General features: G+C 74.3%; 58 protein-coding genes (2 of these 58 cut by a window edge). 30 read left to right on the top strand and 28 right to left on the bottom strand.

Going from position 1 to position 56399, the window contains the following annotated elements; genetic code table 11:
• Positions 1-311: the 3' end of a 2Fe-2S iron-sulfur cluster-binding protein gene (locus I4I81_RS08415; protein WP_218605457.1), read on the top strand. Its footprint begins 604 nt before the window's first position; the window shows 311 of its 915 coding nt (coding positions 605-915); the start codon falls outside the window, past its left edge; its stop codon occupies positions 309-311.
• On the opposite strand, the gene mobA is transcribed toward I4I81_RS08415, so the two are convergent.
• From mobA to I4I81_RS08385, 6 genes are all read right to left on the bottom strand, one after another.
• Entirely contained in the window at positions 262-1125 is an 864-nt protein-coding gene (gene mobA, locus I4I81_RS08410) for a molybdenum cofactor guanylyltransferase (RefSeq protein WP_218615941.1), read from the bottom strand. The genes I4I81_RS08415 and mobA overlap by 50 nt on opposite strands.
• Positions 1126-1195: 70 nt before the next feature.
• The gene (locus tag I4I81_RS08405; RefSeq protein ID WP_218606337.1) at positions 1196-2602 is read right to left on the bottom strand and encodes an MFS transporter; all 1407 of its coding nucleotides are present in this window, start codon (positions 2600-2602) and stop codon (positions 1196-1198) included.
• 187 nt (positions 2603-2789) lie between these two features.
• Positions 2790-3635: an arylamine N-acetyltransferase family protein gene (locus tag I4I81_RS08400; RefSeq protein ID WP_218615940.1), complete on the bottom strand. Its 846-nt coding sequence runs from the start codon at positions 3633-3635 to the stop codon at positions 2790-2792.
• Positions 3636-3685: 50 nt separating this feature from the next.
• Complete coding sequence (locus I4I81_RS08395; protein ID WP_226363829.1) at positions 3686-4723, bottom strand: adenylate/guanylate cyclase domain-containing protein; 1038 nt, start codon at positions 4721-4723, stop codon at positions 3686-3688.
• Positions 4724-5173: a universal stress protein gene (locus I4I81_RS08390; protein ID WP_218604588.1), complete on the bottom strand. Its 450-nt coding sequence runs from the start codon at positions 5171-5173 to the stop codon at positions 4724-4726.
• Between the two features lie 64 nt (positions 5174-5237).
• Entirely contained in the window at positions 5238-6422 is a 1185-nt protein-coding gene (locus I4I81_RS08385) for a lycopene cyclase family protein (RefSeq protein WP_218604589.1), read from the bottom strand.
• Between the two features lie 46 nt (positions 6423-6468).
• Between I4I81_RS08385 and I4I81_RS08380 the strand changes: the two genes are divergently transcribed.
• Positions 6469-7899, top strand: coding sequence for a deoxyguanosinetriphosphate triphosphohydrolase family protein (locus I4I81_RS08380; protein ID WP_372453639.1), 1431 nt, complete (start codon positions 6469-6471; stop codon positions 7897-7899).
• 25 nt (positions 7900-7924) lie between these two features.
• On the opposite strand, the gene I4I81_RS08375 is transcribed toward I4I81_RS08380, so the two are convergent.
• Complete coding sequence (locus tag I4I81_RS08375; RefSeq protein WP_218604591.1) at positions 7925-8704, bottom strand: SDR family oxidoreductase; 780 nt, start codon at positions 8702-8704, stop codon at positions 7925-7927.
• Positions 8705-8817: 113 nt separating this feature from the next.
• On the opposite strand from I4I81_RS08375, the gene I4I81_RS08370 reads away from it, so the two are divergent.
• From I4I81_RS08370 to I4I81_RS08355, 4 genes are all read left to right on the top strand, one after another.
• Positions 8818-10440, top strand: coding sequence for an ABC-F family ATP-binding cassette domain-containing protein (locus tag I4I81_RS08370; protein WP_218604592.1), 1623 nt, complete (start codon positions 8818-8820; stop codon positions 10438-10440).
• A gap of 287 nt (positions 10441-10727) precedes the next feature.
• A complete protein-coding gene (locus I4I81_RS08365; protein WP_141276274.1) occupies positions 10728-10937 on the top strand; it encodes a helix-turn-helix domain-containing protein in 210 nt (69 codons plus the stop codon).
• A gap of 26 nt (positions 10938-10963) precedes the next feature.
• On the top strand, positions 10964-11755 hold the full coding sequence (locus tag I4I81_RS08360; protein ID WP_218604593.1) for an enoyl-CoA hydratase/isomerase family protein: 792 nt from the start codon (positions 10964-10966) through the stop codon (positions 11753-11755).
• Positions 11756-11987: 232 nt separating this feature from the next.
• Positions 11988-13916 carry an ABC transporter ATP-binding protein gene (locus tag I4I81_RS08355; protein ID WP_218616542.1) on the top strand — a complete coding sequence of 643 codons (1929 nt, stop codon included), beginning with the start codon at positions 11988-11990 and terminating at the stop codon, positions 13914-13916.
• Between the two features lie 19 nt (positions 13917-13935).
• Here the strand turns inward: I4I81_RS08355 and I4I81_RS08350 are convergent, their stop codons facing one another.
• Positions 13936-14499 (bottom strand): TetR/AcrR family transcriptional regulator, encoded by a 564-nt coding sequence (locus tag I4I81_RS08350; protein ID WP_185717813.1) that lies wholly within the window; start codon positions 14497-14499, stop codon positions 13936-13938.
• Positions 14500-14608: 109 nt separating this feature from the next.
• Here I4I81_RS08350 and egtA point away from each other — a divergent pair, with 109 nt between their 5' ends.
• Genes egtA through I4I81_RS08325 form a run of 5 tightly spaced genes read left to right on the top strand, consistent with a single transcriptional unit; the run spans position 14609 to position 19583 of the window.
• Positions 14609-16021, top strand: a complete 1413-nt coding sequence (gene egtA / locus I4I81_RS08345; RefSeq protein WP_226363828.1) for an ergothioneine biosynthesis glutamate--cysteine ligase EgtA — start codon at positions 14609-14611, stop codon at positions 16019-16021.
• Positions 16018-17367, top strand: coding sequence for an ergothioneine biosynthesis protein EgtB (gene egtB, locus I4I81_RS08340; protein ID WP_218615938.1), 1350 nt, complete (start codon positions 16018-16020; stop codon positions 17365-17367). Before egtA ends, egtB begins: the two co-directional genes overlap by 4 nt.
• A 4-nt stretch (positions 17368-17371) precedes the next feature.
• Positions 17372-18133: an ergothioneine biosynthesis protein EgtC gene (gene egtC, locus I4I81_RS08335; protein ID WP_218605980.1), complete on the top strand. Its 762-nt coding sequence runs from the start codon at positions 17372-17374 to the stop codon at positions 18131-18133.
• A complete protein-coding gene (gene egtD, locus I4I81_RS08330) occupies positions 18130-19107 on the top strand; it encodes an L-histidine N(alpha)-methyltransferase (protein ID WP_218605979.1) in 978 nt (325 codons plus the stop codon). The genes egtC and egtD overlap by 4 nt, the downstream gene beginning before the upstream one ends.
• A gap of 20 nt (positions 19108-19127) precedes the next feature.
• Positions 19128-19583: a cupin domain-containing protein gene (locus tag I4I81_RS08325; protein WP_226363827.1), complete on the top strand. Its 456-nt coding sequence runs from the start codon at positions 19128-19130 to the stop codon at positions 19581-19583.
• Between the two features lie 109 nt (positions 19584-19692).
• Here I4I81_RS08325 and I4I81_RS08320 read toward each other — a convergent pair whose 3' ends face one another.
• Positions 19693-20904, bottom strand: coding sequence for an FAD-dependent monooxygenase (locus tag I4I81_RS08320; RefSeq protein ID WP_218615937.1), 1212 nt, complete (start codon positions 20902-20904; stop codon positions 19693-19695).
• Between the two features lie 113 nt (positions 20905-21017).
• Between I4I81_RS08320 and I4I81_RS08315 the strand changes: the two genes are divergently transcribed.
• Positions 21018-22016: a TetR/AcrR family transcriptional regulator C-terminal domain-containing protein gene (locus I4I81_RS08315; protein ID WP_226363826.1), complete on the top strand. Its 999-nt coding sequence runs from the start codon at positions 21018-21020 to the stop codon at positions 22014-22016.
• A 3-nt stretch (positions 22017-22019) separates the two neighbouring features.
• On the opposite strand, the gene I4I81_RS08310 is transcribed toward I4I81_RS08315, so the two are convergent.
• Together I4I81_RS08310 and I4I81_RS08305 are read right to left on the bottom strand one after the other, a co-directional pair.
• Positions 22020-22730 (bottom strand): sulfite exporter TauE/SafE family protein, encoded by a 711-nt coding sequence (locus I4I81_RS08310; RefSeq protein ID WP_218615935.1) that lies wholly within the window; start codon positions 22728-22730, stop codon positions 22020-22022.
• A 150-nt stretch (positions 22731-22880) separates the two neighbouring features.
• Positions 22881-25688 (bottom strand): aconitate hydratase, encoded by a 2808-nt coding sequence (locus I4I81_RS08305; protein WP_218604774.1) that lies wholly within the window; start codon positions 25686-25688, stop codon positions 22881-22883.
• Positions 25689-25921: 233 nt separating this feature from the next.
• Between I4I81_RS08305 and I4I81_RS08300 the strand changes: the two genes are divergently transcribed.
• Positions 25922-27226 carry a C40 family peptidase gene (locus I4I81_RS08300; protein ID WP_218604773.1) on the top strand — a complete coding sequence of 435 codons (1305 nt, stop codon included), beginning with the start codon at positions 25922-25924 and terminating at the stop codon, positions 27224-27226.
• Positions 27227-27230: 4 nt separating this feature from the next.
• On the opposite strand, the gene I4I81_RS08295 is transcribed toward I4I81_RS08300, so the two are convergent.
• Entirely contained in the window at positions 27231-28025 is a 795-nt protein-coding gene (locus I4I81_RS08295; RefSeq protein ID WP_218604772.1) for a sugar phosphate nucleotidyltransferase, read from the bottom strand.
• A 262-nt stretch (positions 28026-28287) separates the two neighbouring features.
• On the opposite strand from I4I81_RS08295, the gene I4I81_RS08290 reads away from it, so the two are divergent.
• The 3 genes from I4I81_RS08290 to I4I81_RS08280 are packed head-to-tail and all read left to right on the top strand — an operon-like array spanning position 28288 to position 31253.
• The gene (locus I4I81_RS08290; RefSeq protein ID WP_226363825.1) at positions 28288-29310 is read left to right on the top strand and encodes an AAA family ATPase; all 1023 of its coding nucleotides are present in this window, start codon (positions 28288-28290) and stop codon (positions 29308-29310) included.
• 59 nt (positions 29311-29369) lie between these two features.
• On the top strand, positions 29370-30251 hold the full coding sequence (locus I4I81_RS08285) for a DUF58 domain-containing protein (RefSeq protein ID WP_218604775.1): 882 nt from the start codon (positions 29370-29372) through the stop codon (positions 30249-30251).
• Positions 30252-31253, top strand: coding sequence for a VWA domain-containing protein (locus tag I4I81_RS08280; protein ID WP_218615934.1), 1002 nt, complete (start codon positions 30252-30254; stop codon positions 31251-31253). It begins immediately after the preceding gene.
• Between the two features lie 85 nt (positions 31254-31338).
• On the opposite strand, the gene I4I81_RS08275 is transcribed toward I4I81_RS08280, so the two are convergent.
• Positions 31339-31962 carry a winged helix-turn-helix transcriptional regulator gene (locus tag I4I81_RS08275; protein WP_226363824.1) on the bottom strand — a complete coding sequence of 208 codons (624 nt, stop codon included), beginning with the start codon at positions 31960-31962 and terminating at the stop codon, positions 31339-31341.
• 64 nt (positions 31963-32026) lie between these two features.
• Between I4I81_RS08275 and I4I81_RS08270 the strand changes: the two genes are divergently transcribed.
• The 3 genes from I4I81_RS08270 to fabI are packed head-to-tail and all read left to right on the top strand — an operon-like array spanning position 32027 to position 34383.
• The gene (locus I4I81_RS08270; RefSeq protein WP_226363823.1) at positions 32027-32884 is read left to right on the top strand and encodes an alpha/beta fold hydrolase; all 858 of its coding nucleotides are present in this window, start codon (positions 32027-32029) and stop codon (positions 32882-32884) included.
• Positions 32885-32894: 10 nt separating this feature from the next.
• Positions 32895-33605, top strand: coding sequence for a 3-oxoacyl-ACP reductase FabG (gene fabG, locus I4I81_RS08265; protein ID WP_218604218.1), 711 nt, complete (start codon positions 32895-32897; stop codon positions 33603-33605).
• 10 nt (positions 33606-33615) lie between these two features.
• Entirely contained in the window at positions 33616-34383 is a 768-nt protein-coding gene (gene fabI / locus I4I81_RS08260) for an enoyl-ACP reductase FabI (RefSeq protein WP_218604217.1), read from the top strand.
• On the opposite strand, the gene I4I81_RS08255 is transcribed toward fabI, so the two are convergent.
• Positions 34380-34787 (bottom strand): MmcQ/YjbR family DNA-binding protein, encoded by a 408-nt coding sequence (locus tag I4I81_RS08255; protein ID WP_226363822.1) that lies wholly within the window; start codon positions 34785-34787, stop codon positions 34380-34382. The two genes, fabI and I4I81_RS08255, sit on opposite strands and share 4 nt — an antisense overlap.
• Positions 34788-34826: 39 nt before the next feature.
• On the opposite strand from I4I81_RS08255, the gene I4I81_RS08250 reads away from it, so the two are divergent.
• Positions 34827-35849 (top strand): ferrochelatase, encoded by a 1023-nt coding sequence (locus I4I81_RS08250; protein ID WP_218604216.1) that lies wholly within the window; start codon positions 34827-34829, stop codon positions 35847-35849.
• A gap of 118 nt (positions 35850-35967) precedes the next feature.
• Here I4I81_RS08250 and I4I81_RS08245 read toward each other — a convergent pair whose 3' ends face one another.
• Both I4I81_RS08245 and I4I81_RS08240 read right to left on the bottom strand, forming a co-directional pair.
• Positions 35968-36573, bottom strand: coding sequence for an SRPBCC family protein (locus tag I4I81_RS08245; protein ID WP_218604215.1), 606 nt, complete (start codon positions 36571-36573; stop codon positions 35968-35970).
• A complete protein-coding gene (locus I4I81_RS08240) occupies positions 36570-36908 on the bottom strand; it encodes an ArsR/SmtB family transcription factor (protein ID WP_218604214.1) in 339 nt (112 codons plus the stop codon). The genes I4I81_RS08245 and I4I81_RS08240 overlap by 4 nt, the downstream gene beginning before the upstream one ends.
• Before the next feature lie 103 nt (positions 36909-37011).
• Here I4I81_RS08240 and I4I81_RS08235 point away from each other — a divergent pair, with 103 nt between their 5' ends.
• The gene (locus I4I81_RS08235; protein WP_218604213.1) at positions 37012-38940 is read left to right on the top strand and encodes a SpoIIE family protein phosphatase; all 1929 of its coding nucleotides are present in this window, start codon (positions 37012-37014) and stop codon (positions 38938-38940) included.
• Here I4I81_RS08235 and I4I81_RS08230 read toward each other — a convergent pair.
• Positions 38927-39877 (bottom strand): AraC family transcriptional regulator, encoded by a 951-nt coding sequence (locus I4I81_RS08230; RefSeq protein ID WP_218604212.1) that lies wholly within the window; start codon positions 39875-39877, stop codon positions 38927-38929. The two genes, I4I81_RS08235 and I4I81_RS08230, sit on opposite strands and share 14 nt — an antisense overlap.
• A gap of 131 nt (positions 39878-40008) precedes the next feature.
• On the opposite strand from I4I81_RS08230, the gene I4I81_RS08225 reads away from it, so the two are divergent.
• Positions 40009-40854, top strand: a complete 846-nt coding sequence (locus I4I81_RS08225; protein ID WP_218604211.1) for an NAD(P)H-binding protein — start codon at positions 40009-40011, stop codon at positions 40852-40854.
• Positions 40851-41279, top strand: coding sequence for an anthrone oxygenase family protein (locus I4I81_RS08220; protein ID WP_218604210.1), 429 nt, complete (start codon positions 40851-40853; stop codon positions 41277-41279). The genes I4I81_RS08225 and I4I81_RS08220 overlap by 4 nt, the downstream gene beginning before the upstream one ends.
• A gap of 5 nt (positions 41280-41284) precedes the next feature.
• Here I4I81_RS08220 and tsaA read toward each other — a convergent pair whose 3' ends face one another.
• Both tsaA and I4I81_RS08210 read right to left on the bottom strand, forming a co-directional pair.
• Positions 41285-41704, bottom strand: coding sequence for a tRNA (N6-threonylcarbamoyladenosine(37)-N6)-methyltransferase TrmO (tsaA, locus tag I4I81_RS08215; protein WP_226363821.1), 420 nt, complete (start codon positions 41702-41704; stop codon positions 41285-41287).
• A gap of 4 nt (positions 41705-41708) precedes the next feature.
• Positions 41709-42833, bottom strand: a complete 1125-nt coding sequence (locus I4I81_RS08210) for a tyrosine-type recombinase/integrase (RefSeq protein WP_226363820.1) — start codon at positions 42831-42833, stop codon at positions 41709-41711.
• 101 nt (positions 42834-42934) lie between these two features.
• On the opposite strand from I4I81_RS08210, the gene I4I81_RS08205 reads away from it, so the two are divergent.
• The gene (locus I4I81_RS08205) at positions 42935-43993 is read left to right on the top strand and encodes a coiled-coil domain-containing protein (protein WP_218605056.1); all 1059 of its coding nucleotides are present in this window, start codon (positions 42935-42937) and stop codon (positions 43991-43993) included.
• Between the two features lie 223 nt (positions 43994-44216).
• Here the strand turns inward: I4I81_RS08205 and I4I81_RS08200 are convergent, their stop codons facing one another.
• The 4 genes from I4I81_RS08200 to I4I81_RS08185 all read right to left on the bottom strand — a co-directional run bounded on the left by I4I81_RS08200 (position 44217) and on the right by I4I81_RS08185 (position 47291).
• The gene (locus I4I81_RS08200; protein WP_218605057.1) at positions 44217-44996 is read right to left on the bottom strand and encodes a GyrI-like domain-containing protein; all 780 of its coding nucleotides are present in this window, start codon (positions 44994-44996) and stop codon (positions 44217-44219) included.
• Position 44997: 1 nt separating this feature from the next.
• Entirely contained in the window at positions 44998-45738 is a 741-nt protein-coding gene (locus I4I81_RS08195) for a sigma factor-like helix-turn-helix DNA-binding protein (RefSeq protein ID WP_218605058.1), read from the bottom strand.
• Positions 45735-46430: a DUF899 domain-containing protein gene (locus I4I81_RS08190; RefSeq protein ID WP_218605059.1), complete on the bottom strand. Its 696-nt coding sequence runs from the start codon at positions 46428-46430 to the stop codon at positions 45735-45737. Before I4I81_RS08190 ends, I4I81_RS08195 begins: the two co-directional genes overlap by 4 nt.
• A 63-nt stretch (positions 46431-46493) precedes the next feature.
• Complete coding sequence (locus I4I81_RS08185; RefSeq protein ID WP_218605060.1) at positions 46494-47291, bottom strand: Rv1486c family protein; 798 nt, start codon at positions 47289-47291, stop codon at positions 46494-46496.
• 142 nt (positions 47292-47433) lie between these two features.
• Between I4I81_RS08185 and I4I81_RS08180 the strand changes: the two genes are divergently transcribed.
• The 4 genes from I4I81_RS08180 (at position 47434) to I4I81_RS08165 (ending at position 50779) form a co-directional block, all read left to right on the top strand.
• Positions 47434-48243: a DUF3097 domain-containing protein gene (locus I4I81_RS08180; protein ID WP_218605061.1), complete on the top strand. Its 810-nt coding sequence runs from the start codon at positions 47434-47436 to the stop codon at positions 48241-48243.
• A gap of 67 nt (positions 48244-48310) precedes the next feature.
• On the top strand, positions 48311-48766 hold the full coding sequence (locus I4I81_RS08175; RefSeq protein ID WP_218605062.1) for an NfeD family protein: 456 nt from the start codon (positions 48311-48313) through the stop codon (positions 48764-48766).
• 10 nt (positions 48767-48776) lie between these two features.
• On the top strand, positions 48777-50078 hold the full coding sequence (locus I4I81_RS08170; protein WP_218615932.1) for an SPFH domain-containing protein: 1302 nt from the start codon (positions 48777-48779) through the stop codon (positions 50076-50078).
• Positions 50075-50779, top strand: a complete 705-nt coding sequence (locus tag I4I81_RS08165; RefSeq protein WP_218615931.1) for an SAM-dependent methyltransferase — start codon at positions 50075-50077, stop codon at positions 50777-50779. The genes I4I81_RS08170 and I4I81_RS08165 overlap by 4 nt, the downstream gene beginning before the upstream one ends.
• Here I4I81_RS08165 and I4I81_RS08160 read toward each other — a convergent pair.
• The 5 genes from I4I81_RS08160 to I4I81_RS08140 all read right to left on the bottom strand — a co-directional run bounded on the left by I4I81_RS08160 (position 50766) and on the right by I4I81_RS08140 (position 54881).
• A complete protein-coding gene (locus tag I4I81_RS08160; RefSeq protein WP_218602520.1) occupies positions 50766-51524 on the bottom strand; it encodes an energy-coupling factor ABC transporter ATP-binding protein in 759 nt (252 codons plus the stop codon). The two genes, I4I81_RS08165 and I4I81_RS08160, sit on opposite strands and share 14 nt — an antisense overlap.
• Complete coding sequence (gene cbiQ / locus I4I81_RS08155; protein WP_218602521.1) at positions 51521-52285, bottom strand: cobalt ECF transporter T component CbiQ; 765 nt, start codon at positions 52283-52285, stop codon at positions 51521-51523. Before cbiQ ends, I4I81_RS08160 begins: the two co-directional genes overlap by 4 nt.
• Positions 52285-52626 carry a PDGLE domain-containing protein gene (locus I4I81_RS08150; RefSeq protein WP_218602522.1) on the bottom strand — a complete coding sequence of 114 codons (342 nt, stop codon included), beginning with the start codon at positions 52624-52626 and terminating at the stop codon, positions 52285-52287. The genes cbiQ and I4I81_RS08150 overlap by 1 nt, the downstream gene beginning before the upstream one ends.
• Positions 52623-53291 (bottom strand): energy-coupling factor ABC transporter permease, encoded by a 669-nt coding sequence (locus tag I4I81_RS08145; RefSeq protein WP_226363819.1) that lies wholly within the window; start codon positions 53289-53291, stop codon positions 52623-52625. The genes I4I81_RS08150 and I4I81_RS08145 overlap by 4 nt, the downstream gene beginning before the upstream one ends.
• A 117-nt stretch (positions 53292-53408) precedes the next feature.
• Positions 53409-54881 (bottom strand): NAD-dependent succinate-semialdehyde dehydrogenase, encoded by a 1473-nt coding sequence (locus I4I81_RS08140; protein WP_218602523.1) that lies wholly within the window; start codon positions 54879-54881, stop codon positions 53409-53411.
• A 130-nt stretch (positions 54882-55011) separates the two neighbouring features.
• On the opposite strand from I4I81_RS08140, the gene I4I81_RS08135 reads away from it, so the two are divergent.
• Both I4I81_RS08135 and I4I81_RS08130 read left to right on the top strand, forming a co-directional pair.
• Positions 55012-56181: an acyl-CoA dehydrogenase family protein gene (locus tag I4I81_RS08135; RefSeq protein ID WP_226363818.1), complete on the top strand. Its 1170-nt coding sequence runs from the start codon at positions 55012-55014 to the stop codon at positions 56179-56181.
• Between the two features lie 14 nt (positions 56182-56195).
• Positions 56196-56399 carry the beginning of an acyl-CoA dehydrogenase family protein gene (locus I4I81_RS08130; RefSeq protein ID WP_218602525.1) on the top strand. It continues 777 nt past the right edge of the window, so the window shows 204 of its 981 coding nt (coding positions 1-204); the start codon lies at positions 56196-56198; its stop codon lies off the right edge, out of view.

The following is a 56399-nucleotide window of genomic DNA, read 5'->3' as shown; positions in this document are numbered from 1 at the left end:
AGTTCAACGCGGAGCTGCCCGATTCGGCGTGCGTGTACTGCGGCAACTGCATCGGGGTGTGCCCCACCGGCGCGCTGAAGTCGGTGCGCGAGCACGAGCTGCGCTCCGACGGCGACTGGCACCCCGACGAGGAGACCGTCACCACGACGATCTGCTCGTTCTGCGGTGTCGGCTGCAACCTGGAGCTGCACGTGCAGCAGGGCTCGATCGTCAACGTCACCAGCCCGGCCGACCACTCCGTCACGCACGGGCACCTGTGCATCAAGGGCCGGTTCGGGTTCCAGCACGTGCAGAACCTGCCGCAAGCCTGACGACGTCGCCGGTCGCGAGCGGGGTCAGGGGGTCGTCCACGCGGCGGCCGTCCAGGATCACGGCCCCGACGCCGAGCGCGCCGACGGTCGCGGCGCGGACCGTGCGCAGCCCGACCCGGACGACCGGGGCCGGGACGGCGCGGGCGGCGGCGTAGTCGTCGGGGGCGTTGACGTTCGTCAGGGAGTCCAGGTCGGGGTCGAGACGGGCGACGTCGGGGTCGGCGAGCAGCGCGGCGTCGTCGAGGACGGCGACCGTGCACCGGTCGTAGAGCATCCCGGGTCGGAGCTTCCCGCCCGCGACCAGCGAGGCGACCAGTGGCGCGAGCGACGTGCGGTAGGCCGCGGCGAGGGGCTGGCGGAAGCCGCGGGCGTGGGGGAGTGCGACGTCGACCCCGCCGACCCCGTCGACCCCGTCGACCCCGTCGACCCCGTCGACCCTGCCGACCCCGCCGACCCCGTCGACGACGGCGCGGAGGACGTGGCGCACGAACGCGGGGTGCAGGAACGGCAGGTCGGTGGAGCAGGCGAACGCCACCTCGGCGCGTCCGGCGAGTGCGGCGAGCCCGGCGCCGATCCCGGCCAGCGGGCCGAGCCCCTCGACCGGGTCCTCGACGACCCCGACGCCGTCGGGGAGCGCCGGGAGCACCTGCCCGGGCGCGGCGACCACCAGCACCGGCCCGTCGACGACGCGGGCGAGCAGGGCCGTGGTCCGGTGCAGCAGCGTGGACCCGTGCCACTCGAGGTCGGCCTTCGCCGTGCCCATCCGCGACGACCGGCCCCCGGCCAGCACGAACGCGCCCGCTGCGGTGCCCACGCGGGCGATCCTACGGCCGCTCGCACACAGCTCCGGGGGCCGGCACACAGGGCCGGACCCGTGTGCGGGCTCAGGCGGCGAGTGCCTCCAGCCCGGGGTGCGGGCGCAGGGCCGGTCCGGAGTCCCCGGTGAGGGTGCGCAGGTCGTCGCCGTGGCGGCGCGGCACCGCCGAGCCGCGCAGCGCCGCGGGGCGGGTGGTGGCGGCGAAGCCCCGCGACAGGATCCGCAGCGACGGGATCTGCAGCGACGGGATCTGCAGCGACGGGCCGTCGACGTCCCGGGCCGCGGCGGTCGCGAGCCGCGCCAGCGTGGCCCGGACCGCGATCCGGGGCCGCTCCATCGCCACCACCAGGGTGAGGGCCGCGGCGACTACCGCGAGCACGGGCACCGTGGCCAGCGCGACCGGCAGCCCGGAGTGCTCGGCGAGGAACCCGATGACGGGCGGCCCGCCCAGCAGGCCGCTGTAGCCGACGGTCGAGGCCAGGGCGACCCCGCCGGACCCGCCCAGCGCCCCGGCCCTGGCGATCGTGACCGGGAACAGGTTCGCGAACCCCAGCCCGACCAGCACGAACCCGGCGAGCGCGAGGGGGGCCGACGGGGTGAGCAGGGCGAGCGCCATCCCGGCCGCGGCGAGCAGGGCGCCACCGCCGAGCAGGCGGGTCTCCCCGAACCGGCTCAGCAGCCGCCCGCCCGCGAGCCGACCTGTGGCCATGGCCAGCGAGAATCCGGCGTAACCGGCGGCGGCGAGCCCCGCGGACGCGCCGAGGGTCTCGGCCAGGTGCAGGGCACCCCAGTCGGTGAGCGCACCCTCGCCGAACGCCGTGCAGCCCGCGATCACCCCGAGCAGGACGACGATCCCGCGGGTGCGGCCGACCGGGCGCCCGTCCGCGCCGCCGCCGTCCGGGGCCGTGTCCGCGAGTCGGCCGAGGTCGCAGGAGGTACCGGCGACGACCGCGAGCCCGACGACGCCGACGCCGACGAGGTGTGCCGCGACCCCGATCGAGCTGGAGACCAGCCCGCCGACCGCGGCCCCGGCCAGTCCGCCGATGCTGAAGGCGGCGTGCAGGGCGGGCAGGAGCGGCCGCCCCGCGCGGGCCTCGACCTGCACGCCCGCGCTGTTGACGGACACGTTGAGCAGCCCGGTCGCGGCGCCGAAGACCACGAGCGCGGCCCCCAGGACCGGGACCGAGGTGGCGGCCCCGGGCAGGGCGACGGCGAGCGAGGCGAGCGCGGCCGCGGCCGTCGTGACGCGCCCGGCCCCGAACCGCGCGCACAGCGCGCCGGCCGGCTGCATCCCGGCCAGCGCGCCGAAGGACAGGCACAGCAGCGCGACGCCGAGGGTCGCGTGCGTCGCGCCGACCCGGTCGGTGACGTCGGGGATCCGGGCGGCCCAGCTGCCGAACAGCAGGCCGTCGAGGGCGAAGACGGCGGCCACGGAGGTGGTGGGCGCGCGCAGGCGCGCGAGAACGTCGGACATGGGGAGGACCTCGGACCGGGCGGTGCGCGTACGGCGTCGGTTGCCGTCGCGGGGCCCGGCGGTGTCGCGGGCGGTCGGGAGGAGACGCACGACCGCGTGCGCCGCGCTCCATGGTGCGACCGGACCACCCCCTCGGCGCAAGCCAGTGCCTGGTGAGTGTCCTCACGATCGATTCAGAAGTGACGTGTCAGAACAGGCGGACCAGGTGCGTCTCCAGGTCCGGGAGCCCGGACGTATCGATCAGCAGGTCGCGCTCCAGCACCGTGCGGACCTCGGCGGGCGACCCCAGCTCGTGCCGCTCGCTCGGCCCTCCGAGGTGGTGCACCGAGAGCACGGCGCCCCCGCCCCCGACCCCGCCCACCCCGACCTGGCCGCCGAGCGCGAACCGCCGGTCGGGTGCGGCGCGGCCGGCTGCCAGCCCGGTGACGAAGCCCGAGCGCGGGTGCCGCGAGACGTACCAGTTGCCCACCTCGAAGTCGATCTCCGGCGCGGTGCGCGGCTCGAAGCGGTACATCGGCCGCCACTCGTCGCCGATGCGGGCCTGCATCTCGTGGATCTCCCCGTCCCCGGCCCGGTCGAGGTGCAGCCGGAACGGCTCGTGCGGCGTCTCCTGCGTGTCCTCCGCGACGACGGCGAGGACGCCGGTCAGGGTCTGCCCGCCGAACCCGACGTCGACGAGGTGCGGGCCTTCCGGCAGGTCGACGCGCAGCAGCATGTGGGTCTGCGCCGACGGTGGCGCGCCGGGCGGGCTGCCCCACACGACCCTCGCCGCGAGACCGGTGACGGAGTAGCCGAGCCCGTCGAGGACGGAGCGGAGCAGCGTGTTGTGCTCGAAGCAGTACCCGCCGCGGCCGCCGTCGACGAGCTTGGCGGTGACGGCGGTGGGGGAGATGTCGACGTCGCGCCCGGTGAACGGGTCGAGGTTCTCGAACGGGATGGTGCGGGTGTGGGCGGCGACGATCGCGCGGAGGCCCGCGAGATCGGGCCGATCGGGGGCGGGGAGCCCGATGCGGGCGAAGTAGCGGTCGCTCATGGCCGCGATCGTGCAGGCTGCACCCGGGTCGAGGTCAAGGGTGTTCGGGTTCAGGGGCGTTCGAGCAGCCACGGGTGCAGGCTGCGGTAGCCGCGGACCGACACCGGCCGCAGGGAACGCACCCGGAACCGTTCGTCGTCGGCGAGGGCGTCGGCCACCACGTCGTCGACGAGGACGGTGTCGGGCCGGGCGTGGGTGGTCAGGCGCGAGGCGATGTTGACGACCTCGCCGTACACGTCGCCGTAGCGGGTGAGCACCGACCCGGCGGCGAGCCCGATGCGGAGCTGGGGCAGGACGTCCTCGGCGCGGACGCGGTCCTGCAGCGCGAGCGCGATCGACGCCGCGGTCGGGGCGTCGTCGGCGACGAACAGCACCTCGTCACCGACCGTCTTGACGATGCGGCCGCGCCCGTCGGCGATCACGTCGGTCGTCGTGGACCCGAACCGCTCGATCATCTCGGAGAGCTCCTCGGGCGAGCGCTTGCGCGTCGTGCGGGTGAAGCCGACCATGTCCGCGAACCCGACGACGAGCGGCCAGGTGTCGCTCCCGTCACCGGGACCGGCGGCGGTGGCCATCATCCGGTGCACGGTGGCGGCGAGGTGGCGGCGCCACACATAGCTCTGCAACTGCTCCAGCGCCGGGATGACGGCGGCCGCGACCTGCAGCGACTCGACGGGCGTGAGGTCCTCGGTGTGCCCCTCCAGTAGTCGGCGCAGCATCCCGACCTGCCACTCCGCGAGCCGCGACATCGACTGGGCGACCGCCCGGGCGACGGCCTCGCGCACCTCCGGTTCCAGCACGCCCGCCTCGGTGAGCCCGGCCATCAGGCGGACCGCGGCGACGTCCTGGTCGGTGAACAGCACCTCGTCGTCGCCGACCTCGGCGAAGCCGAGCGAGCGCCACAGCCTGCGACCCTCGGCGAGGTCGAAGTCGGCCGCCTCGGCCAAACCGGCCCGGGTGTAGCGCCGGGGCGCACCGAGGACGATCTCCTCGATGGCCTCGTCCAGCGGGGCGTCCCCGGCCAGGTGCCGGACGACCGCCCCGTTGAACAGCCGGCCGACGCCCGCGAGGAATCCGCGCCCCGCCACTCAGGTGGTGTGGACGATCAGCACGTCGACGCCCGAGCGGCGCGCGACGTCCGACGGCACCGAGCCGAGGATGCGGCCCGAGAGCGTGTTGAGGCCGCGGTTGCCGACGACGAGCAGGTCGGCGTTCGCGTCGTCGGCGGCCTTGCGCAGCACCTCGACCGGGTTGCCGTCGGCGGCGACGGTGCGGATCTGCTGCGCGCCCGCCGCGACCGCACGCTCCTCGGCGGTGCGCAGCGTCTCCTCGGCCGGGGTCCAGCCGACGACGAGGTACGCCTCGTCCTTCAGCGCGTCCTCGGCGCCGGCGGTGTCGTCGCGGCCGGCCGGGGTGTACGCGCAGACGATGACGAGCTCGGCGCTGCTGTCGGCGGCGACCGACGCGGCGCGGTCGACGGCGGCGAGCGAGGTGTCGGAACCATCGGTGCCGACGACGATGGTGCGGTACGCGGACATGGGGCCTCCGTCTCGGGGGACGCCAGGTTACTCCCGGTAGCACTCGGTTGCCGCACCGGCTCCCTCACCCGATCGGGCCAGTCCCGTCGTTGCTCCGGCGGGGCAGGAAGGCGGGTCCGACCAGCCTGCGGCGCAGCGTCGGGTCGGCGGCCGCGAACAGCGCACCCATCGTCGCGAGCGTGCCCCGCAGGTCGTGACGCCCGGACAGATAGGCGCGGCGATGCCGGTCGGGCAGGGCGAAGAAGACCTCGAAGAAGCCCGGCACCTCATCGGCCGGCATCCGGAGCAGCGCCTCCAACCCGATGCCCCGGACGTGGTGGACCACCCGGGCGGCGGGCGGCCAGACGGTGGCACGGGCGGCCGCCAGCGCGGCGTCCGGGTGGTGCGCGATCGCGCGGGCCACGACGGGGGCGAGGCCCAGCGCCGTGGCCAGGCTGTACCCGCTCGCCGGGTGCACCAGCGGTGCGGCGGCGCCGAAGCCGAGGACGTGCGGCGCGCGGTGCACGGGCCGGTCGAGCGGGAAGGACACCTTCTCCACCGCCGCGTCCGGGGGCGGGACGATCCCGTGGTGGCGCAGGCGGGCCAGCAGCCGCCGGCGCAGGACCGGGAGCGGCAGGCCGGGACGGCGGGCGAGCGAGGTCTCCTCCAGCAGCACCCGGCCGCCGCCGAGCGGGATCGCGTAGAGGAACGTCGGCGGGCCGGGTTCGCCGTGGTCGGGGCGCCAGTCCATGAACAGGGCCTCGCCGGGTGCGACGAGCGGGGCGGCGAGTGGCTCGTCGACGACGACGCCGTACGCGGTCTGCTCGGCCGCCGCCCGGGCGGCGCGCCGGCCCCGCAGCGGCTGCGCGCGCCCGCCCGCGTCGACGACGACCCCGGCCCGCAGCTCCGTGCCGTCGGTGAGCACCGCGGTGCCCGCCGCCGGGGACGCGACCGCGCGCCCGGCCCGGACCCGCACCCCACCGCGGGCCATCCGGGCGTCGAGGTGGGTGCGCAGCGCCGCGACGTCGAGGACGGCGTAGGTGCGGTCGAGCCGGTGCGCGGTGAGCGCGATCGCCCGACCCGCTGCGCGGGCGGCGACGACGTCGTCGGGCAGGTCGGGCAGCTCGTCGGCCCAGACGCCGTAGGTGGCAGGCCATGCCCGGTCGGGCGCGGGATCGAGCAGCGTGGTGCGCAGGCCCAGCGCCCCGCACTCCGCGGCCAGCGCGCGACCCGCCGGGCCGCCGCCGACGACGAGTACGTCGGGGTCCATGCCGCCAGTTCTACCCGTCACCCGTCCACGGCTAGCGTCTGGACCCGTGAGCGATCCGACGGTCCCCGCCCGCACCTCCCGGCGTTCCGGGCCGGGGGAGTCCGGGGCGGGGCTGGCGGCGGGCCCGTTCCGCGTCGACCGCGACCGGATCGTCGCCTCGCCGTTCTTCGCGCGGCTCGCGGGCGTCACCCAGGTCGTCAGCCCGGCGGGGACGGGCCTCGTCGTGCACAACCGGCTGACCCACTCTCTGCAGGTCGCGCAGGTGGCCCGGGCGATCGCGGAGCGGGTCACGGCCGGCTTTCCCGACGCGACGTGCGACCCGGACGTGGTGGAGGCCGCGGCACTGGCCCACGACCTCGGGCACCCGCCGTTCGGGCACCTCGGCGAGCAGGTCCTCGACCGCCTCGCGCGCGAGCGCCTCGGGCTGCCGGACGGCTTCGAGGGCAACGCCCAGAGCTTCCGGATCGTCACCACCATCGACCTGCACGGCCCGACGGGCACCGGCCTCGACCTCACCGCCGCCGTCCGCGCCGCGATCCTCAAGTACCCGTGGACCCGGCGCGGGTACCCTGACCCGCACCCCAGCCGGGCCGCGGTGCCGCCGCGCGGGGGCGGGCCGCTGCCCGGCGAGCCGGCCGCGGGGTCGGCGAAGTTCTCCTGCTACGAGACCGAGCTCGACGACCTGCGCTCCGCCCGTGCCGCGTTCCCGGACACCGGCCCGTGGCGCCAGAGCGTCGAGGCCGCGGTGATGGACACCGCCGACGACGTCGCCTACGCCATCCACGACCTCGAGGACTTCCACCGCGTCGGGGTGCTGCAGCAGGCCGGGGTCGCGGCCGAGCTCGCGGGCTGGCGGCGCCACCGCGGCACGTCCGGACCGGGCGCCGGGCTGGAGGCGCTGCGGCGCCGGCTGGCCGACAAGGACGCCTGGGCCTACGACGACGACCTGTTCGCCGCGGCCGTCGACCGCGTCCGCGACGAGCTGGTCGACGGCCTGCTCGGCGTCGCGTTCGACGGCTCGATGGCCACGGAGCGGGCGGTCGCGGAGTTCTCCGCGCGCTGGACGGCCCGTCTCGCCGGGGGCGTGGTGCTCGATCCCGACCCGCCGGTGCGCTCCGGGCCGGTCGCGCTCGCCGGGCCGCAGTGGCACGAGGTCGCGGTGCTCAAGTTCGTCCACCAGCGGTTCGTGCTCGGTCGCGCCGACCTGGCGTCCTATCAGCGGGGGCAGGGGACGGTCCTCACCGGACTGGTCGGAGCGCTCGCCGACTGGCTCGCCGACGACGACGCACCCCGCCTCCCGCCGCGCCTGCACGACCTGGCGGAGCTGGCCCGCAGCCAGGGGGCACCGCTGGAGCAGGCGCGCGGCCGCGCGGTGATCGACTACACGGCGAGCCTCACCGACGGCCAGGCCGGTGCCCTGCTCGACGTCCTGACCGGGCGCACCGGCCGGATCTGGACCGACGCGGCCGTCCTCTGAGGGCGGCCCGGACGACGGGGGAGGGTCAGACCGAGCCGAGGCTGCCCGTGGCGAGGATCCCGCCGTCGACGCGGACGGTCTCGCCCGTCATCCAGCTCGCGGCGTCGGAGACGAGGAAGCCGACCACGTTCGCGACGTCCTCCGGCTCGCCCAGGCGCTTCATCGGGTACGGGGCGCTGGCCTTCTCCTCGCCCTCCGCGTAGAGCGCGGCCGCGAACTTCGTCTTGACGACGGCGGGCGCCACCGCGTTGACGCGGATCGACGGGCCGAGCTGCCAGGCCAGCTCCTCGGTGAGCCGGATCAGGGCCGCCTTCGACGCGCCGTAGGCCGGGATGACGCCGTTGGAGCGCAGGCCCGCGACCGAGGCGATGTTGACGATCGTGCCGCCGTGCTCGGCCATCCACGCGCGGTAGGCGAGCTGCACGTAGGCGAGCGTGGCGACGACGTTGGTGTCGAAGGTCTTGCTCACCGCGGCGAGGTCGACGTCCATGAGGAAGCCGTAGGTGGGGTTGATGCCGGTGTTGTTGACCAGGATGTCGAGGCGGCCGAAGCGCTCGACCGTCTGCGTGACCGACGCCTCGCGCGACTCCGCGGAGCTCGCGTTCGCCGTGATCGCCAGCACGCGCCCGGCGTCGCCGCCCGCGTGGTCGGCGGCCAGCCTCTCCGCGGCGGTGTTCAGCTCGTCGGGCTTGCGGGCGGTGATCGTCACCGACGCCCCGCGGGTGAGGAGCTCGGCGGCGATCGCGTAGCCGATTCCGCGGCTGGCGCCGGTGACGAGGGCGGCGCGGCCGGTGAGATCAGTCATGCGGCGACCCTACGTCGGGAATCCCGGTGCCCCGGCCGGTACTCTGGTCGCCGTGATCCGGATCGGGTAGCGGCCGTCTTCGGCCCACGTCCCCCGAACCCTGGAGTCCTCTCGTGATCACCGCCACCGACCTGGAACTGCGTGCCGGGTCCCGCATCCTGTTGTCCGGGGCCACGCTGCGCGTGCAGCCCGGTGACCGGATCGGGCTGGTCGGGCGCAACGGCGCCGGCAAGACCACCTCGATGCGCGTGCTGGCGAACGAGGGCGAGCCCTACGGCGGCGGCGTCCACGCCAACAGCCCCGTCGGCTACCTCCCGCAGGACCCCCGCGAGGGCGACCTGCTCGTCACCGCGAAGGACCGCGTCCTCTCGGCCAAGGGCCTCGACGTGATGCTGCGCGAGATGGAGAAGGCGCAGAACGCGATGGCGGAGCTGGTCGACGGTGCGGCCAACGACAAGGCCGTGCGCGACTACGGCCGCATCGAGGAGCGCTTCTCCGCACTCGGCGGGTACGCCGCGGAGAGCGACGCCGCCCGGATCTGCGCGCACCTGGGCCTGCCCGACCGCATCCTCAACCAGCAGATCGCCACGCTCTCCGGTGGCCAGCGCCGCCGGGTCGAGCTCGCGCGCATCCTGTTCTCGGCGACCGACGGCGGCGCGTCGAGCAACACCACGCTGCTGCTCGACGAGCCCACCAACCACCTCGACGCCGACTCGATCACCTGGCTGCGCTCGTTCCTGCAGAACCACGACGGCGGGCTCGTCGTGATCAGCCACGACACCGACCTGCTCGCCGACGTCGTCAACAAGGTGTGGTTCCTCGACGCCACCCGCGGCGAGGTCGACGTCTACAACATGAACTGGAAGCGGTACCAGGAGGCGCGGGCGACCGACGAGAAGCGCCGCCGCCGCGAGCGCGCCAACGCCGAGAAGAAGGCGTCGGTGCTGCACACCCAGGCGCTGAAGATGGGCGCGAAGGCCACCAAGGCCGTCGCCGCGAAGAACATGGCCCGCCGCGCCGACGAGCTGCTGGCCAACCTCGAGCCCGAGCAGCAGCACGACCGCGTCGCGAAGATCCGTTTCCCGGACCCGGCGCCGTGCGGCAAGACCCCGCTCACCGCCGAGGGCCTGAGCAAGGCGTTCGGGTCGCTCGAGGTGTTCACCGGCGTCGACCTCGCCGTCGACCGCGGGGCGAAGGTCGTCGTGCTCGGGCTCAACGGCGCGGGCAAGACCACGCTGCTGCGCCTGCTCGCCGGTACCGAGCGGGCCGACGCCGGCGACGTCAAGCCGGGCCACGGGCTGCGCGTGGGCTACTTCGCGCAGGAGCACGAGACGCTCGACCCCGACGCCACGGTGTGGGAGAACATCCGGCACGCCTCGCCCGACACCGGTGAGCAGCAGCTGCGCACCGTGCTCGGCACCTTCATGTTCTCCGGCGAGCAGCTCCAGCAGCCCGCCGGCACGCTCTCCGGCGGGGAGAAGACCCGTCTCGCACTGGCCGGGCTGGTGTCCAGCGCGGCCAACGTCCTGCTGCTCGACGAGCCCACGAACAACCTCGACCCGGCCAGCCGCGCCCAGGTGCTCGACGCCCTGCGCCGCTTCACCGGGGCCGTCGTGCTGGTCTCGCACGACCCCGGCGCGGTGGAGGCCCTGCACCCCGACAAGGTCATCGTGCTGCCCGACGGCACCGAGGATCTCTGGTCGGCCGAGTACCTGGAACTCGTCCAGTTGGCCTGAACGGGCGATCATGAACCCGCCTGCGCCACCCGAACGCCGGTGTGACCGGGGTCTCGTTGCCCGGGAACGTCGTCCGGGTGACGGGGGAGTGGCGTCGGGGTGACTCCGCGGTGTCGGCCATGCGGAGATGATCACCCGTACGCGTGATCCATTCGGGCGAACCGCTCACCGATCATCAAGTCGATCTCCTTCTCGCGGCCTCTGACCTGGGCGATCATTGCTGCACCGGGGGGCCGGACGAGATCCCCCGCGGGGATCCGCGGGGAGCTAACGAGGAGGCGCGCGTCATGCCCGACCTGAAGAAGGGCGCCCGAATCACGGGTACCCAGCGCGACAAGCTCGCGGGCGATCTGAAGAAGAAGTACGAGAAGGGCGCCAGCATCCGGGCCCTCGCCGAGTCGACCGGCCGTTCCTACGGCTTCGTGCACCGCGTGCTCTCCGAGACCGGGGTCACGCTGCGCGGGCGCGGCGGAGCGACCCGGACCAAGAAGAAGTAGCCCTACTCGGGGGTAGCCTGCCCGGCATGACCCTCGCGGAAACCGACCTGCTGCAGCGCGGCGGCCTGACCCTGGACGTCGTCGGCGCCCGGGCCACGATCACGCTGTCCCGACCCGAGTCGCTCAACTCCCAGACCCCGCACACGTGGGCCGCGCTGGCCGCGGTCGGCGAGTCGCTGTCCGACGACGTGCGGGTGGTCGTCGTGCGTGGACAGGGCCGGGCGTTCTCCGCCGGTCTGGACCGCAGCCTGTTCACGCCCTCGGCCGACGAGCCCGGGATCAGCGCACTGGGCACGATGCCGCCGGAGGAGGCGGACCTGACGATCGCGGGGTACCAGGCCGGGTTCTCGTGGCTGCGCGACCCGGCCCGGGTCACGGTCGCCGCGGTGCAGGGCCACGCGATCGGCGGGGGGTTCCAGCTCGCGCTGGCCTGCGACCTGCGGGTCGTCGCCGACGACGTCCAGTTCTGCATGGCCGAGCCCGCACTGGGCATCGTGCCCGACCTCGGCGGCACCTACCCGCTGGTGCGGGCCGTCGGCTACGCCCGGGCCGTCGAGATCTGCCTGACCGGCCGCCGCGTCGGGGCCGCGGAGTCCGTCGCGCTCGGTCTGGCCCTGCGCTCGGTACCGGCCGGTGAGCTCGACGCCGCCGTCGACGAGCTCGCGACCGCACTGGTCTCCGCCCCGCCGAAGGCCGCCGCGGAGACGCTGCGCCTGCTCTCGGACGTGGCCGACGGCCTGGACCCGGCCGCGGCGCTGGCGGCGGAGCGCCGGGCCCAGATCCGCCGTCTGGGCTCCCTGGCCGCGGGCACCGGCTGACCCCGCGCCGCGCCACCGCGAGGGGCCCCACCCCACCCGGTTGCAGTGGGGTGGCTCCACTCCGACCCGGCTGCAGTGAAGCCACCCCACTGCAGCGCAGGGCGGCGGAGTGCGGCGGGGTGCGGTCGCGGGTGCGGGGCGGGGGAGGTAGGGAGTACAGCAGGGGCGCCGGGTGTTGTGGCTCCGCAGCGCGCACGTCAGGGAGGTGGCCGTGGACCGGCCCGTGGGGATGATGAGCAAGGTCGCGGCCGGGGTGGACGCGCCGCGGTCGGTCGCACCCGGCACGATCCCGCGGATCTGGCGCTTCGCCGCCCCGTACCGCCGGTGGCTGTTCGCGTTCCTGCTGCTCACGGTCGTGATGGCGACGATCGGCGTCGCGACGCCCGTGCTCGCGGGGCAGGTCGTCAACGCGATCGTCGGGGGCGGGACGGCCTCGGCGGCGGCGGCCACCGTCGTCGGGCTGGCGGCGGGCATCGCGGGGCTGGCGATCCTCGAGGCGATCACCGGGCTCGTGTCGCGGTGGTTCTCCTCCCGGATCGGTGAGGGCCTGATCGTCGACCTGCGCAAGGCCGTCTACGCCCACGTCCAGACGATGCCGGTCGCCTTCTTCACCCGCACCCGCACCGGCGCGCTGGTCAGCCGGCTCAACAACGACGTCATCGGCGCCCAGTCGGCGATCACCTCGACGCTGGCCACCGTGCTGTCCAACTCGATCCAGCTCGCCCTCGCGCTCGGCGTCATGCTCACCCTCGCCTGGCAGGTCACGCTGCTGGCCCTGCTGCTGCTCCCGATCTTCGTGCTCCCGGCCCGGCGGATGGGGCGCACCATCGCCGACCTGCGCCGCGAGTCCGCCGACCTCAACGCGGGCATGGGCTCGCAGATGACCGAGCGGTTCTCCGCTCCGGGGGCGACGCTCGTCAAGCTGTTCGGGCGGCCGGAGGAGGAGGCCGCCGACTTCGGGGTGCGCGCCGAGCGCGTCCGCGACATCGGGGTGCGCACCGCGATGGTCTCGCGCGTGTTCGTCACCGCGCTGTCGCTGGTCTCCGCACTGGCGCAGGCCCTGGTCTACGGGCTGGGCGGCTACCTCGCGGTCACCGGGCAGATCGAGCCGGGCACGGTCGTCACCCTCGCGTTGCTGCTCACCCGCCTCTACACGCCGATGACGGCACTGGCGAACGCGCGCGTCGACGTGATGACGGCGCTCGTGTCGTTCGAGCGGGTGTTCGAGGTGCTCGACCTGGCGCCGATGATCCGCGAGCGGCCCGACCCGACGCCGCTGCCCGACGGCCCGGTCACCGTCGCCCTGCGCGACGTCCGCTTCGGCTACCCGAGCGCGGAGCAGGTGTCGCTCGCGTCGCTGGAGGAGGTCGCGGTGCTGGACCAGCGGCCCAGCGAGGAGGTGTTGCACGGCGTCGACCTGGAGGTGGGGGCCGGGCAGCTGCTCGCGCTCGTCGGGTCGTCCGGGGCGGGGAAGTCCACGATCGCCTCGCTCGTGCCGCGGCTCTACGACGTCGACTCCGGGTCGGTGACGCTGTCCGGCGTCGACGTGCGCGACCTGGCCTTCGCCGATCTGCGCGGCGCGGTCGGCGTCGTCACCCAGGACGGGCACCTGTTCCACTCCTCGATCGCGGAGAACCTGCGCTACGCCAAGCCGGACGCCACCGACGCCGAGATCGTCGAGGCCCTGCGCCGCGCGCGGCTCGGCGAGCTGTTCGAGAGCCTGCCCGACGGGCTCGACACGGTGGTGGGGGAGCGTGGCTACCGCCTGTCCGGCGGCGAGCGCCAGCGCCTGACGATCGCGCGGCTGCTGCTGGCCCGCCCGCGCGTGGTGATCCTCGACGAGGCCACGGCGCACCTGGACTCCGAGTCGGAGTCGGCGGTGCAGGAGGCGCTGGTGGAGGCCCTGTCGGGGCGCACGGCGATCGTCATCGCGCACCGGCTCTCCACGGTGCGCCGCGCCGACACGATCGCGGTCGTCGAGCACGGGAGGGTCGTGGAGAGCGGCTCCCACGACGAGCTGATCGCCGCGGGCGGCCGGTACGCGGTGCTGCACCGGACGCAGTTCGCGCAGCAGCCCGACCCTGACCTGCCCGACGGCGGGATCGAGTGCGGCATCGACGGCTGCACCGTGCGGCACAGCGAGGGGCACTTCGTCGGCTGAGGCCCGCGCACGGGCCGCGTCAGCGGCGCACGGCGGTCTCCACCAGGTCGAGCACCGGGCCGAGGTCGTCTGCGGACAGGCCCATCGCGAGGTGCGACACCAGGCCCTCCATCACCAGCTCCAGGTACTGTGCGAGCACCGCGACGGGCACGTCGTCGCGCACCGCCCCGGCCCGGGCCTGGCGCTCCAGGCGGGCGCGGGTGGCGCGGGTCAGGGCCGCGGAGTGGGCGCTCCAGCGCTCGCGGAACTCCGGCTCGGTGCGCAGCCGCCGCGAGACCTCCAGCCGCGTACCGAGCCAGCTGCGCTCGTCGACGGGGTCGGCCAGGAGGTTGCGCATGACCTGCACCAGGCCGTCGGCGGCGACGACGTCGGCCATCCGCTCGGCGTCCTGCTCGGCCAGCGCCAGGAACAGGGCGTCCTTGTCGCGGAAGTAGTGGAAGATCGCGCCGCGGGACAGGCCGGTGGACTGCTCCAGCCGCCGAACGGTGGCGCCCTCGTAGCCGTGCCGCGCGAAGCAGGTGCGGGCCCCGTCGAGGATCTCCTGACGCCGCGCCGCGAGCTGGTCGGTGCTGACGCGGGGCATCGCACCAGGATAGCCACCCAGACGTACGTACGGCTTGGGAAGGATGTCACGTGTTCGTTCGTCGCAGAGCCCCTGCGCGGCGCCCGGTGCGCGGGTAGCGTCGTTCCGCGTGAGTCAGGACGTGTCCTCCGGGATCGACGAGGCGAGGGAAGCCGATCCGGTTCGTCCGGATGCGGGTCCGTCGGTGCTGCACGACTGCGCCGACGCCGAGGCCTACGTCGCGTCGGTCTGTTTCAAGCACGGCCCGCCGCGGCTGATCGGCGTCGAGCTCGAATGGCTGCTGCACCGCAGGGCGGTGCCGGACGCCGCGGCCGACGTCGCAGGCCCCCGTGTCACAGGCCCCCGTGTCACAGGCCCGGATGTCGCGGGTCCCGACCTCGACACTCTCGTGGCCGCACTCGGCCCGCACGCCCCCACCACGCTCGATCCCGGTTCACCGGCCCGCCCGCTCCCGGCCGGCTCCACCGTCACCGTCGAGCCGGGCGGCCAGGCCGAGCTGGCCAGCCCGCCGTTCCCCGCCCTCCCCGCCCTCCTGCGCGCGATCCGCACCGACAGCGCGGCGCTGCTGGGCCGTCTCGCCGCCCACGGGATGGCGCCCCACTCCCGGGCCGCCGACTCGTGGCGCCCGCCCGTGCGCCTGCTGCAGGCGCCGCGCTACCGCGCGATGGAGCAGTCCTTCGACCGCATCGGCCCCTACGGCCGCAGTGCCATGTGCTCCACCGCCGCCGTGCAGGTCTGCCTCGACACCGGGGAGGGTGCCGACGTGGCCCGCCGCTGGGCGGCCGTGCACGCCGTCGGGCCGGTGTTGCTCGCCGCGTTCGCGAACTCGCCCGTCATGCACGGGCGGCGCACGGGCTGGAAGTCGTCGCGCTGGGCCGCGTGGCAGGCGTGCGACCCGGCGCGCACCGGTCCGCCGCCGCTGCACGACACCGACCCCGACGTCGACCCGGCCCCGGGGTGGGCGCGGCGCGTGCTGGCGAGCCCGTTGCTGTGCGTCCGCGGCGCGGACGTGTGGACGGTGCCCCGCGGCGTCACCTTCGGGGACTGGGTGAACGGTGCGCTGCCCACCCCGCCCACCACCGCCGACCTCGACTACCACGTCTCCACGCTGTTCCCGCCGGTCCGCCCGCACGGGTTCCTGGAGATCCGCTATGTCGACGCCCAGGCGGGCGACGGGTGGGCCCTGCCCACCGCGGTGCTCGCCGCGGCCCTCGCCGACCCGGCCACCGTCGACCGGGTGCTGGAGCTGTGCGAGCCCGCCCGCGGGCGCTGGGTCTCCGGTGCCCGCCACGGCCTGGAGGACCGTGTTCTGGCCCGCGCGGCCGCCGGGGTGTTCACCCTCGCGCTGGAACGGCTACCCGGTCTCGGCGCGCCCGACTGGGTGCTCGACGCGCTCGCGACCACGACCGAGCGCCACGTGCTCCGCGGACTGTGCCCCGCCGACGACCCGGCTCCCGGCGACCGCGACGCCGTCACCGCCCCCCGTCTCGAACCGGGGATCCCGGAAGGAGAGACCGAATGAGCAGCACCCTCACCGAGGACGGCGACCCCGAGGCCCTGCGCACCCGGGTGGCCGACCTGCTCGCCGCCTCCCGCGCCCGGAGCACCGCGCTCACCGACGTCGTCGACGAGTCCGATCTCGTGGCCCAGCACTCCCCGCTGATGTCGCCGCTGGTCTGGGACCTCGCGCACATCGGCAGCCAGGAGGAGCTGTGGCTGGTCCGCGACGTCGGCGGCCGCGAACCGCTGCGCCCCGAGATCGACGGCCTCTACGACGCGTTCCAGCACTCCCGCGCGAGCCGCGTCGAGCTGCCGCTGCTCACCCCGGCCGAGGCCCGCACCTACGTCGCCGAGGTCCGCGACAAGGCCCTCGACGCGCTGGGCCGCAGCCCGCTGACCGGGCGCCGCCTGGAGCGCGACGGGTTCGCGTTCGGGATGATCGTGCAGCACGAGCAGCAGCACGACGAGACGATGCTCGCCACCCACCAGCTCCGCGTCGGCGCCCCCGTCCTGCACGCGCCCGCCCCACCCGCCGGGTCCCCGCTGCCGGCCCGCGAGGTGTTCGTGCCGGGCGGCCCGTTCGAGATGGGCACCTCGGTCGAGCCCTGGGCCCTGGACAACGAGCGCCCCGCCCACACCGTCGACGTCGGCGCGTTCTGGATCGACACCGCACCCGTCACCAACGGCGCGTACGCCGAGTTCGTCGACGCCGGTGGCTACGACGACCCGCGCTGGTGGAGCGACGCCGGCTGGCGCCACCGCGTCGGCGCGGGCCTGGCCGCGCCGCAGTACTGGGAGCGCGATCCCGCCGGCACCTGGTTCCGCGACCGCTTCGGGGTCCTCGCACCGATCGTCCCGGACGAGCCGGTGGTGCACGTCTGCTTCCACGAGGCCGCCGCGTACGCCCGCTGGGCCGGCAAGCGGCTGCCCACCGAGGCGGAGTGGGAGAAGGCCGCCCGTCACGACCCGGCCACGGGCCGCACGCGGCGCTACCCCTGGGGCGACGACGAGCCGACGGCGGAGCACGCCAACCTCGGCCAGCGCCACCTGCAGCCCGCCCCGGTCGGCGCGTATCCGCGGGGGGCGTCGCCGCTGGGGGTGCACCAGCTCGTCGGCGACGTGTGGGAGTGGCTCGACACCGGGTTCCACCCGTACCCGGGCTACGAGACGTTCCCGTACCCGGAGTACTCCGAGGTGTTCTTCGGCGGCGACTACCGGATGCTGCGCGGCGGCTCCTTCGGCACCGACCCGTCGGCGCTGCGGTCGACGTTCCGCAACTGGGACCACCCGGTCCGCCGGCAGATCTTCTCCGGCTTCCGCTGCGCCCGGGACGCCTCCGGGCGCGACGCCGCCGAGCGGGGCGCCTGACGGGGTGTGCCGACATCTGGCCTACGTCGGGCCACCGGTGACGCTGTCGTCGCTGGTCCTCGACGCACCGCACTCGCTGCGGCACCAGTCCTACGCGCCCGCCGACATGCGCGGCGGGGGCACCGTGAACGTCGACGGGTTCGGGGCGGGCTGGTACCCCGAGCCGGGTGGTGACGCCCTGCGCTACCGCACGTCGGTGCCGATCTGGGCCGACGACTCGTTCGCGGCCCTCGCCGCAGCCACCCGGACCGGGGCACTGCTCGCCGCGGTCCGGTCGGCCACCACGGGGATGCCGGTCACGCCGAGCGCCAACGCCCCCTTCGTCGACGGGCGGTGGCTGTTCAGCCACAACGGCCGCGTCGCGGGCTGGCCGGACGCCGTGGCCGCGCTGGCGGGCGGGCTGCCGGTCACCGACCTGCTCACCCTCGACGCCCCGACCGACGCCGCACTGCTGTGGGCCCTGGTCCGGCGGCGGCTGCGCGCGGGCGAGGACCCGGCCGCGGTGCTCGCCGGCACCGTCACCGCGGTCGGCGCGGCGGCACCGGGATCGCGGCTCAACCTCCTGCTCACCGACGGTGCGACGGTCTGGGCCACCGCCTGGGACCACGCGCTGTCGGTACGGGTCGACGACGGTTCGGTGCTCGTCGCGTCCGAACCGCTCGACGACCACCCCTCCTGGACCGGGGTGCCCGACCGGCACCTGGTGGTGGCCCGCCCGGGTCGGCACCGCCTGGAACCGCTTCTGACGACAACGGGAGTCCGATGAGTGCCCAGCACGCCCTGCTCGACGTCCACCTCACCGACGGCGACGCCGACCGCGCCCTGCGCGCCGACGCCGCCGCCGGCCTGACCGCCGTGCCGAAGTCGCTGCCGCCCAAGTGGTTCTACGACGCCCGGGGGAGCGCCCTGTTCGAGGACATCACCGAGCTCCCCGAGTACTACCCGACCCGCACCGAGGCGGCACTGCTCGCGCAGAGCGTCGACGAGATCGTGGTGGCCTCCGGCGCGCAGACGCTCGTGGAGCTGGGGTCGGGGTCGTCGTCGAAGACGCGGCTGCTGCTCGACGCGTTCGGGCGCACCGGCTCGCTGCGCCGGTACGTGCCGCAGGACGTCAGCGAGTCGGCGCTGCGCCTGGCGTTGGACGCGCTCGCCGTCGAGTACCCGGACCTGGAGCTGCACGGGGTCGTCGGCGACTTCACCAAGCACCTCGACCGGCTCCCGCGCGGGGGCAGGCGGATGGTCGCGTTCCTCGGGGGCACGATCGGCAACCTCACCCGCGACGAGCGCTACGCCTTCCTCGCGCAGCTCCGCGGGGTGCTGGAGCCGGGGGAGCAGCTGCTGCTGGGCACCGGGCTGGTCGTCGACGAGTCGGTGATGGTGCCCGCCTACGACGACGCGGCGGGAGTCACCGCGGAGTTCAACCGCAACGTGCTGCACGTGCTCAACCGCGAGCTGCGCGCCGACTTCGACGTGGAGGCGTTCCGGCACCGGGCGCTGTGGGACGCGGAGAACAGCTGGATCGAGATGCGGCTGGTCGCGCAGCGGGCGATGACGGTGCGGGTCGCGGAGCTCGACCTGACCGTCGAGTTCGCGCAGGGCGAGGAGATGCGCACCGAGATCTCCACGAAGTTCCGGCCCGACGGCGTGGCCGAGGCGCTGGAGGCCACGGGTTACGAGGTGACCCGTACCTGGACCGACGAGGACGCCCGCTTCGCCCTGACGCTGGCCACCGCCGTCTGATCCCGGGCAGGATCTCCCGCGTGAGCACCGACTGGCGAGACGACGGCGTCCGGGTGATCCCCCCGGACGCCCTCGACACCAACACCCCGCAGACCCCCGGCATGCACCGGGCCGCCGCCGTGACCCACGCGCGGGCCGGCGCGGAGAAGCTGTGGGCGGGCACCGTCACCATCCACCCCGGTGCCCGCACCGGCGCGCACCACCACGGTGAGCTGGAGAGCGTCATCTACGTGGTGCGCGGCCGGGCGCGGATGCGCTGGGGCGCGAACCTGGAGTTCGTCGCCGAGGCCGGCCCGGGCGGGTTCATCTTCGTGCCACCCTGGGTGCCGCACCAGGAGATCAACGCGCTCGACGACGAGCCGCTCGAGTGCGTCCTGACCCGCAGCGGACAGGACCCGGTGGTGGTCAACCTCGACGTCACCGGCGTCGCCGATCCGGAGCACGTGCCCTGGATCGACCCACTGCACCGGGCCTGACCGACCGCGTCCCGCCGTCGGCCGGCGTCATCCAGAAGTCAACGACTCATTGACGCCGTCGTTCCGGCATCGAATCGATGACGCCCGGGGTCGGGCCCGGCCCGGTCGTTCAGGCACGGACCGCGGGCTCGGAGTAGTCGGGCAGCTCGATGGCGTCGGCCTTGGCGAACTGCCGCTCCAGCAACGGCCGTATCGGCCACCGGGTCATGGCCCGCATCAGCGTCGCCTGCCCGCGGATCGCGAACCGGCCGCGCGGGGCGTACCCGCCGACCCCGCCGGGCGGCAGCGTCTGGGCCTGCGCGACGTAGGGTCGCAGCACCTGCTCGTAGCGGTCGAAGGCGACGCGGTGGTCCCCGCCCGCCGCGCCGAGCTCGCCCGCCAGCACGTACGCCCCGACCAGGGCGAGGCTCGTGCCCAGCCCGGTCAGGGGAGTGGGGCAGTAGCCCGCGTCGCCCAGCAGGACCACGCGCCCGCGCGACCAGCGGGGGAGGTGGACCTGCGAGACGGCGTCGACGGCGAGGTCCGGGGCGTGCCGCATCGCCTCGACCAGCCAGCCGGCCCGCCACCCCACGCCGGCGAACCGGGAGGCGAACTCGTCGACCCACTCCGCGGGGTACCGACGGTCGGTCACGGTGCGGGGGTGGGTGTCGGTCCGGAAGCTCAGCCCGGCCTTCGTCTCGTGCGGCAACCGTCCCGGCCGCAGCGACGCGACGAGGCCGCCGGGGGCGTGGTGGGTGAGGTACCAGCCGTCCAGGTCGGGTGCGGCGGGGGCGGTGAACCAGGCGGTGCGGCACCCCAGCGGCCGGATGCCGCCGGGTCCGAACGCCAGCGTGCGGACCGCCGAGTGCAGACCGTCGGCGCCGACGACGAGTCCGAACCGGCGCCGCGGCGCGTGCTCGAACGTGACGACGACACCGTCGGCGTCCTCGTCGAGCGCGGTGACCGTGTCGCCGTGCAGGTGCTCGACGTCGGTGGCGGCACCGGCCAGCACGGCCGCGAGGTCGCCGCGCAGGATCTCGAACTCCGAGACGATGCCCTCGCCGCCGAACGCCTCGACGGGCATCCGCGCGGTCACCCGCCCGCCGGCGTCGACCCAGGCGATGCCGCGCTGGTCGAGCGTGAGGTCGCGGATGCGGTCGGCGAGTCCCATCCGGGCGACGACGGTGCGTCCCGCGCCGCGCAGGTCGACGGCCTGTCCGCCGGTGCGCGGTGTGGTGGCGCGCTCCACGACGGTGACGCGGAACCCGTGCCGGCGGAGCCAGTGGGCGAGGGCGGGGCCGGCGATCCCGCCGCCCGAAATGAGGATGTCGGTGTTCTGCATGGAACGTAACGTACGACGTACACGGTGTTCTATCAACGATGAATTCCCAGCTCAGAGTAGTGATCGTACTAGTGCACTGGCCCTCGGCGGGGAACTGCTGTACTAGTACAGGGGTGACGACGAGCGGTTCTGCGGCCATCACCGGGGAGCTGCGCAGGCGGATCCTGTCCGGCGAGCTGGCGCCGGGGGAGCGGGTGCCGTCGACGCGGGCGATCACGCGCGAGTGGGGGGTCGCCATCGCCACGGCGAGCCGGGTCCTCGCGGCGCTGCAGGCGGAGGGGCTGGTGCGGGCGGTCCCGGGGGTCGGCACGGTCGTCGCCGATCCCGTCGACCCGTCGGTCCCCGTCGTGCCGACCGTCGCCGCGCCACCGTGGTCCCGGTCGCGGGTGCCCGCCGTCGACCGGGCGGTGTCGGAGCAGGTGCTCACACCCGCGCGGATCGTCGCGGCCGCGACGCGGGTGGCCGACGTCGAGGGCCTCGCCGCGCTGTCGATGCGCCGGGTCGCGGCGGACCTCGGGGTCGTGCCCATGGCGCTCTACCGGCACGTGAGCGACAAGGACGACCTCGTCGTGCGGATGCTCGACGACGCGCTGGGGGAGTGGCGCCCGCCGTCGGAGGTCCCGGCCGGGTGGCGCCCGTGCGTCGAGCTCGCCGTGCGGGCGCTCTGGGCGGCGTTCCGGCGCCATCCCTGGCTGGCGCAGGCGCTGTCGATCACACGTCCGCAGCTGATCCCGGCGGGCATGGCGTACTCGGAGTGGGTGCTCGCGGCGTTCGACGGGTACCTGGAGTCCGCGGAGGCGTTCGACGTCCACCTCACCCTGATCAACTTCGTGCGGGGAACGGCGGTCGGCCTGGAGTCCGAGCGCGACGCCGAGGCCGTCTCCGGTCTCGACAGCGAGGAGTGGCTGGCCGAGCAGGAGCCCGCGCTGCACGCGGTCGTGGCGTCCGGGCGCTTCCCGCACCTGCAGCGGATGGTCGCCCAGGGCTACGACGTGGACGTCGACGCGCTGTTCGAGCGCGGGCTGCGCCTGCTGCTCGACGGGCTCGCGGTGCAGCTCGACCTCGCCGCCGATGCCGGCCGCACCGCGGCCCCGCCCTGGGCGCGGGCCTGAGGCTCAGCCGACGGCGGCCTGCACCAGCAGGGCGACGGCTCCGGCGGCGGCCAGGCCCACGACCGCGGGACGGGTCCAGCCGCGGTCGAGCAGGGGGCGGGCGGGGCCGGACAGGGTGAACCCGGCGAGCATGGGCACGAGGAGCAGCGCACCGGCGGTCAGGGCGTGGGCGGTGACCTGGCCGGCGAGGGCGAGCGCGCCGATCGAGAGCAGCGTGCCGGCGGTGAAGTAGGCGGCGAGGGTGGAGCGGACGCGGGGGCCGGTGGCGTCCTGGTAGAGCAGGGCGACCGGCGGGCCGCCGATGGAGGACGCCGTGCCGCCCGCCCCGGACACCAACCCGGCGACGAGCAGGGCCGGCGCGGTCGGGCGGGGCCGCCAGTGGATCACCGAGAGCCCCGCGCACACCAGCACGGTCACCCCGACGACGGCGACGAACGCCCGCGGCGGCAGCGTCGACACGGCGAGTACCCCGATCCCGATGCCGGGCAGCCGCCCGAGCAGGGCCCAGCCGACGCCGCGCCAGTCGGTGTCGCCGAACTCGCGGCGCAGGGTCAGCAGGGCGTGGACCGCGGTGATCATCAGGAGCGGCACGGGGACCAGCGCCGGGTCGAGGATCGCGAGCAGGGGGGCGGCGACCAGGGCCAGCCCGAACCCGACCGTCCCCTGGACCAGAGCCCCGACCGCCACCACGAGCCCCGCCACGACGATCACCACGCCCGCACCGTAGCCGTTCGCCTTCGTTGTCAATCAAACATTGACGCCTTCGAACCGGCAATGAATCGACGACAACCGAACCGCGCCCGGACGGCGAACGGCCGCCGCTCCGGCAGGGGAGCGGCGGCCGTCGGGTCGAGCGGGGAGGGACTAGCTGCGCAGCATGCCGCGCAGCACGTACTGCAGGATCCCGCCGTTGCGGTAGTAGTCGGCCTCACCGGGGGTGTCGATGCGGACGACCGCGTCGAACTCGACGGTCGTGCCGTCGGTCTTCGTGGCCGTCACCGCGACGGTCCGGGGGGTGGAGCCGTCGTTGAGCGCGGTGATACCGGCGATGTCGAAGGTCTCCGTGCCGTCCAGGTGCAGCGACGACGCCGACTCGCCCGCCGGGAACTGCAGCGGGATGACGCCCATGCCGATCAGGTTCGACCGGTGGATGCGCTCGAAGGACTCCACGATCACGGCCTTGACGCCGAGCAGCGCGGTGCCCTTCGCCGCCCAGTCGCGCGAGCTGCCCGAGCCGTACTCCTTGCCGCCGAGCACCACCAGCGGCGTGCCGGCGGCGGCGTAGTTCTGCGCGGCGTCGTAGATGAAGGACTGCGGGGCGTCGTCCTGGGTGAAGTCGCGGGTGTAGCCGCCGCTGACGTCGTCGAGCAGCTGGTTCTTCAGCCGGATGTTCGCGAACGTGCCGCGGATCATGACCTCGTGGTTGCCGCGCCGGGAGCCGAAGGAGTTGAAGTCGGCCTTCTCGACGCCGTTCTCGGTGAGGTACTGCGCCGCGGGCGTGCCGGGCTTGATGGCGCCGGCGGGGGAGATGTGGTCGGTGGTGACCGAGTCGCCCAGCAGGGCCAGCACGCGGGCACCGGAGATGTCGGCGACCGGCGACGGCTCGGTGTCCATCCCCTCGAAGTACGGGGGCTTGCGGACGTAGGTCGACTGCGGGTCCCAGTCGAAGGTCTTGCCCTCCGGCGTGGGCAGCGACTTCCAGCGCTCGTCGCCCGCGAAGACGTCGGCGTAGTCCTTGGTGAACATCTCCTGGCTGATCGAGTTGTCGATCGTCTCCTGGACGTCGGTCGCCGACGGCCAGATGTCGCGCAGGTACACGTCGGTGCCGTCGGGCGAGGTGCCCAGCGGCTGGTTCTCGAAGTCGAAGTCCATCGTGCCCGCGAGGGCGTAGGCGATGACCAGCGGCGGCGAGGCCAGGTAGTTCATCTTGACGTCCGGGTTGATCCGGCCCTCGAAGTTGCGGTTGCCCGACAGCACGCTCACGACCGTCAGGTCGGCCTCGTTGACCGCGGCCGAGATCTCGTCCGAGAGCGGGCCGGAGTTGCCGATGCAGGTGGTGCAGCCGTAGCCGACGAGGTGGTAGCCCAGCTTCTCCAGGTACGGCCAGAGGCCGGCCTTCTCGTAGTAGTCGGTGACGACCTTCGACCCCGGCGCCATCGACGTCTTGACCCACGGCTTGACCGTCAGGCCGCGGTCGACGGCGTTCTTCGCGAGCAGCGCCGCGCCGAGCATCACCGACGGGTTCGAGGTGTTGGTGCAGCTGGTGATCGAGGCGATCACGACGGCGCCGTGGTCGAGCACGAACTCGCCTCGGCTCTCCGAGCGCACGGTCGTGGGCTTGGTCGGGCGGCCGTCGCAGCCGTCGGCGGCGGAGAACACGACGGGCTTCTCGGCGTCGTCGTCGGCGAAGGACAGGCTGGGGGAGTCGCTGGCCGGGAAGGACTCCTCGACCGACTCGTCGACCTTCGTCTCCGGTGCGGCGGCCTCGCCGCCGACGTAGTCGTGGATCGACTTGCGGAACGCCGACTTCGCGTCGGTGAGCTCGATGCGGTCCTGCGGGCGCTTCGGGCCGGCGATCGACGGGACGACCGTGGACAGGTCGAGCTCGAGGGTCTCGGAGAACACCGGCTCGCGGCTCGGGTCGTGCCACAGGCCCTGCTCGCGGGCGTAGGCCTCGGTGAGCTCGAGCTGCTCGGCCGGGCGGCCGGTCAGCTTCATGTAGCGGATGGTCTCGTCGTCGATCGGGAAGATCGCGGCGGTGGAGCCGAACTCCGGGCTCATGTTGCCGATGGTGGCGCGGTTGGCCAGCGGCACCGCTCCGACGCCCTCGCCGTAGAACTCCACGAACTTGCCGACGACGCCGTGGCGCCGCAGCATCTCGGTGATCGTCAGCACGACGTCGGTGGCGGTGGCTCCGGCGGGGATCTCGCCGACGAGCTTGAAGCCCACGACCTTCGGGATGAGCATCGAGACGGGCTGGCCGAGCATGGCCGCCTCGGCCTCGATGCCGCCGACGCCCCAGCCCAGCACACCCAGGCCGTTGACCATCGTGGTGTGGCTGTCGGTGCCGACGAGCGTGTCGGGGTAGGCCTGGCCGCCGCGGGTCATGACCACGCGCGCGAGGTGCTCGATGTTGACCTGGTGCACGATGCCGGTGCCGGGCGGGACGACCTTGAACTCGTCGAAGGCGCCCTGGCCCCAGCGCAGGAACTGGTAGCGCTCCTTGTTGCGGCTGTACTCGAAGTCGACGTTGCGCTCGAACGCGTCCGGGGTGCCGAACACGTCGATGATCACCGAGTGGTCGATGACCAGCTCGGCCGGGGCGAGCGGGTTGACCTTCGACGGGTCCCCGCCCAGCTCCGTGACGGCCTCGCGCATGGTGGCGAGGTCGACGACGCACGGCACGCCGGTGAAGTCCTGCATGATCACCCGGGCCGGGGTGAACTGGATCTCGGTGTCCGGCTCGGCCGACGGGTCCCACCCGGCGAGCGCGCGGATGTGGTCGGCGGTGACGTTGGCGCCGTCCTCGGTGCGGAGCAGGTTCTCCAGCAGCACCTTGAGGCTGAACGGGAGCTTCTCGGACCCCTCGACGGCGGAGAGCCGGAAGATCTCGTGCTCGGCGCCGCCGGCCTGGATGGTCCCTCTCGCTCCGAAGCTGTCGGTGCTGGCCACTGATGTCCTCCTGCGGTGGTGGGCGCGGGTTCGTCGGAGTCTCGCCTACTGCACCCGTGGCGTGTACGAGACCCCTCTCCCCCCAAATAGTACGCTTGTCCGGTTAAATGGTCAGCGTGAGGTCCGCCCCATGGGGGGAGTTCGGGTCACGCCCGCGCGTGGCAACCCGACGGCGGGCCCCGGTGATGGCACAGTCGCCCCGTTCGGTCGGGTGATCAAGAAGGGCTGTCGGGGTGCGCGGATCCGTGCGGGTGGTCGTCGTGCTGTTGCTCGTCGCCCTGCTGGGGGGGACGTCGCCCGCGTTCGCCCAGCCGCCGCCGCCGCCCAACCCCAGCGACGACGAGCTGAGCTCCAGCCAGCAGGCCGTGCAGGACCGGGCGGCCGAGGTCGGTTCGCTCACCAACCGCCTCGCCGAGCTGGACGCGCAGGCCGACGACCTGGCCGTGGAGCTGGTCGGGCAGCGCGAGAACGCCGAGGCGGCGTTCGCCGACCTGGAGGTCGCGCAGGGCGCGGCCGCCGACGCCGGGCAGCGCGCCGAGGCCGCACGCGTCGCCACCGACGCCGCCACGGTCGCGATCGACCAGGCCAGGGCCCGCCTCGACGACTTCGTCACCGCGACCTACCAGGAGGGCCTCGACACCGGCCCCCTCGGACTGCTGACCTCCTCGGAGACGCCCGAGGAGCTCGTCGCGCGCGTCGAGTTCACCGACCTCCTCGCCCGCGCGCAGCTCGCCGCGCAGGACGGGCTGGAGCGCGCCCGCGTCGACAAGGCCAACGCCGACTCCACCGCCCGCGCCCTGCTCGAGGAGGCGCAGGCCCGCGAGGCCGAGGCCGCGCGGGCCAAGGAGAGTGCCGACGCCGCATACGCCGCCGCCGACGCCGCGGCCACCGCCCAGGCGTCGCTGCTCGCCGGGGTGCAGGCCGAGCGCGCACAGGTCCAGGCCCTTCTCGACGCCGCGGAGTCCTCCGACGCCGGGCTCCGTGACCAGCGCGCCCGCTACGACGAGTGGCAGCGGGTACTGGCCGAGCAGGAGGCGGCCCGGCAGCGTGCCGAGCGGCAGGCCGCGGCGGCGCGCGAGGAGGCGTCGTCCTCGTCCTCGGTCGCCGCCCCGCCCCGCGCCGGCGCGGGATCCGTGCAGCGGGTGATCGACCGGGCGGTGTCGCAGATCGGCGTGCAGTACGTCTGGGGCGGGGGCAACGGCCGCGGCGCCACCACCGGCATCCCCGGGCCCGCGGGCGACCCGGGCAACCGCGTCGGCTTCGACTGCTCCGGCCTGATGCTCTACGCCTTCAACGGCGCGGGCGTGTCCCTGCCGCGGGTGAGCCGCAACCAGTTCAACTCCGGGCGCCGGGTCCCGATCTCCCAGCTGCAGCCCGGGGACATGGTGTTCTACAAGAAGGGCCGCGCGCCGATCCACCACGTCGCCATGTACATCGGCGACGACCGGATGATCGAGGCCCCGTACACCGGGTCCGAGGTCCGGATCGTGCCGCTGCGCCGCAAGGACCTGGTGCCCGAGGCCGCGCGCGTCCTCTAGGCCCTCAGACCTGGACCGGGACGCGCGGCGCGTGCTCCCAGAGCATCCACGGCCGGTGACCGGACTGGTAGGACCGCTCCAGGGCGTTGCGCTCCTTCGCCGTGTCCGCCGACTGCCAGAAGCCGCGGTGGCGGTGGGCCGTCATCCGTCCCTCCCGGGCCAGCGGCGTGCACGCGTCGGCGATCAGGTCGCCGCCCTCGGGCAGGTAGTCGAAGATCTCCGGCCGCAGGACGAAGTAGCCGCCGTTCTCCCACAGCGGCATCTCCTGCAGCGGGCTGATGGCGGTGATCCGGTCGTCCTCGCCGATGCCGACGCAGTGGAACGCGGGCTGCGGGGGCACCGCGAGCAGCCTGCCGACCGCGTCGGAGGCGGCGAAGTCGTCGACCATCGCGTCGAGGTCGAGGTCGGTGAGGACGTCGGCGTAGTTGGCCAGGAACATCTCCTCGCCGTCGACGTGCTCGCGGACCCGGCGCAGGCGCTCGCCGATGGGCGAGTCGAGACCCGTGTGGGCGAAGGTGATCGTCCAGTCCTTGATGTCGGACCCGAGCAGCTCGACCTTGCCGCCGTGCATGACGAAGTCGTTGGACGCCGTCTCGGAGTAGTTCAGGAAGTAGTCCTTGATGTGGTCGGCGCCGTAGCCCATGCAGAGTACGAAGTCGGTGTGGCCGAAGTGCGCGTAGTACCGCATGACGTGCCAGATCAGGGGACGCGGGCCGACGCGGTGCATCGGCTTGGGCAGGTCCGACACCCCGTCGCGCATCCGCATGCCGTAACCACCGCAGAACAGGACGACCTTCACGTCGGAACCTCCCGTTGTGTCCGTGTTGCCGTGTCTCCTCCAACGAGGGACACCCATCCAGGTGACGCACCGCGTTCTTCCGGCTACCCGCTGCGCCGCGCTCGGCCCCTGCTCCGGCGTCGCGGCGCAGCCGGCGCCCAGGACCGGCCGGCCGGCCGGGACCACGCTGCGCCGGGGGCCATCGGCTCAGCGTCCTGCACCTGTCGCGATCTCGTGGGAGGGGTTCACCGGCTTCTCACCGGGCCCGGTGTTGGATGGTCGGGTGACCGCCCCGGATCCCGCTCCCACCAGCCCCGCCCACGAGGGCGAGCGCCTCGAGCGCGTCGTCCTGGAGATCAAGCGGGTGATCGTCGGACAGGACCGGCTCGTCGAGCGGATGCTCGTCGGCCTGCTCGCCAAGGGGCACCTGCTGCTCGAGGGCGTGCCCGGCGTCGCGAAGACCCTGGCCGTCGAGACCGTCGCGAAGGTCGTCGGGGGGTCGTTCTCCCGCCTGCAGTTCACCCCCGACCTGGTCCCCGCCGACATCCTCGGCACCCGGATCTACCGGCAGGGGCGCGAGGAGTTCGACGTCGAGCTGGGCCCGGTCGTCGCCAACTTCGTGCTCGCCGACGAGATCAACCGCGCGCCCGCGAAGGTGCAGTCGGCGATGCTCGAGGTGATGGCCGAGCGGCACCTGTCGATCGGCGGGAAGACCTTCCCGATGCCGGACCCGTTCCTCGTGCTCGCCACGCAGAACCCGATCGAGAACGAGGGCGTCTACCCGCTGCCCGAGGCGCAGCGCGACCGCTTCCTGTTCAAGCTGATCGTCGAGTACCCGGGGGTCGAGGAGGAGCGCGAGATCGTCTACCGGATGGGTGCCGAGCCCCCGGTGGCGCAGCAGATCATCGACCCGGCCGAGCTGGTGCGCCTGCAGAAGGTCGCCACCACGGTGTTCGTGCACCACGCGCTCGTCGACTACGTCGTGCGGCTCGTCGTCGCCACCCGCACGCCCGCCGAGCACGGCCTGTCCGACATCGCGGGCTGGGTCTCCTACGGCGCCTCCCCGCGCGCCACGCTGGGCATCGTCGCGGCGTCGCGGGCGCTGGCGCTGCTGCGCGGGCGCGACTACGTGCTCCCGCAGGACGTCCTCGACGTCGCCCCCGACGTGCTGCGGCACCGCCTCGTCCTGTCCTACGACGCGGTCGCCGACCAGGTGCCGATGGACCACATCATCTCCCGGGTGCTCGCCACCGTGCCGCTGCCGCAGGTCAGCGCCCGGCCGGCGCAGCAGTACACCCCCGCGTGAGCTCTCCCGCCGCCGCGCGCCGCACGCCCACCGCCCCGCCCTCGTTCCGCGACGGGCGGATGGAGGCGTCGCTGCGGCAGCTGGAGCTCTCCGTGCGCGGCCGGCTCGACGGGCTGCTGCAGGGCAACCACCTCGGACTCGTGCCGGGGCCGGGCAGCGAGCCGGGGGAGGCGCGCGGCTACCAGCCCGGCGACGACGTCCGCCGCATGGACTGGGCCGTCACGGCCCGCACCACGCAGCCGCACGTGCGCGAGACCGTCGCCGACCGCGAGCTGGAGACCTGGGTCGTGCTCGACCTGTCACCCAGCCTCGACTTCGGCACCGCGTCGTGCGAGAAGCGCGACCTGGCGATCGCCGCGCTCGCCGCCGTCACCCACCTGACGCGCGGCGGCGGTAACCGGATCGGCGTCCTCGCCGCGACCGGGGAGTCGACGGTCCGCGTCCCGGCCCGCGGCGGTCTCGCACACGCTCGCGGTCTGCTGCGGAGGATCGCGGAGATCCCGCGCACCCCGGAGGGCACGCGCGGGGACCTGGCCGCGGCGATCGAGCAGTTGCGCCGCCCGCCGCGGCGACGCGGGCTGGCCGTCGTCATCTCCGACTTCCTCGGCGAGCCCACGTGGGAGCGCCCGCTGCGCGCGCTGTCCACCCGCCACGACCTGCTCGCGGTCGAGGTGCTCGACCCCCGCGAGCTGGAACTGCCCGACGTCGGCACCGTCGTGCTGGCCGACCCGGAGACCGGGCGTCAGCGCGAGGTCACCACCACCCCGCTGCTGTGCCGGGAGTTCGCCGCCGCGGCCGCCGCGCACCGCGACACGGTGGCCGCAACCCTGCGCCGCTGCGGCGCCGCGCACCTGACGCTGCGCACCGACTCCGACTGGATCGCCGACGTCGTGCGGTTCACGCTCGCGCGCAAGCGCGCCTGGTCGGGCGGGGGGCGGTAGATGTCCACCCTGTTCTCCGCGCCGTGGTGGCTGCTGCTGCTCGTCGTCGTCGCCCTGCTGGCCGCCGGATACGTGGTGCTGCTGAGCCGGCGCCGCCGTGACGTCGTGCGGTTCACGAACCTGGAGCTGCTCGACCGCGTCGCCCCGAAGCGTCCCGGCTGGCACCGGCACCTCCCGGCGGTCGCCCTCATCACGTCGCTGGCGGTGCTGACGATCGCACTGGCCGGGCCGCAGGCCGAGGCGCGGGTGCCACGCAACCGCGCCACGGTGGTGCTGGTGATCGACGTGTCGCTGTCGATGCAGGCCACCGACGTCGAGCCCAGCCGCCTCGCCGCCGCCCAGTCGGCGGCGAAGGACTTCGCCGACCAGCTGACGCCCGGGGTCAACCTCGGGCTGGTCGCGTTCGCGGGCACCGCCGCGGTCCTGGTGTCGCCGACCGTCGAGCGCGACCCGGTGAAGCGGGCGATCGACGGCCTGCGCCTCTCGGAGTCGACCGCCACCGGCGAGGCGATCTTCGCGGCGCTGCAGTCGGTCGAGACGTTCTCCCAGGCCATCGCCGGGACGGGCGAGGAGGGACCGCCGCCGGCCCGGATCGTCCTGATGAGCGACGGCAAGCAGACCGTTCCCGACTCCGCCGGTGGGGCGCCGGAGGAGGAGCCGCGGGGCTCGTTCACCGCAGCCCGGGCCGCGGCCGATGCGGGCATCCCGGTCTCCGGCATCTCCTTCGGCACCCGCTACGGCACGATCGAGCTGGAGCCGGGGGAGTCGACGCCGGTCGCGGTCGACGACGCCTCGATGCGCACGATCGCGGAGCTCTCCGGAGGGCAGTTCTTCACCGCGGCGAGCGAGGCCGAGCTGCGGCAGGTGTACTCCGAGCTGGGCGAGCAGATCGGCTACGAGGTGCGGCGCGTCGACACGAGCCGGCCGTGGCTCGCGGGCGGGGTGCTGCTGCTGGTGGTGGGGGTCGGGGCCGGTCTGGCCCTGGGCCGCCGCCTGCCCTGAGCCCGCCCTGCCCCGCCGCCGCCCCGGCCCCGCCCCGAATGGCAGTAAAGCCACTTTGCCGCCGTGAGATCACGGCAAGGTGGCTTTACGGCAACCCGGGGCGGGAGGCCGAGGCCACCAACCGCCGCACCGCCTCGGCGTCGCCGGTGACGGTCAGCGCCCCCGCCGCCACCGCCCGGTCGAACGCCTCCGGCCCGTCGGTCAGGCCGTCGAGGTCGTCGCCGGTGACCACCGCGTCCGGGGCCTGCGCGGGCGTGCCGCGCGAGAGCTCGCGCAGCTCCCCGTCGACGACGACCACGCGGTAGACCTCGCGCCCCGCGCGCACCTCCACCAGGGCGTCCCAGCCCGGGGTGCGGGAGAAGAAGGTGCGCAGGCCCAGCAGGACCGAGTCGGTGCTGACCGAGCCCGCGCGCGGCACGGGGGACGCCATGCCCCAGGCCGCGAGCGCGCGGAACACCGGTTCGAGCCCGGCCCCCCACGCGGTGAGCGCGTACCCGGGGCCGCGGTGCTCCAGCACGCCCGCCTCCACGAGGTCCCGGAGGCGTTGCGAGAGCACGCTCGGCCCGATCCCCGGCAGCGCGGCGGCGAGGTCGCTGTAGCGGCGCGGGCCCAGCCGCAGCTCGCGCACGACGAGCAGGGACCAGCGGTCGCCGACGGCGTCGAGGGCGTGGGCGACGGGGCAGGCCTGGCCGTAGGAACGCACGGTCACGTCCTCCTGATACGAAATTCGTAGTGGCTGCTACGTTAATCGTAGTCCACGGAGGGAGACGGACGTGCCGATCACCGAGACCCGGGTCGCGACCGCGGGGGCCGAGCTGTGCGTGCAGACGTTCGGGTCGCCGGAGGACCCCGCGGTACTGCTCATCGCCGGCGCGGCGTCGTCGATGGACTGGTGGGAGGACGCGTTCTGCGCGCGGCTGGCCGAGGGGGGCCGGTACGTCGTGCGCTACGACCACCGCGACACCGGCACGTCGACGTCGTGGCCCGCGGGGGAGCCGGGGTACACCGGGGCCGACCTCACCGCCGACGCACTCGGCGTGCTCGACGGGCTGGGTGTCGCCGCGGCGCACGTCGTCGGCATCTCGATGGGCGGAGGCATCGGCCAGGAACTGGCGTTGGAGCACGCCGGGCGGGTCGCCACCCTGACGCTGCTCTCGACCAGCCCGATCGGGTCCGTCCGGGCCACGCTCCCCCCGATGCGGGAGGACGTCGCGCGCTCCTTCGCCGAGCCGCAGCCCGACCCGGACTGGTCCGACGCCGAGGCGGCCGTCACGGCCTTCGTCGACGGCGAGCGGCTGTTCCACGGCACCCTCCCCTTCGACGAGGGGCACGTCCGGGAGCTCGCGGCGCGGGTCGTCGCCCGTTCCACCGACATCGCCGCGACGATGACGAACCACTGGATCCTGGACCAGGGCGACCCGCGCACGACGGGGATCGGGGCGATCACCGTCCCCACCCTGGTGCTGCACGGCACCGAGGACCCGCTGTTCCCGATCGGGCACGGCGAGGCGATCGCCGCGGAGATCCCCGGCGCCCGACTGGTCCCGCTGCCGGGGGTCGGGCACCAGATGCCGCCGACGTCGGTGTGGGACGTCGTGATCACCGAGATCCTGGCGCACACGTCCCGTTAGGGTGGCGCCCGTGGGAAGAACAGTGTTGGTGACCGGAGGAAACCGCGGGATCGGGCTGGCGATCGCCCAGGCGTTCGCCGCGCAGGGGGACCAGGTGGCGGTGACGCACCGCAGTCCGGTCGACGGTCTGCCGGAGGGGCTGTTCCCCGTGCAGTGCGACGTGACCGACGCCGCCGCGGTCGACGCCGCGTTCAGCGCCGTCGAGGAGAGGTTCGGGCCGGTGGAGGTGTTGGTGTCCAACGCCGGCATCACCGACGACGGCCTGCTCATGCGGATGAGCGAGGACTCCTTCACGAAGGTCGTCGACGCCAACCTCACCGCCGCCTACCGCGTCGCCAAGCGCGCGACACGCGCCATGCTGAAGGCCCGCGCCGGGCGGATGATCTTCGTCTCCAGCGTCGTCGGTCTGACGGGGTCGGCCGGGCAGGTGAACTACGCGGCGTCGAAGTCCGGGCTGGTCGGGCTGGCCCGCTCGGTGGCCCGCGAGCTCGGTTCGCGCGGGATCACCGCCAACGTCGTGGCGCCCGGGTTCGTCGACACCGACATGACCCGCGCCCTGCCCGACGCCCGCCGCACCGAGATCCTCGGCCAGGTGCCGCTGGGCCGGTACGCGAGCGTCGAGGAGGTGGCGTCCGTCGTCACCTGGCTGGGGTCCGAGGGCGCCGGATATGTGACGGGCGCCGTCATCCCGGTCGACGGCGGACTCGGAATGGGGCATTAACCTGACCGGCATGGGTCTTCTCGAGGGCAAGAAGCTGCTCGTCACCGGCGTGATCACCGACGCCTCGCTCGCGTTCCACACCGCCAAGGTGGCGCAGGAGCAGGGGGCCGAGGTGGTGCTCACCGGGTACGGCCGGATGCGGCTCGTCGAGCGCATCGCGCAGCGCCTCCCGAAGCCGGCGCCGGTCGTCGAGCTCGACGTCAGCGACCAGGAGCAGCTCGACTCGCTGGTCGACCGCCTCGCCGAGCACACCGACCGCCTCGACGGCGTGCTGCACTCGATCGGCTTCGCACCGGCGTCCTGCCTGGGCGAAGGCGCGTTCCTCAAGGCCCCGTGGGAGGACGTCGCCACGACGATCCAGGTGAGCGCGTTCTCCTTCAAGTCCCTCGCCGTCGCCGCGCTGCCGCTGATGGGCCCGGGCGGCTCGATCGTCGGCATGGACTTCGACAACCGCCAGGCCTGGCCCGCGTACGACTGGATGGGCGTGGCGAAGTCGACGCTGGAGTCGGTCACCCGCTACCTCGCGCGCGACCTCGGCCCGCAGGGCATCCGCGTCAACCTCGTCGCCGCGGGCCCGGTCAAGACGATGGCGGCCAAGTCGATCCCCGGCTTCGCCGCGTTCGAGGACGCCTGGGACGGGCGCGCGCCGCTCGGCTGGGACGTCGGCGACCCGGTGCCGGTCGCGAAGACGGTCTGCGCCGTGCTGTCCGACTGGCTGCCCGTCACGACCGGCTCGATGGTGATGGCCGACGGCGGGTTCCACGCGATCGGGGTCTAGAGCTCCCTGCTCGCCAGCCACGCGGCGGCGCGGCGGTTCGACGCCTGCGCCAGCCACGCGTCCTGCACGACCTCGGCGAGCTCGGCCCGGTCGAGCTCGCCGATCCGGGCGCCGCGCACCAGGACCGACGGGTGCCCGTCGAAGTGCGGGGTGGTGAAGAACGGCGTGCCCGGGTCCCGGACGAGCGCCTGCTTGTCGTCGTCGGAGGGGACCCAGAACACGATGACGTCGGCGTACCGCTCACCGGTGGCGGGGTCAACGGCGTCCGGGCGCGGGGTGCGGAAGAACACGAACGACTTCCCGCCCACCTGGTAGACGCGGTTGCCGCCGCCCCCGGTGACCACGGTGACGTGCGGCATCGCCTCGGCGAGGTCGTGGACGTCCTGCACACGCGCGGGGGGCACGGCAGGCAGTCTCCACCCGCCGGTGGGAGGATCACCAGGGTGAACGATGACTTCCAGGCCCTGCTCGTCCTGTCCTTCGGCGGGCCCGAGGGCCCGGACGAGGTCCGACCGTTCCTGGAGAACGTCACGCGCGGGCGGGGCATCCCGCCGGAGCGGCTCGACGCCGTGCAGGAGCACTACCAGCACTTCGGGGGCGTCTCGCCGATCAACGCCCGCAACCGCGAGCTGATCGAGGCCGTCCGCGCACGCACCGACCTGCCGGTCTACTTCGGCAACCGCAACTGGCACCCGATGGTCGAGGACACCGTCGCCGAGATGGCCCGCGACGGGATCACCCGCGCACTGGTGTTCGCCACCAGCGCCTACGGCGGCTACTCCGCGTGCCGGCAGTACCACGAGGACATCGCGCGGGCCCGCAAGGCGGTGGGGGAGAACGCGCCGGAGCTGGTGAAGCTGCGGCACTTCTTCGACCATCCCGCGTTCGTCGCCGCCAACGCCGACGCCGTGCGCGCCGCCGGTCTGCCCGACGGCGCCCGGCTGGTGTTCACCGCGCACTCCGTGCCCGACTCGGCCGACGCGTCCGCCGGGCCGCCCGGGGAGGGCGGCCACCGCTACTCGAAGCAGGTCACCGAGGCGGCGCGGCTCGTGGCCGCCGACCTGGGCGTCACCGACCACGACGTCGTGTGGCAGTCCCGCTCCGGCCCGCCCCGGATCCCGTGGCTCGGCCCGGACATCGTCGACCACATCGATGCCCTGCACGCCGAGGGTGTCCCGGCCGTCACGATCGCGCCGGTGGGTTTCGTGTCCGACCACGTCGAGGTGATCTGGGACCTCGACACCGAGGCCCGCGAGCGCGCCGAGGAGCTGGGTATGGGGTTCGCCCGCGCGGCCACGGCGGGGCCCGACCCGAGGTTCGCCGACATGGTCGTCGAGCTGATGGACGAGCACCGCCACGACCGGACGCCCCGCGGCCTCGGCGACGTGCCGCGCGCCGGGTGCGGCGTCAACGGCGCGCTGTGCGCGGTCGCGTGCTGCGAACCGCCGCGGCGCCCGGCGCGCTGACACACCCGCCCAGCCGCGCAGCTCGCGCACGTCCCGCTTGCCGGCGCAGCTCGCGCACGTACCGGCCGTCCGCGCACGTCCGGACGCGCGCGGACGGCCGGACGGTGCGCGAACCCGCTCAGCCGGCCGGCGCGTAGAACGCGATCGACCGGTCGGCCGCCTCCCGCTGGGCGCGCTCGTCGAGCCCGCCCGCGACGGCCGCCGCGCACCACGCATCGCCCGACTCCGTGATGAACCGCCTGCCCTCCTCCGACGCGCCGAACGCGGCCTCGTCGATCCGGGCGGACGGGTCGTCGAGGTGCCGGGCCAGGCCGAGCAGCCCCAGGTCCCAGCCGATCCCGGTGGCGCCGGGGCCGTACCGGTCCCAGAAGTCCTCCGGGACGTCCCCGACGTGCTCGAGCTCGAGACGCGTGTGGTCGGCGTCGAGGGCGGTGAGCGTGACCGTGACCCGGCTGACGCCGCCGGCGAACTCCCAGGTCACGAGGAACCGGTGCGGAGCCTCGCACTCCTCGACCGTGCCCGCGGCGTTGCCCTCCAGCTGGTAGCGGCCGCCGACCCTCAGGTCGCCCGTCACCGGCAGGAACCAGCGGGCGATCCGCTCGGCGGTGGTGCAGGCCTCCCACAGGTCGTCGATGTCGGTCGGGTAGGTCCGGGCGATCGTCGCGCTGCGTACCTGCGCGCCGTCGACGGTGCGGGTGCCGATGCTGCGGGACACGTCGGTCACGGGTCGGTCCTCTCTCGGGTCCGACGCCCGCGGGCCACCTCGGTGGCCAGGGCGTCGAGGGGCGGGGTCCAGAAGCGGCGGAAGTGGTCGAGCCAGGCGTCGACCTCGCGCAGCGGCGCGTCGCGCACGGCGTAGATCCGCCGGGTGCCCTCGGGGCGGACGGTCGCGAACCCGTTGTCGCGCAACACCCTCAGGTGCTGGGAGACCGCGGGCTGGGAGACCCCGAACTCCGCGCGGATCGTCGCCGTGACGGCCCCGGAGCTCTGCTCGCCGTCCGCGAGCAGCTCCAGGATCCGCCGGCGGACCGGGTCGCCGAGGACGTCGAACGCGTGCACGGCCCGATTTTAACGCTACAGACTTATATAAGCCACAGGTTGATAGAAGAGGAGGCTGACCGGATCGGTACCCTCCCGTCACCCCGAAGCGAGGAGCAGGCCGATGCCGGACCGCGCCGCCGTGCCCTCCCCGGATCCCGCCGTGCTCGCCCGCGCCCTGGAGGAGCTGCCGCACGGCGTCCTCGTCCACCGGGGCCCCGAGCACCTCGTCGTCGGGGCCAACCGGGCCGCGCGCACGTTCCTCGGCGACCGTCCGGGGATCCTCGGCCGGCCGCTGGCCGAGGTGTTCCCGGAGATCGCCGGCCAGAACCTGATGGGTCGCTTCGACCACGTCTTCGCCACCGGCGAGCCGTTCACCGCGCGCGAGTGGCGCATCGAGGTCACGGGCGACGGCGACGACCGGTACGTCGATCTCGACGCCGTGGCGCTGCACGACCCGCCGGGGGAGGCGACGGGGGTGGTGGTGCAGTTCCGCGACGTCACCGCGACCGTCCGGCACCGCCGCTCGCTGGAGGCCGACACCGCCGAGCTGCGCGAGCGCTACGAGGCCGCGCAGGACGTCGTCCTCACGCTGCAGCGCAGCCTGCTGCCCGACGGCCTCCCGGTTCTGCCCGGTATGCGGATCGCCGCGCACTACCTCGTGGCCGGGGCCGAGCAGGCCGCCGGCGGCGACTGGTTCGAGGCGGTTGCGCTGGACGGCACCGCGGCGATCATGGTGGGCGACGTCGTCGGGCACGGGTCGGCCGCCGCCGCGGTGATGGCCCAGCTCCGCGCCGTCCTCGTGGAGTTCCTGCTCGACGGTGACGGCCTCGACACCGTCCTCGCCCGACTCGACGCCTTCGCCGGGCGGGTACCCGGGGCGCGGGGGGCGACCGTCTGCATCGTGCTGGTCCGGCCCGACGGCGAGGTCCGCTACGTGTGCGCAGGTCACCCGCCGCCGCTGGTCGTGTCGATCGACGGGGCCGCGCGCTACCTGTCCGCACCCGGCGGCGGTCCGCTCGGCGTCGCGGGGCCCGCAGCGACGGTCGGCACAGCCGCCCTCGCCGCGGGCGACCTCGTCCTGTGCTACTCCGACGGCCTGGTCGAGCGGCCGTCGCAGGACCTCACCGTCGGGTTGACCGAACTCGCGGAGGTGGCGTCGGCGGCGATGCGGCGCGGCCCGTCGTCGACGATGTCGGCGGACGCCACCGACCGCGTCGCGGAGCTGACGGTCGAGCGGATGACCCGCCACGGCTACCACGACGACGTGACCGTGCTGGCCCTGCGGCTCACCGGGCACGCCGTCCCCGACCTCGTGACGGAGATCCCGGCCGAGCCCGGGCGGCTCTCGGCGCTGCGCCGGGGCCTGGAGACGTGGCTCGCCGACCTGGGCGTCGGGGACGCCGACGTCGCGTCGATCGAGATCGCCGTGCTGGAGGCCGCGACCAACAGCGTCGAGCACGCGTACCCCGACGGCGGCGGCACCGTGCGGGTCGAGGGGCGGCTCGACGGCCAGGGCCGGGTCTGCATGACCATCACCGACCACGGCACCTGGCGGCCCGCGCCCGCCGATCCCGGCCACCGCGGCCGCGGACTGATGATGATGCGCGGGTGCATGGACACCGTCGAGATCGACGACTCGGTCGAGGGCACCGTGCTGCTGCTCGACCGCCGGGTGCGGCGCGAGCCGGTCGTCAGCCCGGCCACGGTCGTCGAGACCAGCGCGACGCCACGGCCGTCGACGATGAGCGTGACGCGCACGGTCGCGCCGGAGCCGCGGATCGCGCTCGGCGGCCCGATCGACCTCGGCACGGCCGATGACCTGCGGCGGGAGCTGTGGTCGGCGAGCCGGGGAGGGGCGCTGCCACTGGTCGTCGAGCTGGGGGCGGTCACGCACCTGGGCAGCGCCGGCATCCAGGTGCTCTACGACTTCGTCGAGGACATGACGGCCGACGGCCGGGCGCTGCGGTTCGTCGTGCCGCCGGGCTCGCCCGCCCGGCACGCGATCGTGCTGAGCGACCTCGACCGGATCGTGCCCGTCAGCGAGAGCTGAGTGCTCCCCGGCGCACCGCGCCGGGGGTCGTGCCCATGACCCGGGTGAAGGCCCGGCTGAACGCGGCCTCCGATCGGTAGCCGAGCCCGCCCGCGACCTCCGCGACGCCCCCGCCGCCGCGGAGGCGGTCGAGGGCGAGGTGCATCCGCCGGCGCGTGAGGTAGGCGAGCGCGGGTTCGCCGACCATCTCGGTGAAGCGGGCGGCGAACGCCGAGCGTGACATCGGGACCTCCGCGGCGAGCGAGGCGACCGTCCACGCGCGGGCCGGGTCCCGGTGGATCAGGGTGATCGCGCGGCCGATCCGGGGGTCGGCGAGCGCGCCGAGCCAGCCGGTGCGGGCGGCCGGGTCGGTCTCCAGCCAGGACCGGACGACCTGGATCACCAGCACGTCGGCCAGGCGCGTGAGGACGGCCTCGCCGCCCGGGCGCAGCTCCTCGGCCTCGGCCGCGACGAGCCGCAGCGTGGCCTGCATCCACTCCGTACGCGGGGACGCCCCGACGTGCAGCAGCGGTGGCAACAGCTCGATGAGATCACGGGCGCCGGGCGTGTCGACCTGCACCGCGGCGCAGATCAGCGTCGTCGGTTCGCCGCCGGAGCCGTGGCGCAGCAACGAGTACCGGTCGTTGGCGAACGTCTGCGGCAGGTCCATCACCGACGGCGCGATCGTGCCGGGTCCGCTGCGCATCCGGTGACCGTCGCCGTGCGGCACGAGTGCGACGTCGCCCGCGCGGAGCTGCACCGGCTCGGCGTCGTCGGCCTCCAGCCGGCAGGCGCCCGCGGTGACGACGTGCAGCCACAGGTGGCCGGGCATCGCAGGCACCGTGAGCCCCCACGGCGCCGTCAGCTCGGAGCGGCAGTAGAAGGTGCCGGCGAGCCTCAGGTGGTGCAGTGCCTCGCCGAGGGCGTCGGGCGGCGCGACGGACCAGGGGGTCTCCACGGGCCCAGTCTGGCATCCCGGACGTCCGCCCGGTCGAGACGATCGAGCAAGGAACGGCGACGGACGGGTATGGAACGTCCGATCCGGCGGCCCCAACCTGGACGCACAGCAACCGGCGAGAGGAACTGACGATGATCACCGTGATGGGTGCGAGCGGCCGTGTCGGCCGGCAGGTGGCGGCGGCGCTGGACGGTGAGGAGGTGCGGGTGGTCGGCCGCTCGGCCGAGCGGCTGGCCGTTCTCCCCGGTGCCGTCCCGTTCGTCGGTGACGCGGGCGACCCGGCGTTCCTGACCGAGGCGTTCCGCGGCGCCGCCGCCGTGTTCACCATGCTCCCGGTCGACTCCGGCGAGCCCGACCACCGCGCCGCGCAGGAGGCCAAGGCCACCGCGATCGCCACCGCCGTCCGCGACGCGGGGGTGCCGTACGTCGTCGCGCTGAGCAGCCTCGGAGCCGAGCTGCCCACCGGCACCGGGTTCATCGAGGGTCTGCACGTCCACGAGCAGCGCCTCGCCGCGACCGGCGCGCAGGTGCTCGCGCTGCGGCCCGGCTGGTTCCTGGAGAACGCCGCCGACGCCGTCGGGCCGGTGGAGGTGCTCGGCTGCGTCGCGGACTCGCTCGACCCGGACCTCCCGCTGCCGATGGTCGCCACCCGCGACGTCGCCGCGGCCGCGGCCCGTGCGCTGCGCACGCGCTACCGGAGCGGTGTCGTGGAGCTGCTCGGGCCGCGTGACCTCACCCAGACCGAGGTCGCGGCGGTGCTCGGGAAGGCACTGGACCGCCCCGATCTGCCCTACGTGCGGCTCCCGGACGACGAGATGGTGGCCGCGCTGGTCGGCGCCGGGTTCTCGCCCGCCGCCGCGGCCCGGCACATCGGGATGACGGGGGCGCTCAACTCCGGGCGGATCTCCGCGGTGCGGACCGCGGAGAACACGACACCGACGGGCATCGAGGACCTGGTGGGGGAGTGGGTGGCGTGACCGTTCTGCGGATCGTGGCCGGGGTGGGGTGCGGGCTCGTCACCGGTCTGCTGCTCGCCTTCTCCGCGGGGGTGATGACGGCGCTGGGCCGGCTGCCCGGCGGCGACGGGGCGGCGGCGATGCGCGCGATCAACTCCGCGGTGCTCAACCCGCTGTTCCTCGGGGTGTTCCTCGGGACCGGGGTGCTCTGCGCGGCGCTGGTCGTCGCGGTGGTGGTGACGGGCGGGCCGGCGCACGTGGCTGTCGCCGGGGTCGTGTACCTGGTCGGCGTGATCGGGGTGACGGCCGTGGTGAACGTCCCGCTGAACGACGCGCTCGCGGCAGGCGGCGTGGACTGGCCGGGCTACCTCGCGCGGTGGACGGCGTGGAACCACGTGCGCACCGTCGCCGCGACGGTGGCGCTCGTCGCCCTGCTCGTGCCGTGAGCGGATCAGTGGTCGCCGGGGAGGTCGAGCACCGCCTTGACGTCGATCACCGGGGTGCCGTCGAGGGCCTCCAGGTCGGCCACGCCGATGCGGGTGCCGTCGATTGAGCGGATCCGGACTCGGTGCAGCCCGACGGGGTTCGGCCGGTCCGGGGAGCGCGTGGAGAACACCCCGGTGGGCGGGCGCGCGGGGTCGTCGCGGGGGCGGGTGAGGAGCACGCCGCGGTCGGCGCGGTCGAGCCAGGTCAGGACGATGGCGTCGGCTCCGACGACGAGGTCGCGGGCGGCCTCGGCGACGTCGTCGTCGAGCACGACGACGGCGTCCGGCGACCCCTCGTGCCCCTGCCTGGGCGCGGCGGCCCGGTCGGTGAGCGGGGACTCGACCCGCCCGATCGGCCGCAGTACGAAGCGCTCGGGAGGTTCCACGGCGTCAGGGTAGGGCGGTCGCGGCCGCCACGATGTCGGCGGCGCTGCTGTCGCGGGTGCGCAGGCCGCGGTCGTAGTGCTGGGTGGTGGCGATCGAGGCGTGCCCGACGTCGGCCTGCACGTGCTGGATCGGTGCGCCGTTCTCCAGCGCGATCGTGACGTAGGCGTGGCGCAGGGCGTGCGGGTGGACGCGGTCGGCGACGCCGTCGAGCTCGGGGCCGGCCCGCTCGGCGATGCGGCGCAGCTGGGCGCCGAGGTCGACGCGCGAGCAGCGCCCTCCGGTGCGGGTGGCGATCATCGGGGTGCCGCCACCGCGGGTGCGGCCCCGGGGTGCGGGCAGGGCGTCGCCGGTGACGCGGTCGCGTTCGGCCAGGTAGGCGGCGAGCGCGGCGCGGACCGGGGCGGGAAGGTAGACCTCGCGGTGCAGCCCGCCCTTGCCGCGCACGCGGAGCACCTCGTCCCCGCCGGTGCGGTAGAGGTCGCCGCGGTCGAGCCCGACGAGCTCGGAGATCCGCAGCCCGAGCGTGAGCAGGGCGACGAACGCGACCGCGCGCCGGGACTGCAGCGTGTTGCGGTGCAGGGTCGACGCGCTCGCCAGCAGGGCCCGGACCTGCGCGGCGGTGAGCCGGACGGTCGGTGAGGCGTCGCGGGAGCCGGTGGACAGGCCGAGCCGGGAGCGGTTGACGGCGGCGGGGTTGGCCGCGATCACCCCGGTCTCGGCGAGGTGCGCGCAGAACGCGGAGACGGTGGAGAGCATCCGCTGCCGGGTGCGGCGCTGTGCCCCGGCGGCGTCGAGGGCGTGCAGCCAGGCCTTCACGTCGCCGGTGGTGGCCGCGCGGGGGTCGAGGCCGCGACGCGCGCACCAGCGGAACCAGGCGAGGTCGTGCAGGGGGCCGGGCCCGGCGGGCGGCGGGCGGCGGCGCTTCGTGGTCAGGGGAGCGGCGGGGTCGACCCACGCGACGGGCAGGCCGAGGGCATAGGCGTAGGTGCGGCGGGTGCCGGGGTTGGCGTACTGGCTGAGCCAGTCGAGCAGCTGGGACCGCAGTGCGTCGGGGTCGGCGACTCCCGGCCAGTCGCTCGTGGGGGTGCGGTCCACGGATTCGAGGACGGCCAGGGCGTCGGAACTCACGGCGCCCACCATACTCCCTGCGAAACATCCGTTTCGCTGGTTGTTAGTTCGGTTCTCGCAACTGGTTTCCGGCTAGTGAGTTCGTTAGATACGATCATCGGATGATCGACGAGGCCACACGCTGCGGATACAGCCGCTGCCGCGCGGAACTGCCCGCCCCCGGACCGCAGGGCGGGCGCCGCCGCTCGTTCTGCCGCGACACCCGCTGGGAGTCGGCCGGTGATCGTGGAGGCCGCACGTGCGCACAGATGGCCCGCGCCGAGCGCGAGGCGCTCGGGGCACTCGGCCTCGACTCGGGGGGCACCGCCTTCGGTCTCGACGCAGACCGGTTGCGCGAGCACGTCGACGCCGTCCGCGGGCCGGTCGGTGAGCTGGGGGCCGCGCTCGACGCCGTGCTCCGGCGGCTCGACGAGGTGCAGCGCGACGCCGTCGACGCCGTCGGGTCCGCGAACGCCCGCGTCGCCGACGCGGAGCGGCTGCGGGTGGCGGCGGAGGAGGCGCGCGACGAGGCCGTCGCCCGGGCGCGGCGGGCCGCCGAGTCGGCGGAGCGGGCGGGGAAGGAACGGGCGGAGGCGACCGAGCGGGCCGGATCGGCCGCCCGGCAGGCGCTGGAGGCCACCGAGGCGCTCGGTGCGGCCCGGGAGACCGCGGAGCGCGCGGTCTCCGACCGGACCGCGGCCGAGGAGCGCGCCGAGCGGGACCGGGCGCAGCGCGAGGTGGCGGAGGCCCGGGCCGAGCGGTCGGCGGCGGAGGCGGACGCGGCACGGGCCCGCGCGGCGGAGTGGCAGGCGCTCGGGGAGTCCGCCCGCACCGAGCGTGACGCCGCGCGTCGCGAGCAGCGCCGCGCCGAGGCCACGGCGGAGGCGGCCCGCGCCGACCTCGGTCGCGCCATCGACGCGACGGCGGCCGCGGTCGCGGCGCAGGGCCGCGCGGAGCGGCAGTCCGTGGACGCGGGCGGGATGGCGGCCCAGGACCGGGCGGCCCGCGAACGCGTCGAGCGGGAGCTGCTCACGGCGGTCGAGCGGGCGGAGGGGGAGCGGGCGCTGCGGGAGCGGGCCGACGCGGAGCTCGACCGGCTCCGGGCCGAGCTCGCCGACACCCGATCCCGCCACACGGCGGAGCTCCGTGACCTCCTCACGGCTCCCCGCGACACCCCATGACCGCCGATGTCGGCCCGCCGTCCGGAGAGGTCGACCGGGCTGCTCGCTCGACCGGCAGGGCCTGGGACCACCGCCGGGATCAGCGTCCCGGGACGGGCTGCGCGCCGGAACCCGCCCCGGTTCCATGACGCTGATCCTGCCGGGCCCGCCGCAGGCTGCGTCTGCCCCCGGTGCACTCCGCGGCCGTGCCCCGGTGCCGCCCGTGGCCCTGCCCCGGTGGCGGTCAGTCGGCCAGGCGGAAGGCCAGTTCGGACTCCCACCGGTCCAGGTCGGGCTGTTCGCGGGGGTCGGTGAGGAAGTGCTCCGTGCGGGCCGCCCAGTGCTCGGCGCCGTCGGTGACCGTCATGTCCCACGCGTGGCCGTCGCGCTCCGCCCAGCGCAGGAGCCGGTCGGTCACCTCGAGCAGGCCGTCGGGGTGACCGCGGTGCAGCACCACGGCGTAGCGGCCGACCGGGAGCGAACCCGCTTCGATCTCGCCGTCGGCGAGGCCGAGGTCACCGGACGGGACGCACGCGTCCACCTCCATCGACCCGGAGCCGTCGAGCACGCGGTAGCGCAGGAAGGGGGCACCCGCGACCGCCCCGCCGCCGGCCAGCAGGTGCCCGATGATCGCGGGGATGCGGTCGGCGACGACGTTCATCGTGGTGGGGGTGCAGGTGCGGCGGATCCCCAGGTAGGGGCGCTCGGGGAGTTCGACGATGCGGGGTTCCATGATTCTCCGGAGGTGGTCGGGCCGCCGGGACACGGCGACCAGGACGGTGGGGTCGGAACCCCGGTTGTGCAGGGTGCGCAGGCCGAGGTGGTCGAGGCACACGACCGCGCCGGTCGGGAAACTCCGGACGCCGCCGCCCCGGCACTCCAGGTCGAGCCGGCCGTGCTCCACGACGACGAGCTCGTCGTGCCACTCGTCGCTGTCGTAGGGGCGGGAACCGCCCGGGTCGACGACGACGGTGCGCCGCCGGAACGCCGCGGGCAGCGGGCCGCTCAGGAAGGGCAGGTCCACGTCAGAGCCGCTCGGGCAGGCCGAGGGAGGCGAAGACCCCGCGCCCGAACGTGGTGACCTCGGTGACGAGACCGTCCTCGATCCGCAGGACGTCGAGCGCGCACGCCTCGAAGTGCGGCCCGGGCACGACCCGGACGTCGTCGAGGAGCACCATCTCGCGCGCGGGCCGCAGGTAGCAGGCCAGTGCGACCTGCCGGTTGACCTCCACCGGCAGGCACCGCCACTCGCCCCACGCCTGCGGGCCCACCAGCACCGGCGTCCACGCGGCCACGATCGCAGCGCGGCCCTCGGTGACCAGGGGCATCGGCGGCATCGTCTGCCGCGCGTGCTCGGCGAGCAGGGCGGCCAGCGCGTCGACGTCGGGGTCCTCGTTCTTCGCGATGTACCGCTTGAGCAGGGCCCGCTCGTCCTCGGTGGGGGCGGTCCACTCCGCGCGGCGCTCGGGCAGGTGCTCCCGCATCGTGGCGCGCGCCCGCTGCAGCGCGCTGTTGGCCGCGGCGACGGAGACCTCGAGGACCTGCGCGGCCTCCGCCGCCCGCCAGCCCAGCACGTCGCGCAGCAGCAGGACCGCCCGCTGCCGCGGGGGCAGGTGCTGGACCGCGGCGAGGTACGCCAGCTCGATCGTCTCCCGCGCCACCGCGACGACGTCGGGCCCGTCGTCGGGGTCGGGGACCTGCAGCTCCCGGCGGTGGCGTTCGACGAGCGTGGTGAAGCGCTGCTCGTCGTCCGTCGCCGCGGTCATGGTGCGGTCGGTGACGGCCCGTACAGAGCGGCGACGTCGGGCGAGTCGAGCCAGCGGCTGTAGGCCTGCTCCTGCGGCCAGCCGTCGGGGGAGTCCTGCCAGACCTCCTGGCGGCCGTAGGGCAGCAGGTCGATCAGCGGGAAGGTGTGGCTGAGCTGCTCGGTGCCCCGGCCGTCGGTGTGCCAGGTGCGGAAGACCCGGTCGCCGTCGCGGAGGAGGACGTTGACGGCGAAACCGCCGCCAGCCGGCGCCCCGACGTCGGCCCCGAACGGGCTGTTCGCCGTCGAGTACCAGGTCATCGCGTTGCCGACCCGCCGCCGGTAGGCCAGCGCCTCGTCGATCGGGCCCTGGGTGACGACGACGAACCGCGCGTCGTAGTTGCGCAGGACGTCCAGGCGCGTGAACTGGGCGGTGAACCCGGTGCACCCCCCGCACTGCCACTCCTCGCCGGGGGACCACATGTGGTGGTAGACGATCAGCTGGCTCGCCCCGTCGAAGACCTCGGCCAGGGGGATCGGCCCGTCCTCGCCGTCGAGCGTGTAGTCGGGCAGCTCGACCATCGGTAGGTGGCGGCGCTGTGCGGCGATCGCGTCGAGCTCACGGGTCGCGGCCTTCTCCCGGGCGCGCAGCGCGTCGAGCTCGCGCTGCCAGGTCTCGGCGTCGACGACGGGGGGCAGGGCGTGGGTGCTCATACGGGTAGGACGGCCGGGGCACCCGGAACTCATCGGCGCGCGGGCCGAACGGCCCGTGCGGGGTCAGACGAGCGGACTGGCGGCGAGCACCCGGACGGCCTCGGCCACCGCCGCGCGCCGGGCCACCCGCACCGCGGTCTCGATGGGGCGCAACGCCTCCCGGCGGGCCTCCGCGGCAGAGGCGGACAGTGCGCCGCCGGGCTCGTCGACCTGCGCGGCGGCGAGGATCGCCTCCACCTCGTCGGCGTGCTGCAGCACCCGCAGTGCCTGCCCGGGCATCCCGGCGGGCCACATCGACTCGGGCCGGGCGCGCAACGCGGCGGCGATCTCCTCGCGCACGCCGGGGCGGTGCCGGGCCACGCCGAGCGAGGTGAGGACCGACGCCGACTGCCGCACCTGCTCGCGCAGGTCGCGCTCGGCCTGGTTCAGCGCCACGAACTCCACCGGCGGACCGGCCTCGGGCACCGGGTAGACCGTCCAGCGCACGACGTTCTCGGCGATGGTCGTGGGGACGACACCCAGCCCGGCGTCGACGAACAACACGCCCTCGCCCGCCGACGTCGCCTCGCGGCTGAACGCGCCGGGGCCCGGCAGGCCGCGGACGTCGCCGGGGACGGGCAGCACCAACCGGGCCGGGCCGCGCGGGGAGGCGCGGCGCAGCGTGGCGAGCAGGAACGCCAGCGACGAGACGGGTGAGCCGGGCGGGGGCAGGTCGGTGAGCGCCGCGGTCTCGGCGTCGGCGGCCTGCACGTCGTGCGCGAGCGCCCACGGCCCGAGCGCGTCGAGCACGTCGTCGGGCGCTGCGGCGCCGGCCAACCAGGCCGACGCCCACACGGTGAAGGTCGCGGAGGCACGGGGCACGGGGGCCAGGTTAGCGAGCAACCCCATGGGGTCGCACGCCTGCCGCACGGGTGACCGTGCGCACTCGCCGTCACTGCAGGTCACCGGATGGGTGCGTGTCGGAGCGTCCGCGCGTCGCGCTGCGCCGGTAGAACTGGCGCCCATGACGCGAAGCCACGACTACCGCGGTGCCTTCGGATCCGACGGCACCCGCACCGTCGTGCGCAGGGTGGTCCCCGACGTCCCCGCCGAGCCGGGTCTCGTCGTGGAGGACCACGACGGGTTCTGCGGAGCGGTCGTCACCGTGAACGTCCGCGAGGTGACGCTGGAGGACCGGCACGGGAAGCGGCGGATCTTCCCGCTGCGGCCCGCCGCGTTCCTCGTGGAGGGCGTGACGTCGACGCTCGTCGTCCCGAAGAAGGCGCCGGCGGGGCCGCTGCGCTCGGCGTCGGGCTCGGTCGCGGTGACGAACCACAAGGCGCGCACGGCGCGTGCCGCCCGGATCTGGGTGGAGGGCATCCACGACGCCGCGCTGGTCGAGACGGTGTGGGGGCACGACCTGCGCGTCGAGGGGGTCGTCGTCGAGCCGATGCACGGCATGGACGACCTCGCCGCGGCCGTCGCCGAGTTCCAGCCCGGCCCGAACCGTCGCCTCGGCATCCTGGTCGACCACCTCGTCACCGGGTCGAAGGAGACCCGCGCCGCGCACTCCGTGGCGGGCCCGCACGTGCTCGTCGCCGGCCACCCCTACGTCGACGTGTGGGAGGCCGTGAAGCCCTCCGTCGTCGGCATCCGCGCGTGGCCGCAGGTGCCGCGCGGCACCGACTGGAAGACCGGGGTCTGCGACGCGCTGCGCTGGGGCGAGCCCGCCGACGGCGCCCGACGCGTGCTCGGCTCGGTCAAGAACTTCCGCGACCTGGAGACCCCGCTGATCGGAGCCGTCGAGCAGCTCATCGATTTCGTGACGGGCTGATCACGGTTCGTCGACACGGAAGATCGTCTTCCACCTCGGGAACCGGATCTCTGGCAGGATCGACGGTGTGACCCCGGCCCTGATCTGGCTCATCGTGGGCCTTGCGCTGATCGCGGCCGAGGTGTTGTCCGGGGAGTTCGTGCTCCTGATGCTCGGCGGTGGCGCGCTCGCCGCGGCCGGCGTGACGTTCCTGGTCGGCGGCCCGATCGCGGGTGTGATCGCCTTCGGCATCGTGGCGCCGCTGCTCGTCTTCGCGGTGCGCCCGGCGCTCCGACGCCGGCTGGAGCACCAGATCGAGGACTCCCGGATGCACCACCGGGCGCTAGAGGGCCGCGAGGCCGTCGTGGTCTCCCGGGTCGACGCCGACGGCGGCCGCGTCAAGATCGGTGGCGAGGTGTGGTCGGCCCGGCCGGTGCACGAGGACGACGTGATCGACGAGGGCCGGTCCGTACTGGTCGTCGAGATCACCGGAGCCACCGCAGTGGTGGTCGGGCAGGACCAACCGCCCCTGACGGGGCGATGAGAGGGCGGACATGGATCCCCTGTTGATCGTCGGGTTGCTGTTCCTGGCACTCGTCGTCGTCTCCGTGATCAAGGCGGTGCAGATCATCCCGCAGGCCACGGCCGCGGTGATCGAGCGGCTCGGCCGGTTCAAGGGCACGGCCGACCCCGGGCTGGTGTTCCTGGTGCCGTTCGTCGACAAGGTGCGTGAGCGCATCGACCTGCGCGAACAGGTGGTGTCGTTCCCACCGCAGCCCGTGATCACCCAGGACAACCTGACGGTCAACATCGACACCGTCGTCTACTACACCGTGACCGACCCCAAGGCCGCGGTCTACGAGATCTCCGACTACATCCTCGGCGTCGAGCAGATCACCACCACCACGCTGCGCAACGTCGTCGGCGGGATGAGCCTGGAGGGCACGCTCACCTCGCGCGACGAGATCAACACCGTGCTGCGCGGCGAGCTCGACGACGCCACCGGCCGCTGGGGCATCCGCGTCGGCCGCGTCGAGATCAAGGCGATCGACCCGCCCGCCTCCATCCAGGAGTCGATGGAGCGGCAGATGAAGGCCGACCGCGAGAAGCGGGCCATGATCCTCACGGCCGAGGGCCAGCGGGAGTCGGCGATCCGCAGCGCGGAGGGTCAGAAGCAGAGTCAGATCCTCATGGCCGAGGGCGCCAAACAGGCGGCGATCATGGAGGCCGAGGCGGAGCGCCAGTCGGCGATCCTGCGGGCGCAGGGTGAGCGGGCCGCACGGTACCTGGAGGCCCAGGGCGAGGCGGCGGCCATCGAGAAGGTGTTCGCCGCGATCAAGGCCGGCCGCCCGACGCCGGAGCTGCTCGCCTACAAGTACCTCGAGACGCTCCCGGAGATGGCACAGGGCGGGGCCAACAAGGTCTGGATGGTGCCCACCGACTTCGGCAAGGCGCTGGAGGGCTTCACCCGCATGCTCGGCGCGCCCGGCGAGGACGGCGTCTTCAAGTTCACCCCGTCGGAGCTGGAGGACACCGCCACCACGACCCGTCCCCAGGACGACGAGGAGTCGATGAAGCACTGGTTCGACACCTCCACCAACCCGGAGATCGCGAAGGTCGTCGCCGACGCGGAGGCCGAGGCACGCAAGGAGGTGCCCGCGCTCGGAGCCGTCGAGCGGCCCCGGGTGCCCGATCCGGCGCCGATCGCCCCGCACCTGCCGCCGCCCGCGCGCATCACGTCGAACGGCGGGGCCGAGCGGGAGAGCTCCCTGCCCACCCCGCCGCGAGGGATCCCGCGGGTCGACCACGACGCCCCGGCCCGTCCCGGCTACCCGTCCCCGCCGCCGGAGTCGTGACGCGCGTCCGCACACCGGACGACCTGCTCGATCTCCTCGACGCCCTCCTGATCGACCGAGGGGGCGTCGAGCGGTGGGACGCCCTGTTCGCCGACCGCCCGCGAGCGTGCCCCTTCCTCGTGGACGATCCCGACGAGAACCTCGCCGGGTGGGTCGAGCAGGGCCTGCTGCAGCCGGGGCGGGCGTTGGAGCTGGGCTGCGGGCACGGTCGCAACGCCGTGTTCCTGGCCGCGCACGGCTGGGACGTCGACGCGGTCGACCTCTCCGCGCAGGCCCTGGGCTGGGCGCGGGAACGGGCCGCGGCGGCCGGCGTCGTGGTGACGTCGCACCACCGCTCCCTGTTCGACCTCGTGGTGGAGCCGGGCGCCTACGACCTCGTCTACGACTCCGGGTGCCTCCACCACGTCGCGCCGCACCGCCGCCCGCAGTACCTCGACCTGGTGCGGCGTGCGCTGGCGCCGGGTGGGCGGTTCGGGCTGGTCTGCTTCGGCCCCGACGGCGGCAGCGGGCTCACCGACGCGGAGGTCTACCAGCGGCGCACCCTGGGCGGCGGGCTCGGCTTCTCCGACGGGCAGCTCCGCGCACTGTGCTCCGACGGATTCTGCGTCGAGGAGCTGCGCCCGATGGACCCGTCCGTGCCGGGGCGGTTCGGCGAGGGGTACCTCACGGTCCTGCTCGCCACCCGGGTCACGTCAGGCTGAACCCGAACGGCAGCTCCAGGCGGTGCCGCGCCAGCATCCCCGGGTCGGCGAGGAGCTCGCGGGTGGGCCCGTCGGCCACGACCGCACCGTCGTCGAGCACCACGCTGCGCGGGCACAGCTGCAGGGCGTAGGGCAGGTCGTGGGTGACCATCAGCATCGTGACGTCGAGGTCGAGCAGCACCTCGGCCAGCTCGCGCCGGGCCGTGGGGTCGAGGTTGGACGACGGCTCGTCGAGGACGAGGATCTCCGGCTCGCAGGCCAGCACGGTGGCCAGCGCGACGCGGCGCCGCTGACCTCCCGAGAGGTGCAGCGGGGAGCGGTCGGCGTGCTCGGCCATCCCGACGCGCTCCAGCGCCGTGCGCACCCGGACGCGCAGCGCGTCGCCGGTGACGCCGAAGTTGGCCGGGCCGAACGCCACGTCCTCGCCGACGGTGGGCATGAACAGCTGGTCGTCGGGGTCCTGGAAGACGATGCCGACGCGGCGCCGGATCTCCCGGAGGTTCTCCTTGACGACCGGGAGCCCGCCGACGGCGACGCTGCCGGCCCCGGCGGTGAGGATCCCGTTCAGGTGGAGCACGAGCGTGGTCTTGCCCGCGCCGTTCGGGCCGAGCAGAGCGACGCGCTCGCCGCGTCCGATGTGCAGGTCGACGCCGTGCAGGGCCCGGTGCCCGTCGGGGTAGGAGAAGGCCAGCCCGGACACGGCGAGCGACGTCGTCCCTGCGCGGGTCGTCCCTGCGCGGGTCACGCGGTCACCAGCCCGGTGACGGCCAGTGCGGCGGCGACGACGACGGGGGACAGGCCGACCAGCCAGTTGCGGCGGGTGGTGACGGTGTCGGAGAGCCGGGGCATCTCACCGGCCCAGCCGCGCGACAGCATCGCGAGGTGGACGCGCTCGCCGCGCTCGTAGGACCGGATGAACAGCGCTCCGACCCCACGGGCGGTGGCCCCGACCTGCCACAGGAAGCGGGGGTCGTGGCCGCGGGAGATGCGGGCCAGGCGCATACGGCGGGCCTCCCCGGCGATGACGTCGACGTAGCGGAGCATGAGGGTGGCGATCGTGACGACCAGCGCCGGCGCCCGCAACCGCTGCAGGCCCAGCAGCAGGTCGCGCAGGGGTGTGGTGGCGGCGAGCGTGAGCGAGGTCAGGACGCCGAGCGTGCCCTTGACCAGGATGTTCCACGCCCCGAGCAGACCGGGCTCCGACAGCGTCAGCCCGACGAACTCGACGAACGGTGCCGGGCCGGTGAACGGCAGCAGCACCGCCAGCACGACGAAGGGTGCCTCGATCAGCGAGCGCACCGCGATCCAGCCGATCGGGATCCGGGCGACCGCCCACACCCCGGCGAGCAGTACCAGGTAGCCACCGAACACCGCGAACGCCTCGCGCGGGGTGACCACCACGCAGACGACGCCCAGGAACGCCGCGACGATCTTGACCTCGGCGGGGAGCCGGTGCACCGGCGAGTTTCCGACCAGGTACAGCGGATGGGAATGTCCGGCGCCCACTATTTCGGGCTGCGCTTGCGCAGGACCCAGAACAGGCCCCCGGCGACGACGAGGGTGACGATCACCCCGATGATCCCGGCCGCTCCGACGCTGCCCTCGCTCCCGCCGATCGCGTAGTCGGCCAGCGGGCTGTCGGAGAGGTGGTGGTCCTCTGCGTTCTGCGCGATGCACGTGCCGCCCACCGGCTCGCCCGCGCCGTCCAGGGTGCAGCCGGAGAGTGTGACGCTGTCGAGGCCGTCGGGGTCGGAGCTGGCGAAGTAGGACAGCCCGCCCGCGATCAGAAGCGCGACGAGCAGGAACCCGACGTAGAAGCGGGTCCGGGACCGGGTCGGGGTGCTCACGACAGGCTCTTCTCGGTGGCGGCGGGTGCGGTGCGGAGCAGGTGGACGAGATCGGGCCGGACGGAGGCGACGGCGCCGACGGTGGCCGCGGTGATCACGCCCTCACCGATGCCGATGAGCACGTGGAAGGCCACCATCAGGGTGAACACGGTGCCGAGCGAGGCACCCCCGGCGCCGCCGATGGCGTACTCGCCGACGAAGGCGAGTGCCGCGACGACCGTGTTGAGCAGTGCCGCGACGAACGCCGTGGCCAGCAGCCCGGCCCGGCTGCGGACGGCGAAGCGGCGCAGCGCCAGTGCCACGAGGTAGCCGGTGAACACCCCGACCAGGGCCATGTTCGTGATGTTGGTGCCCAGCGCCGTCAGCCCGCCGTCGGCGAACAGGACCGCCTGCACGACGAGCACGATCGCGATGCACATCGATCCGACCCACGGGCCGACCAGGATCGCGACGAGTGCGCCGCCGAGCAGGTGCCCCGACGCGCCCGGCAGGATCGGGAAGTTGATCATCTGGACGGCGAACACGAACGCCGTGACCAGGCCGGCCATCGGGGCCGTGCGGTCGTCGAGGTCGCTGCGGGCCCGGGTCGCCGCGATCGCGAGGCCGATCGCGGCGATCACCCCGAACAGCAGGGCCGTGGGCGGGCTGACCAGCCCGTCACTCATGTGCATGGCGAGAACCACGTGGCGCCTCCTCGCGTCCCGGACACCCGTCCGGGTGATCGGCCCAGGCTAGGCGCGTGCTACCCGCAGTCGCAAAAGCTGTGCGACTAAAGGTCAGGGTCAGCCCCCGAAGGCGATCCCGACGTACTTGGTCTCCAGGAACTCGTCGATGCCGACGGTGCCGCCCTCCCGGCCCAGGCCGGACTGCTTGATGCCGCCGAACGGAGCGGCCGGGTTGGAGACGAGACCGGTGTTGAGCCCGATCATCCCGGCCTCCAGTCGCTCGCTGACGCGGAGCGCGCGCGTCAGGTTCTCCGTGAACAGGTAGCTGACCAGCCCGAACTCGGTGTCGTTGGCCGCAGCGACGGCCTCGTCCTCCCCGTCGAACACGGTGATGGCGGCGACCGGCCCGAAGATCTCCTCGTGGGTGAGCCGCGCCTCCAGGGGGACGCCGGTGAGGACGGTGGGCGGGTAGAAGTGCCCCGGCCCGTCACCAGGGACGGCGCCGATCTTCACCGTGGCCCCCTTGTCGAGGGCGTCCTGCACCAGCGTCACGACCTTCTCGCGGCCCCGCGCGTTGACCAGCGGGCCGACCTGCACGCCGTCCTCGGTGCCGCGGCCGACGACGAGCGCGCCCATGCGGGCGGCGAGCTTGTCGGCGAAGGCGTCGGCGACCGAGCGGTGCACCAGGAACCGGTTGGCCGCGGTGCACGCCTCGCCCATGTTGCGCATCTTCGCGGCCATCGCGCCCTCGACGGCCTTGTCGAGGTCGGCGTCGTCGAACACGATCAGCGGGGCGTTGCCGCCGAGCTCCATCGACGTCCGCAGCACCTTCTCCGACGCCTGCTCCAGGAGCTTCTTGCCCACCGCGGTGGAGCCGGTGAACGACAGCTTGCGCGCGCGGCCGTCGCGGATCAGGGGCTCCATCACCGCGCCCGCTTTCGACGTGGTGACGACGTTGAGCACGCCGTCGGGCAGGCCGGCCTCGACCAGGATCGCGGCGAGCGCGTGCATCGAGAGCGGAGTCAGCTCCGAGGGCTTGATCACCATCGCGCAGCCGGCCGCGATCGCGGGCCCGATCTTGCGGGTGCCCATCGCCATCGGGAAGTTCCACGGGGTGATGAACAGGCACACGCCGACCGGCTGCTTCATCACCAGGAACCGGCTGTTGCCGGCGGGGGCGACCGCGTAGCCGCCGTCGATGCGCACGGCCTCCTCGCCGAACCAGCGGAAGAACTCCGCGGCGTAGGTGATCTCGCCCTTCGCCTCGGCCAGCGGCTTGCCCATCTCCAGGGTCATGAGCAGCGCGAGGTCGTCGATCCGCTCCATGAGCAGCTCGTAGGCGCGGCGCAGGATCTCCCCGCGCGCCCGCGGCGCCATCGCGGCGAACGACGCCTGGGCCGCGGACGCGGCCGCGAGGGCCTCCATCCCGTCCTCGGGGCCCGCGTCGGACACCTCGACCAGCGTCTTCCCCGTGGCCGGGTCGTCGACGGGCAGGGTGGCGCCGGACGCGGCCGGACGCCAGGACCCGCCGATGAACAGGCCGGTGGGGACGGCGTCGAGCACCCGGGCTTCGTCGGTCGGATTCGTCATGGCCGCGATGCTGCCATCCGGGTACACCGGACGCAGCCCCGCCGCCGTCGCAGCATGGCCACCTTCCTGCCATCTGCTTGCGTGAAGGTGGCCATGCTGCGATCGCGGGGGGATGGCGCAGGATGGATGCGTGACGTCCACGTTGAGCCGGTTGCCGGCGCTGGTCCCACCCCCCACCGAGCTGCCGCCCCGCGCCGCCGCGCTGCGGGCCGAGGTCCGGGCGTTCCTCGCCGAGGAGCGCGCCGCCGGAGCCTGGAGCCCGCGCGCCGACGTCTGGCTCTCCGGCTGGGACGAGCGGTTCACCAGGGAGCTGGGCAGGCGCGGCTGGCTCGGCATGACGATCCCCGTCGAGTACGGCGGGCACGGACTCGGTGCGTTGGACCGCTACGTCGTCACCGAGGAACTGCTCGCCGCGGGCGCCCCCGTCGCCGCGCACTGGGTCGCCGACCGCCAGATCGGGCCCACGCTCATGCGGTTCGGCACCGAGGAGCAGCGGCGGCGCTACCTGCCCCGGATCGCCGCGGGGGAGTGCTACTTCGGTATCGGGATGAGCGAGCCCGACGCCGGCTCCGACCTCGCCGCCGTCCGGACGAAGGCGGTGCAGGTCGACGGCGGGTGGGAGCTGACCGGCACGAAGGTGTGGACGTCCGGCGCGCACCACGCGCACGCGTTCTTCGCCCTCGCCCGCTCCGCTCCGAAGGACGACGCGAACCGGCACGCCGGGCTCTCGCAGTTCATCGTCGACCTCGACTCCCCGGGTGTGCAGATCCGCCCCATCCCGCTGCTCACCGGGGCGCACCACTTCAACGAGGTCGTGTTCGACCGCGTGTTCATCCCCGACGCGCAGGTGCTCGGGGAACTGGGCGGCGGCTGGGCCCAGGTCACGGGGGAGCTCGCGTTCGAGCGCAGCGGCCCGGAGCGGTTCCTCTCGACGTTCCCGCTGCTCACCGCGCTGCTCGGTGAGCTGACGGGGGTGTCGGGCACCGAGCGCGAGGTCGGCCGGATCGTGTCGCGGCTGTGGACGCTGCGGCGGATGTCGCTGGCCGTGGCCGGGTCGCTGGAGTCCGGCGAGGCGCCGGAGCTGGCCGCCGCCGTCGTCAAGGACCTGGGTACGCGGTTCGAGAACGAGATCGTCGACGCGGCGCGCACGCTGGTGGCGATCCCACCGGACCCCGGTGCGGAGTCCGGGTTCGCCCGGCTGCTCGCCGACGCCGTTCTGCACGCCCCTGGCTTCACGCTGCGGGGCGGGACCAACGAGGTGCTGCGCGGGATCGTCGCGCGCGGGATGGGGCTGCGCTGATGGGTTCCGGGCAGATGTCCGAGGTACTCGAGCTCGCCGAGTCCGTGCTCTCCGGTTCGTCGTCCACGGGCACCGACCTCGACGCCGCGCTCTGGAGGGCGCTGGAGGAGACCGGGCTCGCCCGGCTCACGCTGGCCGAGGCGGCCGGGGGGAGCGGGGCCTCGTTCGCCGACGCGGCAGAGGTGCTGCAGGCCACCGGGGCGCACGCCGCGCGCGTG

The sequence above is a fragment of the Pseudonocardia abyssalis genome (genome assembly GCF_019263705.2).
Lineage (GTDB): Bacteria > Actinomycetota > Actinomycetes > Mycobacteriales > Pseudonocardiaceae > Pseudonocardia > Pseudonocardia abyssalis.
This window is presented reverse-complemented; position numbering and strand designations above follow the sequence as displayed.

Excerpts from the sequence above, each read along its gene's own strand:
- I4I81_RS08405 (WP_218606337.1), bottom strand. The coding sequence starts at position 2,602 with ATGTCCGACGTTCTCGCGCGCCTGCGCGCGCCCACCACCTCCGTGGCC.
- I4I81_RS08400 (WP_218615940.1), bottom strand. The coding sequence starts at position 3,635 with ATGAGCGACCGCTACTTCGCCCGCATCGGGCTCCCCGCCCCCGATCGG.
- I4I81_RS08390 (WP_218604588.1), bottom strand. The coding sequence starts at position 5,173 with ATGTCCGCGTACCGCACCATCGTCGTCGGCACCGATGGTTCCGACACC.
- I4I81_RS08385 (WP_218604589.1), bottom strand. The coding sequence starts at position 6,422 with ATGGACCCCGACGTACTCGTCGTCGGCGGCGGCCCGGCGGGTCGCGCG.
- I4I81_RS08375 (WP_218604591.1), bottom strand. The coding sequence starts at position 8,704 with ATGACTGATCTCACCGGCCGCGCCGCCCTCGTCACCGGCGCCAGCCGC.
- I4I81_RS08365 (WP_141276274.1), top strand. The coding sequence starts at position 10,728 with ATGCCCGACCTGAAGAAGGGCGCCCGAATCACGGGTACCCAGCGCGAC.
- I4I81_RS08360 (WP_218604593.1), top strand. The coding sequence starts at position 10,964 with ATGACCCTCGCGGAAACCGACCTGCTGCAGCGCGGCGGCCTGACCCTG.
- I4I81_RS08355 (WP_218616542.1), top strand. The coding sequence starts at position 11,988 with ATGAGCAAGGTCGCGGCCGGGGTGGACGCGCCGCGGTCGGTCGCACCC.
- I4I81_RS08350 (WP_185717813.1), bottom strand. The coding sequence starts at position 14,499 with ATGCCCCGCGTCAGCACCGACCAGCTCGCGGCGCGGCGTCAGGAGATC.
- egtB (WP_218615938.1), top strand. The coding sequence starts at position 16,018 with ATGAGCAGCACCCTCACCGAGGACGGCGACCCCGAGGCCCTGCGCACC.
- egtD (WP_218605979.1), top strand. The coding sequence starts at position 18,130 with ATGAGTGCCCAGCACGCCCTGCTCGACGTCCACCTCACCGACGGCGAC.
- I4I81_RS08320 (WP_218615937.1), bottom strand. The coding sequence starts at position 20,904 with ATGCAGAACACCGACATCCTCATTTCGGGCGGCGGGATCGCCGGCCCC.
- I4I81_RS08285 (WP_218604775.1), top strand. The coding sequence starts at position 29,370 with ATGGAGGCGTCGCTGCGGCAGCTGGAGCTCTCCGTGCGCGGCCGGCTC.
- I4I81_RS08280 (WP_218615934.1), top strand. The coding sequence starts at position 30,252 with ATGTCCACCCTGTTCTCCGCGCCGTGGTGGCTGCTGCTGCTCGTCGTC.
- fabI (WP_218604217.1), top strand. The coding sequence starts at position 33,616 with ATGGGTCTTCTCGAGGGCAAGAAGCTGCTCGTCACCGGCGTGATCACC.
- I4I81_RS08235 (WP_218604213.1), top strand. The coding sequence starts at position 37,012 with ATGCCGGACCGCGCCGCCGTGCCCTCCCCGGATCCCGCCGTGCTCGCC.
- I4I81_RS08225 (WP_218604211.1), top strand. The coding sequence starts at position 40,009 with ATGATCACCGTGATGGGTGCGAGCGGCCGTGTCGGCCGGCAGGTGGCG.
- I4I81_RS08205 (WP_218605056.1), top strand. The coding sequence starts at position 42,935 with ATGATCGACGAGGCCACACGCTGCGGATACAGCCGCTGCCGCGCGGAA.
- I4I81_RS08195 (WP_218605058.1), bottom strand. The coding sequence starts at position 45,738 with ATGACCGCGGCGACGGACGACGAGCAGCGCTTCACCACGCTCGTCGAA.
- I4I81_RS08190 (WP_218605059.1), bottom strand. The coding sequence starts at position 46,430 with ATGAGCACCCACGCCCTGCCCCCCGTCGTCGACGCCGAGACCTGGCAG.
- I4I81_RS08180 (WP_218605061.1), top strand. The coding sequence starts at position 47,434 with ATGACGCGAAGCCACGACTACCGCGGTGCCTTCGGATCCGACGGCACC.
- I4I81_RS08170 (WP_218615932.1), top strand. The coding sequence starts at position 48,777 with ATGGATCCCCTGTTGATCGTCGGGTTGCTGTTCCTGGCACTCGTCGTC.
- I4I81_RS08145 (WP_226363819.1), bottom strand. The coding sequence starts at position 53,291 with ATGAGTGACGGGCTGGTCAGCCCGCCCACGGCCCTGCTGTTCGGGGTG.
- I4I81_RS08140 (WP_218602523.1), bottom strand. The coding sequence starts at position 54,881 with ATGACGAATCCGACCGACGAAGCCCGGGTGCTCGACGCCGTCCCCACC.